Origin of the sequence: Halomonas sp. PR-M31 (genome assembly GCF_001039575.1) — a bacterium.
In the GTDB taxonomy this organism is placed as follows: domain Bacteria; phylum Pseudomonadota; class Gammaproteobacteria; order Pseudomonadales; family Halomonadaceae; genus Modicisalibacter.
Genome location: NZ_JIBT01000030.1, coordinates 1 through 56,907, shown reverse-complemented (window position 1 = coordinate 56,907; position 56,907 = coordinate 1). Strand labels below are relative to the sequence as shown.

General features: G+C 57.8%; 53 protein-coding genes, 1 other RNA gene and 4 pseudogenes (1 of these 58 only partly in view). 25 read left to right on the top strand and 33 right to left on the bottom strand.

Annotated elements, in window-relative coordinates:
• The 4 genes and pseudogenes from gcl to puuE all read right to left on the bottom strand — a co-directional run.
• Positions 1-1,446, bottom strand: partial view of a glyoxylate carboligase gene (gene gcl, locus CH74_RS09130; protein ID WP_048307150.1) — the 5' portion only. 342 nt of this gene lie to the left of the window's left edge; only the first 1,446 of its 1,788 coding nucleotides appear in the window; it begins with the start codon at positions 1,444-1,446; the stop codon falls past the left edge of the window.
• A gap of 284 nt (positions 1,447-1,730) precedes the next feature.
• Positions 1,731-2,575, bottom strand: a pseudogene (locus CH74_RS09125) (bifunctional allantoicase/(S)-ureidoglycine aminohydrolase).
• Positions 2,576-2,771: 196 nt separating this feature from the next.
• Positions 2,772-3,263, bottom strand: coding sequence for an ureidoglycolate lyase (locus CH74_RS09120; RefSeq protein WP_048307149.1), 492 nt, complete (start codon positions 3,261-3,263; stop codon positions 2,772-2,774).
• A 14-nt stretch (positions 3,264-3,277) separates the two neighbouring features.
• A complete protein-coding gene (gene puuE / locus CH74_RS09115) occupies positions 3,278-4,216 on the bottom strand; it encodes an allantoinase PuuE (RefSeq protein ID WP_048307148.1) in 939 nt (312 codons plus the stop codon).
• A gap of 221 nt (positions 4,217-4,437) precedes the next feature.
• Here puuE and CH74_RS09110 point away from each other — a divergent pair, with 221 nt between their 5' ends.
• The 3 genes from CH74_RS09110 to CH74_RS09100 all read left to right on the top strand — a co-directional run bounded on the left by CH74_RS09110 (position 4,438) and on the right by CH74_RS09100 (position 7,308).
• On the top strand, positions 4,438-5,181 hold the full coding sequence (locus CH74_RS09110) for an aspartate/glutamate racemase family protein (RefSeq protein ID WP_048307147.1): 744 nt from the start codon (positions 4,438-4,440) through the stop codon (positions 5,179-5,181).
• A 73-nt stretch (positions 5,182-5,254) separates the two neighbouring features.
• Positions 5,255-6,619, top strand: coding sequence for an NCS1 family transporter (locus CH74_RS09105; RefSeq protein WP_082140355.1), 1,365 nt, complete (start codon positions 5,255-5,257; stop codon positions 6,617-6,619).
• Positions 6,616-7,308: an aspartate/glutamate racemase family protein gene (locus CH74_RS09100; RefSeq protein ID WP_048307145.1), complete on the top strand. Its 693-nt coding sequence runs from the start codon at positions 6,616-6,618 to the stop codon at positions 7,306-7,308. The genes CH74_RS09105 and CH74_RS09100 overlap by 4 nt, the downstream gene beginning before the upstream one ends.
• Before the next feature lie 407 nt (positions 7,309-7,715).
• On the opposite strand, the pseudogene CH74_RS19520 reads toward CH74_RS09100, so the two are convergent.
• The 4 genes and pseudogenes from CH74_RS19520 to uraH all read right to left on the bottom strand — a co-directional run bounded on the left by CH74_RS19520 (position 7,716) and on the right by uraH (position 11,590).
• A pseudogene (locus CH74_RS19520) lies at positions 7,716-8,561 on the bottom strand (DUF6216 family protein).
• A 479-nt stretch (positions 8,562-9,040) separates the two neighbouring features.
• Positions 9,041-9,793 (bottom strand): GntR family transcriptional regulator, encoded by a 753-nt coding sequence (locus CH74_RS09090; protein ID WP_048307143.1) that lies wholly within the window; start codon positions 9,791-9,793, stop codon positions 9,041-9,043.
• 91 nt (positions 9,794-9,884) lie between these two features.
• Positions 9,885-11,162 carry a urate hydroxylase PuuD gene (locus CH74_RS09085; protein ID WP_048307142.1) on the bottom strand — a complete coding sequence of 426 codons (1,278 nt, stop codon included), beginning with the start codon at positions 11,160-11,162 and terminating at the stop codon, positions 9,885-9,887.
• Positions 11,163-11,236: 74 nt separating this feature from the next.
• Positions 11,237-11,590: a hydroxyisourate hydrolase gene (gene uraH / locus CH74_RS09080; RefSeq protein WP_048307141.1), complete on the bottom strand. Its 354-nt coding sequence runs from the start codon at positions 11,588-11,590 to the stop codon at positions 11,237-11,239.
• Positions 11,591-11,796: 206 nt separating this feature from the next.
• On the opposite strand from uraH, the gene uraD reads away from it, so the two are divergent.
• Together uraD and CH74_RS09070 are read left to right on the top strand one after the other, a co-directional pair.
• A complete protein-coding gene (gene uraD, locus CH74_RS09075; RefSeq protein ID WP_048307140.1) occupies positions 11,797-12,324 on the top strand; it encodes a 2-oxo-4-hydroxy-4-carboxy-5-ureidoimidazoline decarboxylase in 528 nt (175 codons plus the stop codon).
• Between the two features lie 118 nt (positions 12,325-12,442).
• The gene (locus CH74_RS09070; RefSeq protein WP_048307139.1) at positions 12,443-13,288 is read left to right on the top strand and encodes an IclR family transcriptional regulator C-terminal domain-containing protein; all 846 of its coding nucleotides are present in this window, start codon (positions 12,443-12,445) and stop codon (positions 13,286-13,288) included.
• A gap of 31 nt (positions 13,289-13,319) precedes the next feature.
• On the opposite strand, the gene CH74_RS09065 is transcribed toward CH74_RS09070, so the two are convergent.
• Together CH74_RS09065 and CH74_RS09060 are read right to left on the bottom strand one after the other, a co-directional pair.
• Positions 13,320-13,649: a hypothetical protein gene (locus CH74_RS09065; protein WP_156181449.1), complete on the bottom strand. Its 330-nt coding sequence runs from the start codon at positions 13,647-13,649 to the stop codon at positions 13,320-13,322.
• 188 nt (positions 13,650-13,837) lie between these two features.
• The gene (locus CH74_RS09060; RefSeq protein ID WP_048307137.1) at positions 13,838-15,139 is read right to left on the bottom strand and encodes a dihydroorotase; all 1,302 of its coding nucleotides are present in this window, start codon (positions 15,137-15,139) and stop codon (positions 13,838-13,840) included.
• A 525-nt stretch (positions 15,140-15,664) separates the two neighbouring features.
• Between CH74_RS09060 and CH74_RS09050 the strand changes: the two genes are divergently transcribed.
• Positions 15,665-16,435: a 3-hydroxybutyrate dehydrogenase gene (locus CH74_RS09050; protein WP_048307135.1), complete on the top strand. Its 771-nt coding sequence runs from the start codon at positions 15,665-15,667 to the stop codon at positions 16,433-16,435.
• 51 nt (positions 16,436-16,486) lie between these two features.
• Positions 16,487-17,467 carry an extracellular solute-binding protein gene (locus CH74_RS09045; protein WP_048307134.1) on the top strand — a complete coding sequence of 327 codons (981 nt, stop codon included), beginning with the start codon at positions 16,487-16,489 and terminating at the stop codon, positions 17,465-17,467.
• Between the two features lie 11 nt (positions 17,468-17,478).
• Here the strand turns inward: CH74_RS09045 and CH74_RS09040 are convergent, their stop codons facing one another.
• The 3 genes and pseudogenes from CH74_RS09040 to CH74_RS20000 form a co-directional block, all read right to left on the bottom strand.
• Complete coding sequence (locus CH74_RS09040) at positions 17,479-17,934, bottom strand: GNAT family N-acetyltransferase (RefSeq protein ID WP_048307133.1); 456 nt, start codon at positions 17,932-17,934, stop codon at positions 17,479-17,481.
• 30 nt (positions 17,935-17,964) lie between these two features.
• Positions 17,965-18,669, bottom strand: coding sequence for a GNAT family N-acetyltransferase (locus tag CH74_RS09035; RefSeq protein ID WP_048307132.1), 705 nt, complete (start codon positions 18,667-18,669; stop codon positions 17,965-17,967).
• Positions 18,638-18,790, bottom strand: a pseudogene (locus CH74_RS20000) (rhodanese-like domain-containing protein); the annotation flags it as partial. The gene CH74_RS09035 and the pseudogene CH74_RS20000, both read right to left, overlap by 32 nt.
• A gap of 320 nt (positions 18,791-19,110) precedes the next feature.
• Between CH74_RS20000 and CH74_RS09030 the strand changes: the two are divergent.
• Positions 19,111-19,740 carry a GNAT family N-acetyltransferase gene (locus CH74_RS09030; protein ID WP_048307131.1) on the top strand — a complete coding sequence of 210 codons (630 nt, stop codon included), beginning with the start codon at positions 19,111-19,113 and terminating at the stop codon, positions 19,738-19,740.
• Here the strand turns inward: CH74_RS09030 and CH74_RS09025 are convergent.
• The 11 genes from CH74_RS09025 to CH74_RS08980 form a co-directional block, all read right to left on the bottom strand.
• Positions 19,730-20,584 carry an SDR family oxidoreductase gene (locus tag CH74_RS09025; protein ID WP_048307130.1) on the bottom strand — a complete coding sequence of 285 codons (855 nt, stop codon included), beginning with the start codon at positions 20,582-20,584 and terminating at the stop codon, positions 19,730-19,732. The genes CH74_RS09030 and CH74_RS09025 overlap by 11 nt on opposite strands.
• 104 nt (positions 20,585-20,688) lie before the next feature.
• Positions 20,689-21,693 carry an aspartate carbamoyltransferase catalytic subunit gene (locus tag CH74_RS09020; protein ID WP_253273017.1) on the bottom strand — a complete coding sequence of 335 codons (1,005 nt, stop codon included), beginning with the start codon at positions 21,691-21,693 and terminating at the stop codon, positions 20,689-20,691.
• A 19-nt stretch (positions 21,694-21,712) separates the two neighbouring features.
• Positions 21,713-22,210 carry a bifunctional pyr operon transcriptional regulator/uracil phosphoribosyltransferase PyrR gene (gene pyrR / locus CH74_RS09015; protein WP_367379106.1) on the bottom strand — a complete coding sequence of 166 codons (498 nt, stop codon included), beginning with the start codon at positions 22,208-22,210 and terminating at the stop codon, positions 21,713-21,715.
• A 23-nt stretch (positions 22,211-22,233) separates the two neighbouring features.
• Entirely contained in the window at positions 22,234-22,689 is a 456-nt protein-coding gene (gene ruvX, locus CH74_RS09010; RefSeq protein ID WP_048307129.1) for a Holliday junction resolvase RuvX, read from the bottom strand.
• The gene (locus CH74_RS09005) at positions 22,689-23,246 is read right to left on the bottom strand and encodes a YqgE/AlgH family protein (RefSeq protein ID WP_048307128.1); all 558 of its coding nucleotides are present in this window, start codon (positions 23,244-23,246) and stop codon (positions 22,689-22,691) included. The genes ruvX and CH74_RS09005 overlap by 1 nt, the downstream gene beginning before the upstream one ends.
• Before the next feature lie 14 nt (positions 23,247-23,260).
• Entirely contained in the window at positions 23,261-23,464 is a 204-nt protein-coding gene (locus CH74_RS18780) for a TonB family protein (RefSeq protein ID WP_172656320.1), read from the bottom strand.
• Positions 23,448-24,152, bottom strand: a complete 705-nt coding sequence (locus CH74_RS18775; RefSeq protein ID WP_172656319.1) for a hypothetical protein — start codon at positions 24,150-24,152, stop codon at positions 23,448-23,450. The genes CH74_RS18780 and CH74_RS18775 overlap by 17 nt, the downstream gene beginning before the upstream one ends.
• Before the next feature lie 24 nt (positions 24,153-24,176).
• Entirely contained in the window at positions 24,177-25,133 is a 957-nt protein-coding gene (gene gshB / locus CH74_RS08995) for a glutathione synthase (RefSeq protein WP_048307127.1), read from the bottom strand.
• Between the two features lie 66 nt (positions 25,134-25,199).
• A complete protein-coding gene (locus CH74_RS08990; protein ID WP_048307126.1) occupies positions 25,200-25,925 on the bottom strand; it encodes a 16S rRNA (uracil(1498)-N(3))-methyltransferase in 726 nt (241 codons plus the stop codon).
• Positions 25,926-25,930: 5 nt separating this feature from the next.
• The gene (gene secB / locus CH74_RS08985; RefSeq protein ID WP_048307125.1) at positions 25,931-26,419 is read right to left on the bottom strand and encodes a protein-export chaperone SecB; all 489 of its coding nucleotides are present in this window, start codon (positions 26,417-26,419) and stop codon (positions 25,931-25,933) included.
• 43 nt (positions 26,420-26,462) lie between these two features.
• Positions 26,463-26,885: a rhodanese-like domain-containing protein gene (locus CH74_RS08980; RefSeq protein WP_048307124.1), complete on the bottom strand. Its 423-nt coding sequence runs from the start codon at positions 26,883-26,885 to the stop codon at positions 26,463-26,465.
• Between the two features lie 205 nt (positions 26,886-27,090).
• On the opposite strand from CH74_RS08980, the gene gpmI reads away from it, so the two are divergent.
• The 3 genes from gpmI (at position 27,091) to CH74_RS08965 (ending at position 31,108) form a co-directional block, all read left to right on the top strand.
• Positions 27,091-28,665, top strand: a complete 1,575-nt coding sequence (gene gpmI / locus CH74_RS08975; RefSeq protein WP_048307123.1) for a 2,3-bisphosphoglycerate-independent phosphoglycerate mutase — start codon at positions 27,091-27,093, stop codon at positions 28,663-28,665.
• 8 nt (positions 28,666-28,673) lie between these two features.
• On the top strand, positions 28,674-29,825 hold the full coding sequence (locus CH74_RS08970; protein ID WP_048307122.1) for a murein hydrolase activator EnvC: 1,152 nt from the start codon (positions 28,674-28,676) through the stop codon (positions 29,823-29,825).
• Positions 29,826-29,908: 83 nt separating this feature from the next.
• Positions 29,909-31,108, top strand: a complete 1,200-nt coding sequence (locus CH74_RS08965) for a S41 family peptidase (RefSeq protein WP_301280851.1) — start codon at positions 29,909-29,911, stop codon at positions 31,106-31,108.
• A gap of 102 nt (positions 31,109-31,210) precedes the next feature.
• Here CH74_RS08965 and CH74_RS08960 read toward each other — a convergent pair whose 3' ends face one another.
• Entirely contained in the window at positions 31,211-32,440 is a 1,230-nt protein-coding gene (locus CH74_RS08960; protein ID WP_048307121.1) for a UbiH/UbiF/VisC/COQ6 family ubiquinone biosynthesis hydroxylase, read from the bottom strand.
• A gap of 249 nt (positions 32,441-32,689) precedes the next feature.
• Here CH74_RS08960 and CH74_RS08955 point away from each other — a divergent pair.
• Positions 32,690-33,843 (top strand): annotated as a pseudogene (locus CH74_RS08955) (nucleobase:cation symporter-2 family protein); the annotation flags it as partial.
• Positions 33,844-34,212, top strand: coding sequence for a hypothetical protein (locus tag CH74_RS18970; protein ID WP_253273016.1), 369 nt, complete (start codon positions 33,844-33,846; stop codon positions 34,210-34,212).
• 43 nt (positions 34,213-34,255) lie between these two features.
• On the opposite strand, the gene ubiH is transcribed toward CH74_RS18970, so the two are convergent.
• Positions 34,256-35,461, bottom strand: a complete 1,206-nt coding sequence (gene ubiH, locus CH74_RS08950; RefSeq protein WP_048307120.1) for a 2-octaprenyl-6-methoxyphenyl hydroxylase — start codon at positions 35,459-35,461, stop codon at positions 34,256-34,258.
• 165 nt (positions 35,462-35,626) lie between these two features.
• Positions 35,627-36,199 (bottom strand): UPF0149 family protein, encoded by a 573-nt coding sequence (locus CH74_RS08945; RefSeq protein WP_048307119.1) that lies wholly within the window; start codon positions 36,197-36,199, stop codon positions 35,627-35,629.
• A gap of 150 nt (positions 36,200-36,349) precedes the next feature.
• On the opposite strand from CH74_RS08945, the gene CH74_RS08940 reads away from it, so the two are divergent.
• The 3 genes from CH74_RS08940 to CH74_RS08935 all read left to right on the top strand — a co-directional run bounded on the left by CH74_RS08940 (position 36,350) and on the right by CH74_RS08935 (position 37,542).
• Positions 36,350-36,652 carry a cell division protein ZapA gene (locus CH74_RS08940; RefSeq protein ID WP_048307172.1) on the top strand — a complete coding sequence of 101 codons (303 nt, stop codon included), beginning with the start codon at positions 36,350-36,352 and terminating at the stop codon, positions 36,650-36,652.
• 57 nt (positions 36,653-36,709) lie between these two features.
• A non-coding RNA gene (ssrS, locus tag CH74_RS18230) (6S RNA) lies at positions 36,710-36,894 on the top strand.
• A 33-nt stretch (positions 36,895-36,927) separates the two neighbouring features.
• Positions 36,928-37,542 carry a 5-formyltetrahydrofolate cyclo-ligase gene (locus tag CH74_RS08935; RefSeq protein ID WP_156181447.1) on the top strand — a complete coding sequence of 205 codons (615 nt, stop codon included), beginning with the start codon at positions 36,928-36,930 and terminating at the stop codon, positions 37,540-37,542.
• Between the two features lie 503 nt (positions 37,543-38,045).
• On the opposite strand, the gene ilvA is transcribed toward CH74_RS08935, so the two are convergent.
• Complete coding sequence (gene ilvA / locus CH74_RS08930) at positions 38,046-39,560, bottom strand: threonine ammonia-lyase, biosynthetic (RefSeq protein WP_048307118.1); 1,515 nt, start codon at positions 39,558-39,560, stop codon at positions 38,046-38,048.
• Positions 39,561-39,692: 132 nt separating this feature from the next.
• On the opposite strand from ilvA, the gene rpiA reads away from it, so the two are divergent.
• On the top strand, positions 39,693-40,370 hold the full coding sequence (gene rpiA, locus CH74_RS08925; protein WP_048307117.1) for a ribose-5-phosphate isomerase RpiA: 678 nt from the start codon (positions 39,693-39,695) through the stop codon (positions 40,368-40,370).
• Between the two features lie 18 nt (positions 40,371-40,388).
• Here the strand turns inward: rpiA and waaA are convergent, their stop codons facing one another.
• From waaA to CH74_RS08910, 3 genes are read right to left on the bottom strand one after another with little or no spacing between them, the layout of a single operon-like run.
• Positions 40,389-41,684, bottom strand: coding sequence for a lipid IV(A) 3-deoxy-D-manno-octulosonic acid transferase (gene waaA, locus CH74_RS08920; protein ID WP_048307116.1), 1,296 nt, complete (start codon positions 41,682-41,684; stop codon positions 40,389-40,391).
• Positions 41,685-43,115 (bottom strand): bifunctional D-glycero-beta-D-manno-heptose-7-phosphate kinase/D-glycero-beta-D-manno-heptose 1-phosphate adenylyltransferase HldE, encoded by a 1,431-nt coding sequence (hldE, locus tag CH74_RS08915; protein WP_048307115.1) that lies wholly within the window; start codon positions 43,113-43,115, stop codon positions 41,685-41,687.
• Positions 43,105-44,211, bottom strand: coding sequence for a glycosyltransferase family 9 protein (locus CH74_RS08910; RefSeq protein ID WP_048307114.1), 1,107 nt, complete (start codon positions 44,209-44,211; stop codon positions 43,105-43,107). Before CH74_RS08910 ends, hldE begins: the two co-directional genes overlap by 11 nt.
• On the opposite strand from CH74_RS08910, the gene CH74_RS08905 reads away from it, so the two are divergent.
• The 5 genes from CH74_RS08905 to CH74_RS08885 all read left to right on the top strand — a co-directional run bounded on the left by CH74_RS08905 (position 44,210) and on the right by CH74_RS08885 (position 50,360).
• Positions 44,210-44,962 carry a 3-deoxy-D-manno-octulosonic acid kinase gene (locus CH74_RS08905; protein WP_048307113.1) on the top strand — a complete coding sequence of 251 codons (753 nt, stop codon included), beginning with the start codon at positions 44,210-44,212 and terminating at the stop codon, positions 44,960-44,962. The genes CH74_RS08910 and CH74_RS08905 overlap by 2 nt on opposite strands.
• A gap of 17 nt (positions 44,963-44,979) precedes the next feature.
• Positions 44,980-46,833: a DUF3413 domain-containing protein gene (locus CH74_RS08900; RefSeq protein ID WP_048307112.1), complete on the top strand. Its 1,854-nt coding sequence runs from the start codon at positions 44,980-44,982 to the stop codon at positions 46,831-46,833.
• 16 nt (positions 46,834-46,849) lie between these two features.
• Entirely contained in the window at positions 46,850-47,638 is a 789-nt protein-coding gene (locus CH74_RS08895; protein WP_048307111.1) for a glycosyltransferase family 2 protein, read from the top strand.
• Entirely contained in the window at positions 47,632-48,690 is a 1,059-nt protein-coding gene (locus CH74_RS08890) for a glycosyltransferase family 4 protein (RefSeq protein ID WP_048307110.1), read from the top strand. The genes CH74_RS08895 and CH74_RS08890 overlap by 7 nt, the downstream gene beginning before the upstream one ends.
• Before the next feature lie 83 nt (positions 48,691-48,773).
• Positions 48,774-50,360: a sulfatase-like hydrolase/transferase gene (locus CH74_RS08885; protein ID WP_048307109.1), complete on the top strand. Its 1,587-nt coding sequence runs from the start codon at positions 48,774-48,776 to the stop codon at positions 50,358-50,360.
• Positions 50,361-50,377: 17 nt separating this feature from the next.
• Here CH74_RS08885 and waaF read toward each other — a convergent pair whose 3' ends face one another.
• Both waaF and rfaD read right to left on the bottom strand, forming a co-directional pair.
• Positions 50,378-51,409: a lipopolysaccharide heptosyltransferase II gene (gene waaF, locus CH74_RS08880; protein WP_048307108.1), complete on the bottom strand. Its 1,032-nt coding sequence runs from the start codon at positions 51,407-51,409 to the stop codon at positions 50,378-50,380.
• Entirely contained in the window at positions 51,402-52,376 is a 975-nt protein-coding gene (gene rfaD, locus CH74_RS08875) for an ADP-glyceromanno-heptose 6-epimerase (RefSeq protein ID WP_048307107.1), read from the bottom strand. The genes waaF and rfaD overlap by 8 nt, the downstream gene beginning before the upstream one ends.
• A gap of 130 nt (positions 52,377-52,506) precedes the next feature.
• Here rfaD and glyQ point away from each other — a divergent pair, with 130 nt between their 5' ends.
• The 3 genes from glyQ to CH74_RS08860 all read left to right on the top strand — a co-directional run.
• Positions 52,507-53,469, top strand: a complete 963-nt coding sequence (glyQ, locus tag CH74_RS08870; protein WP_048307106.1) for a glycine--tRNA ligase subunit alpha — start codon at positions 52,507-52,509, stop codon at positions 53,467-53,469.
• Positions 53,470-53,471: 2 nt separating this feature from the next.
• A complete protein-coding gene (glyS, locus tag CH74_RS08865) occupies positions 53,472-55,541 on the top strand; it encodes a glycine--tRNA ligase subunit beta (protein ID WP_048307105.1) in 2,070 nt (689 codons plus the stop codon).
• A gap of 369 nt (positions 55,542-55,910) precedes the next feature.
• The coding region (locus CH74_RS08860) for a potassium channel family protein (RefSeq protein WP_048307104.1) at positions 55,911-56,907 on the top strand (997 nt) is incomplete at its 3' end.

Below are 56,907 nucleotides of genomic sequence, written 5' to 3'. Positions count from 1 at the left end.
GGCCTGGCGAATCAGTCCCAGATAGGAGTTGTTCACCAGCACGTGGATGTAGGGCAGCTTGAACTGGGCGCCAACCGCCAGCTCCTCGATCATGAACTGGAAGTCGTAGTCGCCGGACAGGGCCACCACGTTGGCATCCGGGTCCGCCCGGCGCACGCCGATGGCGGCAGGGATGGTCCAGCCCAGGGGGCCTGCCTGACCGCAGTTGATCCAGTGACGCGGCTTGTAGACGTGCAGGAACTGAGCGCCGGCAATCTGAGATAGCCCAATGGTGCTGATGTATCGCGTGTTCTTGCCGAAAGCCTTGTTCATCTCTTCATAGACGCGCTGCGGCTTGATCGGAATGTTGTCGAAGTGGGTCTTGCGCAGCAGGGTGCGCTTGCGCTCCTGGCACTCCTCGGCCCAACTCGAGCGATCCTTCAACTTGCCCGCGTCCTTCCACTCTTTGGCAATCTCGACGAACAGCTCGAGCGCCGCCTTGGCGTCGGAGACGATACCGTAGTCCGGTCCGAAGATGCGACCGATCTGGAAGGGCTCGATATCCACGTGGACGAACTTGCGGCCCTTGGTGTAGGTCGAGACGTCACCGGTGTGACGATTGGCCCAGCGGTTGCCGATGCCCATCACGAAATCAGATGCCAGCAGCGTGGCGTTGCCATAGCGATGGGAGGTCTGCAGACCCACCATACCCGCCATCAGCTTGTGATCGTCTGGAATGCTGCCCCAACCCATCAGGGTCGGAATGACCGGCACGCCGGTAATCTCGGCAAACTCCGTCAACAAGTCGCTGGCATCCGCGTTGATAACGCCACCACCGGAGACAAGCAGGGGCTTATCAGACTCGTTGAGCATGGTCAGCGCTTTTTCGATCTGGGCACGAGAGGCGGACGGCTTGTAGGCGGGCAGCGGCTCGTAGGTATCCGGATCGAACTCGATCTCGCTCATCTGGACATCGATGGGTAGATCGAGCAGCACCGGACCCGGGCGGGAGGAGCGCATGATCTGAAACGCCTGCTGGAAGGCACGGGGTACCTGAGCTGGCTCGAGCACGGTGATCGACCACTTGGTAACCGGGCCGGCGATGGCCTGAATATCCACCGCCTGGAAGTCTTCCTTGTGCAGCTTGCCCCGGGGCGCCTGACCGGTAACGCACAAAATCGGAATGGAATCGCCGGTGGCGGAGTAAAGGCCGGTCACCATATCGGTGCCCGCCGGGCCGGAGGTGCCTAGACACACCCCGATATTGCCGGCCTTGGTACGGGTATAGCCTTCCGCCATGTGAGAGGCGCCCTCGACGTGGCGGGCGAGAACGTGATCGACACCACCGACTTTACGCATGGCAGCGTAAAACGGATTGATGGCGGCGCCGGGCACACCGAAAGTGACGTCGACACCTTCTTTCTTGAGGACGTGAATGGCGGCTTCTGCTGCGGTCATTTTGGCCATGACGGCTTCTCCTGGAGAGACATGGAAATTGTTCTTGCCTTCACGTTAGGCGCCGCCAAGCCATCTGTCAATATTTTATGGAATGTATTTCCACAAAATATTCAGAGAAGGTTGAAATCTTGCTGAGGATAAAACGTCAAATGCACGATTAAAATTATAAGCTCATGTTTTAAGACGTTATTTTCGGTGTTTTGATGAACATAAGCATGTTTGAATAACGCCCTATCAAAAAGCCGGCGAAGGTTCGCCGGCTGATATGAATGGAAAGGTCATCCATCGGAACTTTAGCGACCGCGGTAAGCAGAAGACGCATTGAGCTTGGGATGGCGATTGACATCTTTGTACAGCAGGTAGCGGAACGGGCCCGGTCCACCGGCGTAGCAGGCCTGGGGGCAGAAGGCGCGCAGCCACATGAAATCGCCGGCTTCCACCTCGACCCAATCCTGGTTCAGGTGATAGACCGCCTTGCCTTCGAGCACGTACAGGCCATGCTCCATGATGTGGGTTTCATCGAAGGGAATGACGCCGCCGGGCTGGAAGGTAACGATGGTCACGTGCATGTCGTGGCGCAGATCCATCGGATCGACGAAACGGGTGGTCGCCCAGGCGCCATTGGTGTCCGGCATCGCCGCCGGTTCGATATCCTGCTCATTGGTGACGAAGCCTCCGGCGGCTCGATGCCGTCGACGTACTCATAGGCCTTGCGAATCCAGTGAAAGCGTGCCGGCGCGTCGCCATCGTTACGCACCTGCCAATCGCTGGCGGGCGGAATGAAGGCGTAGCCGCCAGGATGCATGATGTATTTTTCACCCGCCAGCATCAGGGTCAGCTCGCCTTCCACTATGAAAAGTACCGCCTCGGCGCCGGCATCCGGCTCCGGCTTGTCGCTACCGCCGCCAGGCTGAACTTCCATGATGTATTGGGAGAACGTTTCGGCGAAACCGGACAGCGGACGTGCCAGCACCCATAGCCGGGTCTTGTCCCAGAAGGGCAGGAAACTGGTGACGATGTCCCGCATGACACCTTTTGGAATCACCGCATAGGCTTCGGTGAACACCGCACGATCTGCGGTCATTTGGGTCTGGGGTGGCAAGCCCCCCTTGGGGGCGTAGTAACTACGAGTGGTCATAGGGTGGCCTCTATTTAAAAAAGTGATGCCAAGTTTTTCTACCGCCTGGAGGCAGATGGGCTACCCGGGGGCAAGCCTTCGCGAGGGCGCTGTAAACCCGTCCCTGGGCGCTACTTTTGCCTTCCCTGGCAAAAGACCCTCGCTACGCCTTGCCCCCGCGCCCATCATCATAGGAGGTCTGGATAGATACTCTAAATCACTCGTCGAGAGTGATGCGCAGATCGATGGGATATTCGTCGCAGTTGTTGCCATCGCCGCCGCGATCCACCACCAGGAATTCACCTTCCCGCTCCAGCACGGACTGAATGGCGTGCCAGGTGCCGGCATGATAATTCACCCCCTGGCGACCATCGGTGACGAAGGCGCGCACCTGACCTGGGTCAATCTTTTCACCCCGGGGCGCCACCACGATGATGAAACGCTCCTCGTGCAGCGGCATGAAAGCCTGACTGCCTTGGGGGTGGCGCTCCAGAAAGCTGAGTTCCAACGGCGTCTTGATTGGCTGGCTGACGAAGATGCTGATCAGCGCCCGGGCGTTCTGGCCCAGGGTCTCGACGGTGGCCAGATCGTGATGACGCTGGGTCAACCCCGAGTTGATGGCAAAGGAATCCGAGGTACGCACGTCGATCACCTCGCCGAAGGGCATGAACGCCTTGGGCGTCAACGGCTCGGCCTTGAGTTCCAGCATGTTCGACTCTCCTCTTAGCTGGCGGTAGTAGGGTGATGCTTTGCCCAGTGTTGCGCGATGTCTATTCGACGGGTCACCCAGACCCGGTCGTGGGCCTCGATATGGTCGAGGAAGCGCTGCAACCCACGGAACCGCCCCGGTCGGCCGATCAAACGGCAGTGCAGCCCGATGGAGAGCATTTTCGGCGCTTCTTCCCCTTCGACATAAAGCACATCGAAGGCATCCCGCAGATAGGTGAAGAACTGCTCGCCGGTATTGAATCCCTGAGGCGAGGCGAAGCGCATGTCGTTGCTGTCCAGGGTATAGGGCACCACCAGGTGCGGCTGTGTCTCACCTTGGCTGTTCTTTTCCTTGGTCCAGAACGGCAGGTCGTCGCCATAGTAGTCACTATCGTAGAGGAACGAGCCTTCGTCGAGCACCAGGCGCCGGGTATTGGGGCTGTCGCGACCGGTGTACCAGCCCAGGGGTTTCTCGCCATAGAGCTTCTGGAAGATCTCGATGGCCTTTTGCATGTGCTCGCGCTCGATGTCTTCCGGTGTGTTCTGATAGTGAATCCAGCGATAGCCGTGGCAAGCGATCTCGTGGCCCAGCTCTTTGAAGGCCTGGGCAACGTCAGGGTTGCGCTCCAGCGCCATGGCCACGCCAAATACCGTCAGCGGCAGGCCACGACGCTCGAACTCCTTGAGAATGCGCCATACCCCGGCCCGGGAGCCGTACTCGTAGATCGACTCCATACTGAGGTGACGAGCCGGATAGGCCTCGGCGCCGATGATTTCGGAGAGAAACTGCTCAGAGCCGCTGTCCCCGTGCAGCACATTGTTCTCACCGCCCTCTTCATAGTTGAGGACGAACTGCACGGCGATCTTCGCCTGACCCGGCCAGTTGGCATGAGGGGGCTTGTTGCCATAGCCGATCAGGTCCCGGGGGTAATCAGCGTCTTGTGTCCGCATCATTGAATAGGCTCCTGTTTTCATAAAGTGTATACAATATTAAGCTAGACTGTCTCCACTTGTACTTCAAGCAATTCCTGACATCCTGCCTTCAATTCTTTCTTGCCATCGGCCTTAACGATAACTACCTTGTGTACAAAGATAGCGTCGTTTAAAGCGCGCTCAACCTGCTCTTTGCCTCGCAGCGAACCGCTGCGATCAGGTCACAGACAATCAGGAAAACCATGCATATTCGCGTCATCAATCCCAACACCACTGCCACGATGACTGCCACCATCGACGCGGCGGCCAAGCGCATCGCGTCAGCGGGCACCGACATAAGCTCCACGAACCCGGCCGGCGGGCCGGTCTCCATTGAAAGCCATTTCGATGAAGCCATCAGCGCCGTGGGCGTCGTGGAAGAAGTCATGAAGGGAGAGCAGGAAAAGGTCGATGCCTACATTATCGCCTGTTTTGGCGATCCGGGCCTGCTGGCTGCTCGGGAGCTGACTCGGGCACCGGTGATCGGCATTGCCGAAGCGGCCTTTCATATGGCCACCCTGATCAGCACGCGCTTTTCCATCGTCACTACCCTAGGGCGTACCGGCATCATCGCCGAGCATCTGCTGGACATGTATGGCTTCAGCCATCATTGCCGCCGGGTGCGGGCAGCGGAAATTCCGGTGCTCGACCTGGAAGACGACAGCGACGCGGCCCTGACCCGCATCATCGACGAGTGCAAACGCGCTCGGGACGAAGACAACATCGGCGCCATCGTGCTGGGCTGCGGGGGTATGGCGGATCTCACCGGCCAGATTAGCGATGCGGTCGGCCTGCCCGTCGTGGAAGGCGTGACCGCCGCGGTAAAGCTTGCCGAGGCGCTGGTCGGTCTGGGCCTGGGGACCAGCAAATGTGGCGATCTGGCTTTCCCACGGCCTAAGGCCTTTACCGGTCAGTTCGAGCATCTGAGCCAGCAGCGCTTCGACTAAGCGTCAAGTCGATAGTTAAAGCCAAGCATTGCAGGAAGTTTATAAAGACAATCAACACTGCGAGACGACAAACATGACGACCCCGGCCTCCTCTTCAGGAGCTCACTCCAGCGCAACGAATACAGCCGCGACCAAGGCGCCGGGACAGGAATCCCTGGCCCCTCAAACCACCCGCATCATGGGACGCTTCTCTTATCTGCTGGCCTGGTTCGGTGGCTGCGTGTCCATCGGCACCTTCGCCATGGGCTCGAGCGTCGTGGGTACGCTCAATCTGGTGCAGGCAACCCTGGCCATCGCTATTGGCTGTTTCGTCATTGGGGTGGCGCTGACCCTCAACGGCGCCGCGGGCTACAAGTACGGCATTCCCTTCATGGTCCAGGCCCGTAGCGCCTTCGGCTTCAGCGGCACCCGTTTCCCAGGGCTTGTGCGAGCGGTGCCAGCCATCGTCTGGTACGGCTTTCAAAGCTGGATCGGTGCCGGCGCCTTGAACGCGGTATCCGCCACCCTGTTCGGCTTCGACAACCTGATACTGTTCTTCATCGTCTTCCAGCTGCTGCAGATTGCCCTATCGGTGCTTGGCTTTCAGGGCATCAAGTGGCTGGAGAACATCGGCAGCGGCTTCATTCTGGTCTCCTTGACCTACATGTTCTACAGCACGGTGGATCGTTACGGCGCGGAGATCTCCGCCAATCTGGTCAATATCGAAGGCACCTGGGGCCTGCCCTTCTGGGGAGCGACCATGCTGTTTCTGGGCATCTACAGCACCATGATGCTCAACGTTAGCGACTACTCCCGGGAACTCAAGCACGGCGCCGGCCCGGGCTTTCTGACCACGCTATACTCCATGTCGATTCTGCCCTGCACCCTGTTCATGGGGCTGATCGGTTTCATGGTCTCCGAGGCCACCGGGGTCGCGGACCCGATCAAGGTGTTTTCCAACGCGGTGGACAACACGCCGCTGCTGATGACGACCCTGCTCTTCATCGCCTTCGCCCAGGTCACCACCAACGTGCTCAACAACGTGGTGCCACCGACCTATGTACTGATGGACGCCTTCAAGCTCAAATACCGTACCGCCACGGTCATCGTCGGCTTCCTGGCCTTCGCCACTTTTCCCTGGGAGCTGGTCAAAGACGAATCCGCCGCCGGCCTGCAGCTGTTCGTGCAGACCTACTCCGCCTTCCTCGGCCCGATCTTCGCGGTGCTGGTGGTGGATTACTATCTGATCCGCCGGCGCACCCTGGACGTAGACAAGCTTTACGACGTCAATGGGCCTTACCGGGGCGTCAACTACGGTGCCATCATCGCCTCACTAATAGGCGCTGCCGTGGCGCTAACCTTTTCCGCCGTCTCCTGGTACGCCAGCCTGATTCCTGCTGGGGTGATCTACTACCTGCTGATGCGTCACTGGTCCGCTTGCAAGCGTTTTCGTGAATGATGGCGTCAGATAGCGCCGAGATGCGCAAGAGTATCCTGCTCATCAATCCAAATTCCAACATCGACATCACCTGGACCATGGTCGAAATAGCCCAGCGTGAAGTTCAAGGCGTAGCGACGATAGTAGGCGAAAGCAACCAAAGCGCTCCGGCGCTTCTTACCACGCCTCAGGACATGAAAAACGCCGTCCCGGGTGTGGTGGCAATCGGCGTCGAGGCAGCCAAGGATGAGAGCGTCGCAGCCATCATCGTGTCCGCCTTCAGCGATCCCGGACTCGAAGAACTGCGAAAACAGGTTGATATCCCGGTCTTCGGTATCGGTGAAGAGGTATTTCACGAGGCGGCGCGAGGCAACAGGGCCTTTGGCATCGTGACCGTGACACCGGACAAGGAGCTAATCGAATCCTTCAGGCAAAAAGCCGCATCCCTGGGTTACGAGCCGCTGTATCGCGGAGTCAGGATCACCCCCGGCGATCCTGCCGAGTTGGTGGAAGCGCCGGAAAAACTCGATGCGGCGCTGGCAAACGCGGTTACATCATCCATTGAAGAGGATGGCGCACAGGCCGTAATCATGGGCGGTGGCCCGCTCGCCGCCTCGGCACTGCGGCTGCAACCACAGTTCGAGGCACCGCTGGTGGAGGCCGTCAATGCCGCGGCCAGAGCGGCGGTAAGGGCCATTCGAGATAAATAGACAAACCAACAAATAGTATGGAAAGTACTGCCAAAATACGACGTAATGAGAATTGCCTGGAACCGGCAGATGCTGCTGGTTTTCAGGCTGGCAGCGCCATTTAGAACTTAACGGTGTGGATAGATGTCGTACCTCACGAAAATAAAATAAGTGAGAAAATTTATAAAAGGCAAAGTCATGCGTAATCATTACAGCTTTTCCGACTTCGTAAAGAATGCGTACTTCAAAGAGATCAAAGCATAGGTTACGTTATGGCTGAACGAGGATGTCGCAACTTACTTAAAAATTTTGAAAAAATGTTCCTTATTAACTTTTACAAGAAATCACCTGCATGCCTTCGCGCAGCCTCATAAGGAAATAAAAATTAATGGCAGTGAGCCGTTTTCAAAAAAATTTTGTCGGATAATTCATCGTGACCGTTGACGCTTGTAACAATTATATTTATATAGTATATGGCGCCGTGCATTTTTTGCTCTTAACATTGCCATTAATTTGGAAATTGGAATCAACATTAAAAAAATGGCTCCCACTACTAGGAAATAGAAAAACTTTTTCTCTTTTATTATTTTATCAATTACTGAGAACTCTTTTTCATCAAAAAAAGAGTTACATATAACCTTAATTTGCTTTTCATCAAAATTTGTCTTAGTCATTAAATCTTCGTAATTATTATCTTGCCTACATTCTGTTTTTTTAATCACCCAATCATCACTACGAATTATTAAATTATGTACTCCTGTGCTATGAGCCTCTTCATGATTTAACCATAACCATTGATCACCTCCTTTAAACTTTACAAGCGCCGAACTAGAAACAGCAATTGATAAGAATGACAAAGATATAACATATAAAACAACAATAAAAAAGATAAAAATAGGTGGCTCTTGTGGTTTCACCTTAACCACTCTATGTTTCTCTATATCAATTCTTTTTTTTTAATTTGTCACCAACCGTACATCAATATCAAACTTTTCTACCCAAGCTTTAAAACTAACTATATCTATAATAGACTTAGCTCTTACATTAAAAAAAGCATTAAATCTTTCAATATCTTTTCGCTCTTTCCAGAACTGCTCTATGCCTTGATCGTAAAACTCTCCTCTCCCTATAACAAAAGCATACATTCTATTCAAAAACCCATAGGACGAACCAGCTCTTCTATGAAAATAAAAAGCCAACAGAGAAACCACTAACAACATCAAGAGGAATGCCACTAATGAGCTAGGAATAATCGAATAAAAAGATTCAAGCATACCAATTCCCCACAGTTTTTCTAACCCTATCAAAATAATATTTTCTATATTTTATAGCTATAGACTGTTATACAAACATACAAGCAAGCCTCTCCATCGAAAAGGCTTTGCATAACCTGACACGAAACAAATGCTAAAAGAGGCTAGGTCAGTTTCAGTACGTAAAGTCATAGCGAAAAACCAACCAATTGTATATTGGTATCCAACCTTACTTGCCAAACTTGATATGTGTACAAACAAAAATTTTCTTGCGTAACCTTCAGAAGATTGAAGATAAAGTGTTTCTTCTTAAAGAAAACTCAATGTCACCTCAGTTTAAGCCATGCCGAATGAAAATTTCACAAGGAAATTTAGTATACTGATAAAATGAACCGTTCTTTCCCGAACCAAGCCAACGGCATCAAGTTACAAGCACAACGCTATTGAAGCCCAAGCTAATCAACCGCTTACGCAACACTGTTCAAGCACCCCATGCCCAATCACGAAGAGAAGATATGATGCAGGTCCGGCGCTTCGTCTTCCTCTTCGACAATGGAAAGCGAGGCTTCGATGGCCTTGAGATGGCGTCCCATAAACGTCGCTGCACGTTCGCCTTTGCCTGCTTCGAGGACGTTGATCAGCTCATCGTGGTCATGGGACTCACACCCCAGATGACCCGAGGAGCCGTAGACCGCAAGTATCAACGAAGAGCGCGAACACAGGTGCCCAATGAACTCGGCGATCACCCTGTTGCCGGATAGTTGCGCCAAGCGGGTATGAAATTCCGCCGAAAATCTGATGGCGGCACTTTGTTCACCGCTCTTGAGCGCCTTACGTTCGCGAGCGGCGAGTTCACGCAGCTCACGCGCATCGTTGCTCGTGATGTTCCTGACGACGTCCTGCATGATGCCGCATTCCACCAGCTGCCGCGTGGCAAACACGTCCCGGGCATCTTCCGCGGTGGGACGAGTGACGCTGGCGCCGCGACGCGGAGTCAGTGTCACCAGATGCTCTAGGGCCAGACGCTGTAGAATCTTGCGGATACCCGTACGGCTCACACTGAACACCTCCGCCAGGGCATCCTCTCGCAGACGGGATCCAGGGCGCAGGCGATGTTCGATGATGGCATCGCTGATAGTTTGATAAATGACGTCGTGGCGCTCGGCGCCATCGCCATTCTTGCCCTTCCTGCGCTTGCTGGCGACCCCGGATCTGGCAGGTTTATGCTCTTGCAGCGCGTCCCGCTGGCTCATACCTTTTCCTCGTCAAACGACTCTGGACATCCATTGTATACGTTAATGGATGCCCAGAGTCGCTCGTCTTTTTGGCTATTGCATGGCAGCGTTAAAGTGGCTCTGGTTTCCAGGCCGCAATCGTTGCCCGCTCTTCATCGGTGATCTTGGTGATATTGCCCAGCGGCATATAACCGCTCGCCACTACCTGCTTGACCATCTGAGCCTGTATCGTCGTGTGACGTTCACTGTCCAGTAGAATACCCGCCGGTGCCGCCGCAAAACCCGCATGAGAAGGCTGCTTGGCGTGACACTGAACACAGCGTTCGTTCATGATGACCTGAATTCTTGCAATATCGATGGGTCCATCGGCGCCGGCAGTCGCCATTGCGTCATCACCTTGTGTCTCCGCGTTGGCATTCGCGGACGCAGTCGGCTGGCTGTCCGGGGCGGCAGACTGCATGTTCGGCGAGGCAACCCATACCGCCACCAGGATCAAGGCCGCGCCAGCCGCAGGATAGGCGAGACGAATATTACCCTGATGCATGAGCACGAAGAACTGGCGAATTAATGCACCGGCGAAGATGAACAGCGCCATGATGACCCAGGCATAGTCATGGGTGTACATGAACGAGTAGTGATTGCTGAGCATCAACAGCACGACCGGCAGGGTAAAATAGGTATTGTGAACCGAACGCTGCTTGCCGCGCTTGCCGTCGATGGGATTGGGGGTTTCACCGGCCTTCATGGCTTTGACCATGCGCCGCTGCCCAGGAATGATCCAGAAAAACACGTTGGCGGACATGGCGGTCGCCATCACCGCGCCGGTCAACAGGAAGGCGGCACGTCCAGCGAACAGGTGCACGCTGATGTAGGACACCACGACCATCATTACCGCCACGGCAATGCTCAATACGCCATCGCGTTCCATATTGGGACTGATACGCTTGCACAGCTCGTTGTAGATGACCCAACCCAACAGCAGGAATAGCACCGCTGCCACATTGGCTTGCCAGCCGGTCATGTTGGCGGCCCACTCCCAGCTGCTGGAAGGATTGACCAGATAGATGCTGGGGCTTGCCAGATACAGAAGTGCGAACAACGCAAAACCGGAAAGCCAGGTGGTATAGGCTTTCCAGAACGACCAATGCAGATCGTCCGGCAGCTTCGCCGGGGCAGTGGCATATTTTTGGTTGTGATAGAAACCGCCGCCGTGCACGGCCCACATCTCACCGAACACGCCTTTTTGCTTGTCTTCCGCCGCTCGAGGCGACTTCAGGCCATTATCCAGCATTACGAAGTAGATCGATTCGCCGATCCAGGCGATGGCGGCGATGACATGCAGCCAGCGCAACAGCATGTTGCCGAATTCCAGTAGATAGGCTTCCATGGTGAACTCTCTTCAACTGTGATTATTGTCGCTTGCCCAGGGGAGGGGCCGGTGCTATCTAGCGTTGGTACTAATCAGCTACCGCGATAGGTGGAGTAACTATAGGGCGATAGCAATAGCGGTACGTGGTAATGCTCGTCGGCATTGGCGACGCCGAAACGCAGCGGAATGCGATCGAGAAAGCGCGGCTTGTTTCCGGCAACCTGCTGACCATCCAGATAGTCCCCGGCATGAAACAGCAGCTCATACTCACCGGCAGTGAAATCCGCACCTTCCAGAATCGGCGCGTCGCAGCGACCATCGTCGTTAGTGATTACCTCGCCCAGCCGAGTGCGGTTCTCGCCTTCGATGCGAAATATCTCGATTTTCAAACCGTTGCCTGGGCGACCCAAGGCAGTGTCCAGCACGTGTGTTGTCAGGCGTCCCATATTATTGCGCTCCTAGGTAGCATTGGGCTAAGAATAAAGAAGTAGAGTAGGCTTTTTACTCGTTGAGTACCGTTTTAGCGCTAAAAGAAATACATTTCAAAGCTTTTTTGTATACACTTTTGTTCTATTTTGTCATACAACATTTATGTGACACCTTGTTCAGCACGACGTTCATCACAGCAGGCACTACAAATAGGAGCCATTTCATGACCACCCCCTACCTCTCCCCTCGCCCCAGCACCCTGGACCAGGACGCTTTCGTCAAGCAGTACGGCGACATCTATGAGCACTCTCCCTGGGTCGCTGAGCTGGCCTGGGACAAGGGATTTAGTGAAGAGCAGGACACGCCTCATGGCCTGGCTGACGCCATGGGCAAAGTTCTTACGAGTGCGTCTGCCGAACGCCAGCTGGAGGTGATTCGTGCTCACCCGGATCTGGCAGGCAAGGCAGCCAAAAGCGGTGAGCTGACCGATGACTCTACTCGGGAACAAGCGGGCGCGGGCCTCGATCAGTGTTCCCCGGAAGAGTTCGAACGCTTTCATCGTTATAACGAAGCCTATACGTCTCGCTTTGGTTTTCCCTTCGTGATGGCGGTCAAAGGCAGTGATCGTCACAAGATCCTGGCCGCGTTCGAAACGCGTCTCGAGCACTCTCAGGAAGAAGAGCGGCGTACCGCTATCGAACAGATCAACCAGATCGCGCGTTTTCGTTTGGAGGATCGCGCAACCCGTTAGTTTTCAATGACCGGGCGATCAAGAAAACATAATGGAAACCTTTTCCAAAGTGCCGGACAGCTGCTGCAGGAGTGTGTATGCTTGAGCGTCAAGAAAACTCGCGTTAAGGAGAGCGGGCATGACAGAAAGCAAACGCAAACCGGTTGGGCGCCCGGCCGGTGCTGCCAGCAAGAGCGGCGGCGGTCATAGCCAGTCGCTGGTCCGCGGTTTGACGATCCTTGAAGGGCTCGCCGCTACTCCTGCGGGGCTGGGCCTTTCTGACATCGCTCAAATAGTGGGGCTTGCGCCTTCCACGACGCATCGGTTGCTTCAAGCGTTGTACAAACAAGGCTTTATTACCCAGGATACCGATCTCGGCTTATGGAAGATCGGGGTCAAGACCTTTCAGATCGGCAATACCTTTCTTGAAGCCCGAGATTACGTCGCCACGGCGCGCCCTTTCCTGCGTCAATTGACCCAGGAGAGCGGCGAGACCGCCAACATGGGCATACGCGATGAGGGCATGGCGGTATTTCTCGCCCAGAGCGAATCGCCTCAGATGATGCGCATGATCACCCGTTTGGGTTCCCGGGCCCCGCTGCACGCCTCGGGTATCGGCAAGGCGTTGCTCGCCTGGCTGCCTGAACGGGAGATCGAACGCATTCTTCAGACCCGGGGCCTCAATCGCGTCACCGAGAACACGCTAGATACGCCTGCTCGCTTGCACAAGAGCCTGGCGGAAATTCGCCGTCAGGGCTATGCCTGTGACCGGCAGGAACATGCCATCGGGCTCAACTGCGTGGCGGCCTCGATTCATGACGAACATGGCGCGCCCTTGGCGGCCATTTCCGTTTCCGGGCCGGTGGCTCGCATACCGGAATCACGACTGGTGGAGCTTGGCGGGCTGGTGGGACGTGCCGCCCGAGAGATCACGCTACGAATCGGCGGTCGTATACCGCAGCTGGAAGAGGCCGTCCAAGCCTGACGTCATTCTGATAAACACAACAACATGCACGCTATTCAGGCAGGCCGGCAGCGTCTCGAGCAATCATGGCGCCGCTGGGACAGAGCTTACGACACGCCGTGGCATCCGCATCACTGCGCAAGGTCTGCCAGCAACGTCCATGTTTGGGACAGCACCTGCAGGTCTTGGCGAGTGCTGTCAGGCTTTCCGGTCGGGTGCCGTAATCTTCCAGTGCCAGTCCAAAGCGCTCGAGCATGGCAGGCAGCAGCGTTCTGGTAGCATCAAAGGTAGACAACTCACCTTGATCCAGAATGATTTCGACGGCGCGCTCGAAATTGGCATTCAATGGTGCTCTAAGATCACTGATCAGTTCGTTGAGCATCGCCGGTTCCAGTAATGCCATTTGATGGACGATGCCGGGTCCTTGTACATGCTCCGTGAAGCTCTTACGAGCATACGAGACAGACGTGTGGGATGAGTGCTGTCGAGTAGTCATCGATACCTCTCTTGTTGATGTTCGAAAGTATCAACGTCTTGGAGGGCGACTCATTGATTCGCGTCAACATAGTTTCAATTGTTAGCGTCGAAGCGCACTTTCCCTTCTGACAGCGTCAATGTGCACCGTCCGTTCAGCGACCGGTTCAATAGCGGCGTGTTGCGTCCCGCCGAGTGAAGTGTCGTATCATCCGGTGTCCAACGATAGGCCGGGTCGAAAACGGCAAGCTCGGCGGACTCGCCAGAGGCAAGCGTCCCAGGCGCCAGCCCCAGCACTCGGGCCGGGCCTGTCGTCAAACATCTGATCAGCGTGGCGGCATCGAAAACGCCTTCTTCAACCAGAGCCCATCCCATTGCCCAGAGAGTTTCCAGGGTGCTCATGCCCGGCTCCGAGGCGGCAAAAGGCGCCATCTTGGCGGCCTGCTCGTGTGGCAGGTGGCCGCTGACGATGGCATCGATCACACCTTGCTTCACGCCGTTCCGCAAGGCTTCGCGATCCGCCTGGGTACGCAGCGGCGGCTGCAGATGAAACAGCGTATCAAAGCCTTCCAATGCCGCATCGCTCCAGTGCAGATGGGCCATGGTGACATCGCAGGTGACGGGCAGGCCTTGCTGCTTGGCCTGCTCGATCAGCGTGACGCTGCGGGCACAGGAGAGATGAGCCGCATGGGCACGCACACCGGTCTGCTCGATCAGCAACAGCCACTGGGCCAGCGCCGTGGTTTCCGCAGTCGCCGGAATGCCGGGCAGGCCTAGACGGGAGGCTACGCTGCCTTCATGAGCACAGCCCCCCGCCGCCAGCGCTGCATCTTCCGGATGAAAGATCACCGGAATATCGAAAGTGGCGGCGTACTCGAGGCAACGGCGCAGTACCCGCGTATCCGCCAGCGGCCGGCGCAGATTGGTCAGGGCCACGCAGCCGGCACCCTTTAGGCCCGCCATGTTGGCGAGCAACTGGCCTTCCAGGCCTTGTGTCAACGCTCCCAAGGGAATCAGGCGCACCCCATCGATCTCGCTGGCCCGCTCCTTGAGCGTACGCACATGGGCGGCGCTATCGAGCACAGGGCTGGTGTCCGGGCGCGGCGCGATACGGGTATAGCCGCCGGCCAAGGCGGCAGCGGACTCGCTCTCGAGGCTGCCCTTGTAGCGCGGCCCCGGCTCACGCAAATGAGCGCCAATATCGATAAGCCCGGGGGTGATTACGCAGCCATTGACATCCCGATACGGCAGCGAGCCTTCTTCTGCATGATCGAGCGCAACGATGCGTCCTGCCTCGATCGCCAGATCAGCATAGGTATCAATTCGATTGAATGGATCGATCAGGCGGGCGCCAGTGAAAACGAAAGAGACAGGGGTAACGGAACGATCGGCACTCATGAGAACTCTCTGGCAGCGATGGCAAGTATTGTTCGGCTTCACGCTCGTAAAGCCAGCTCAGTATAACCTAGCCATTCTGACATGAGCCCATCGAGTCATCGCTCTCGGCAACTGAACCAATAGATCAAGCGACGATGAAAAATTTGCAAATTTCCTTTACGGATTGGATACAATTAGCTTCAGTTAGCATGCTACGTTGGTTGCAGGGGATGCATGAATGGTTCGCCATGAGTGGGCAACGCTCGGTAAACGTCGTACACCTGATCTACAAGCGTAACGCTATGAATCCCAAGCCAAGGAGTATCGGTTCTCGCGCGCTTGCATGTAGGATCATTGGCGGGAAGGATATACGGATATGAACAGGGAGATGCAACATCCCAACTGGCTGGCGCCGTCGACAACAAAAGAACGTGAGTGTTCGACCCCTATTAAGTTCGTCGACAGATGCAAGATCGCTATTGCGCACTATGCTGTTCCTGCAGACAGTGGTGCAAAGAGAGTACGACAACACAAGGAGCAGGCAGCATGAAATTGAATGGAAAGGTGGCAGTCATTACCGGTGGTGCCAGTGGCATCGGCTATGAGATCGCTCAGCGCTTCGTCGAGGCCGGTGGACGAGTGGCCATCGCCGACGTGAACATGGATAGCGCCAAGAAAGCAGCCAGTGAGCTTGGTGATCAGGCCATGGCCGTGGAAATGGACGTCACCGATGAGCAGTCCGTCAACGACGGCGTGGACAAGGTTGCCGAGAAGTGGGGCAGCATCGACATTCTACTGTCCAACGCTGGCATTCAAATCGTGCATCGGGTCGAGGATTTTCCTTTTGATGAGTGGAAGAAGCTGACCTCGATCCATCTGGACGGTGCCTTCTTGACCACAAAGGCCTGTATCAAGCACATGTACAAGCAGAATTCCGGCGTGCTGCTCTACATGGGCTCCGTGCACTCCAAGGAAGCCTCACCGCTCAAATCCGCCTATGTGACCGCTAAGCACGGCCTTCTGGGTCTGGCCCGGGTGATGGCGGTGGAAGGGGCTAAATATGGCGTGCGTTCCAACGTCATTTGCCCTGGATTCGTCGAGACTCCGCTGGTCAAGAAACAGATTCCCGAGCAGGCGGAAAACCTGGGCATCTCCGAACAGGAGGTGCGCGACAACGTTATGCTGGGCGGTACCGTGGACAAGGAGTTCACCCAAACCAGCGACATCGCGGAGCTGGCGCTGTTTCTCGCCGCCTTCCCCACCAACGCCCTGACCGGCCAATCCGTGGTGGCAAGCCACGGCTGGTACATGAACTGAGTCGTCTATCGCACGGATGTCGAAGCGTGTAGACAAAAAGAGGTTTAAGGAATGAACACTCGTCTGTATTCATTGAGCAAGCAGCTTGGAACTGGCCTGCTAGCCCTGTCGTTTGCTACCGCCGCCTTGGCTGCCTCCGTGCAGCCCCCTTGGAGCGAAGCACGTCCCGACGGCTACGCTTTTCACGTCCCGGGTATCGATAACGCCCCGGATCTGCACGGGGACGTCAACGATCCCCAGCTGGTGATCTTCTTTGCCGGCAATCAGTACATGGTGGTCAATGAACTGTTGCAGGCCTTCAAGAAGGCGCACCCTGATTATCAGCGCGTATTTGCCGAAACCCTGCCGCCTGGCAAGCTGGTCAATCAGATCGAGAATGGCGCTCTGGTATTCGGTAACATGCGCATCCATCTGAAACCGGACATTTTCACTGCCGGCAGCGGCCGGGTCGAGGATCTGCAAAAGCAGCGCGGCTGGTTCGCCGAGACCCGGCCCTACGCCCGCAACCGCCTGGCGATCATGACCTACAAAGGCAATCCCTATGAAGTAGAGAACTGGGAAGATCTGGCTCAGGCGGGTCTATCGGTGTGCATGCCAGATCCGGAATTCGAGGGCATCGCAGAGCACGCCATCATTCCTGCCCTGGAAGAAGCAGGCGGAAAAGCCTTGGTTAGTGAGATCTATCAAGAGAAGGTAAACGACGGCAGTGCCTTCAAGACCGTCATACATCATCGCCAGACGCCGCTACGTATCATGCAGAAAAAATGTGACGCGGGCGCCGTGTGGTACACCGAGGCCAAGTTCCACGGGCAGATGAAAAACCATGCCATCTCTCTTGTCGAAATTCCCGATACGGAAAACAAAACGGCCACCTATGTGGCGGCCCGCATGAAAGATGCACCTCACGAAGAGGCAGCCAAGGCGTTCATGGACTTTCTGACCGGCCCGGAGGGACAGAAAATCTACAGCAAGTACGGTTTCATGCCACCGGACGCTGCCGCCAAAAAAGATGATCGACAAAACAGTGAATGAAAGCTGCTCGCCTACTTGTCTTGGTTCAGCGGCAGTGAATAGTGCTCGAACGCGGTGATCTTCTGCCAGCCCAAAGACTCGTAAAGCGCCTTAGCGGCGTGATTCTCGACTTGGGTAGCAAGACGCATCTCATCAACGCCGTTCGCCTCACAATGAGCGCGAGCGGCCTTGAGCAAGGTCCTGCCAACCCCGTCCCGACGTGCTTTCTCGATGACGAATAGATCATTGAGGATCCAGCGCGTTCCCAGGCGCACCGTGTTGAGCGTTGGAAACAGCTGAGTGAATCCCAACGGCCGACCCTGCTCATCAACGGCCAGCAGAATCACCGAATCGCTGCGCTCTAAGCGCGCCTGCAGGAAGTCCCGCGCCCGCTGGGAGTCGGGGGGCTGCTTGTAGAATTCGCGATAGCCTTCAAGAAGTGGGAGCACCGCATTGAGATCTTCCGCTACTGCCTGTCGGATATGCATACAAAAGCTCTTAAAAGGAGAAAAGTAGCGTTACTTTAACGCGATTGTCAGCGACGTCAGCGACTGACGCTGTTTTCCCTCGGCATCAAAATTGTTCGGCGCCAGCCAGGTTAAAAAGGCCTTCTTGAGCGCCGGCCATTCCTTGTCGATGACCGAGAACCAAGCCGTATCGCGATTATGACCTTTGATCACCGCAGCTTGACGAAACACCCCTTCGAAGGTGAAACCTAGTCGCGCCGCTGCCCGAAGCGACGGCTCGTTGAGCGCATCGCACTTCCACTCGTAGCGTCGATAGCCCCGCGCAAAAGCATCGCGCATCATCAGAAACATCGCCTCGGTGGCCGCCGGACGGCGCTGGAGCCGCGGTGATAAATTGATGTGCCCTACCTCGATGGTGCCATGCCCAGGTGCTATGCGCAGAAAGCTCGCCACTCCAGCGGCGTCCTGGGTATGTGCATCGACAATGGCAAAGAAGAAAGGATCCTCCGATTCGGCCATGTTTGTTAACCAAGCGCGGTAGGACGCTGTCTCGGCGAAAGGACCATAGGGTAGATAGGTCCAGTTATGCTCAGCACCCGGCAGATTCATGGCCCCCCATAGCGCATCGCCGTGATGCTCCGCCGATAAAGGCTCGATTCGGCAGAAACGGCCTTGCAGCACAACCCGCGCCGGTAGTTTTGCACCATGCCAATCGGGTACGGCCTCACCGATTGGCCAATCTCTGTTGGCGTTCATATGTTGAGCTATCCTTTACGCCCGTACCAAGGCACGGTAAATTCCAGACCCCTGAAATATGCCCGGCACGATACTTTTCAGTCGATCGTACATCGATTATTGCCAACGACTCGATGCCATTGACCTGATCCTTCGCAAGATCCCAGGCATCTCAGTGGTAACACAACTTGGCGAGCTTGCGGCACTGGATGCAGTGCGGTCGTTTACCCCGGCGTGCCGGCGCTCGATCTATTTCCCCATGCGCTCTGGCATCCGCTGATACAGCGTCATCTTCGTAAAACACTGGACGCTTGGCTCAACTACCAAGACGAGGGAGGTGTTCGCGCATTACGAGAGGCCGTCTTCAATTGCGTAAGGCTGTCATGTTCGGTCAAATGGTATTGATCGTAAACGGCGCTCAGCAGGCGTTGTCAGCGCTATCTCGGCTCGAAGGTGATTCGAATGAGCAATCACATTTCATTGCTGGGTGTCGAGGAAGCAGCTCTCGGCGCTAAGTTACTCGCTTTGGGAATGCGCGATAATCCACTGCATGTTCAGGTGTTCGGTGAAAACGCCAAAAAGCGTGAACAGGCGCTGCACCGTATGTTCACGCCCTTTCTGCGTCATCAAGCAAGAAAAAAGGCACTTCTAGGCGTTTGGCAAGAGAACGAACTTCTCGGTCTATGCGGCTTTGCGCCACCGGGAAAATGCCAGACAACGTTCAGCAACAAGCTCGAACTGGCACCGCCAATTCTGCGCGGTGCGGGGCTGCAAGGCGCTTGGCGCATCCTGCGCTGGACGCGCGTCTGGGCGAGATGGGATTACCAGCAGCCCCACTGGCATCTAGGGCCGCTGGTAGTTCATCCATGCCACCAAGGGCAAGGAATCGGAAGCAGCCTGGTTGAAGCATTCTGTTGCTATGTCGATGAAGACGATGCCCTGGCCTACCTGGAAACCGACATGCTGGACAACGTGCGGCTGTATCGTCGTTTCGGCTTTACCGTGGTTGGCACCCAGCAAGTGCTGGGTGCCCGCAACTGGTTCATGCTGCGCGACAGGCAGCCCTGCATGACCGAGAGGACTATGTATTGAGCACCACCCCGCCATTGAGATGCAGCGTCTGGCCGGTCATGTAGGAGGATTCCTCGCAGGCCAGATACACGTAGGCCGGGCCCATCTCGCTGGGTTGGCCGGCGCGGTTCATGGGCACCTGGCCACCGAAGGATTCGACCTTCTCCTCGTCGAAGCTTGCCGGGATCAATGGCGTCCATACCGGCCCTGGGGCCACGGCGTTGACGCGAATACCCTTGTCCACCAACGAGACCGCCAGGGAGCGCATGAAGGCCTGAATGGCGCCCTTGGTTGTACTGTAGTCGATCAGGGTGTTGTTGCCCTTGAAGGCATTGATCGAGGAGGTGGCGATGATGGTGTCGCCTTCTTCCATGTGCGGCAGGGCTGCCTTGGCCATGTAGAAATGGCTGTGGATGTTGGTGGCGAAAGTGCGATGCCACTGTTCCTCGGGGATCTGAGTGACATCTTCCCAGTCGTACTGCTCGGCGGCGTTGTTGACCAGGATGTTGAGCTTGCCGAATTCTTCCAGGGTCTTGTCGACGATCTCGCGGCAGAAGGTCGAATCGCCCACGTCGCCTTTCAAAATGAGACAGCGCCGGCCTTCCGCCTCGACCAGGGCGCGGGTGTCCTCGGCGTCGCGATCCTCGTCAAGATAGGCCAGCACGCAGTCGGCGCCTTCCCGGGCAAAGTGCAGGGCCACGGCGCGGCCGATGCCGCTGTCACCGCCAGTGATGATGGCGACCTTGTCCTTGAGCTTGTCGGCGCCGCGATAGCTGTCTCGAATGAACTTAGGCTCCGGGCGCATGGCATGCTCGTCACCGGGCTGCTTGTCCTGCTCCTGCGGGGGGAAATGTTCGTCTGCCATGTGCGTCACTCCTGTGGTGCACTGAATTTGATGCGGCGTCGTTTTTCATCGCCGACTTCGTTCATCCATGAAGATAGTCGATGTTCATCGGCATGAACAAGGCATCAGGACGCTCGCTGGCGGGCGCGACTCCGAGTCTGCCCGCTGACCGCCATGGACAGCACCGCCATGCGCACCGCAATGCCGTTGGTGACCTGATCGAGAATCACTGCGCGAGGCCCGTCGGCCACGGCGGATTCGATCTCGACGCCGCGATTGATCGGCCCCGGATGCATGACGATGGCCTCGGGATGCGCCCAGGCCAGGCTTTCCTGAGTCAGACCATAGTGGCGATAAAACTCGTTTTCAGAGGGCAGCAACGCGCCATCCATGCGCTCTTTCTGCAGGCGCAGGGCGATCACCACGTCAGCATCCTGCAAGCCTTGCTCCAGCTGCGTAAATACCCGACAGCGCCAGTCCTCCACGTCTACCGGCAAAAGGGTCCGCGGCGCAACGACGCGAATCTCCGCTGCGCCCAGGGTATTGAGGGCCAGCACCTGGGAGCGAGCCACCCGAGAGTGCAGAATATCGCCGATGATTGCGACCTTGAGATGCTCGAAGGCGCCTTTGTGTCGGCGAATGGTCAGCATATCGAGCATTGCCTGGGTCGGGTGGGCGTGGCGACCGTCGCCGGCGTTGATGATCGCCACATTCGGCGTCACCTGGCTGGCAATGAAATGAGCGGCGCCGGAATCCGGATGACGCACCACGAAGGCATCCGCCTGCATGGCCTCGAGATTGTTCAGGGTATCGAGCAGGGTCTCGCCCTTGGCGGTAGAGGAGGTCTTGATATCCAGATTGAGCACGTCTGCGGAGAGGCGTTTGGCGGCAAGCTCGAAGGTTGCCCGGGTGCGGGTGGAGTTCTCGAAGAACAGATTGGCCACGGTGCGCCCACGCAGCAGGGGGACTTTCTTGACCTGGGCGTCCTGCACGCCCCGAAAGCTGTCCGCAGTGTCGAGGATCTCCGTGAGCAGCTCCCGGGATAGCCCCTCGATGTCGATGAAATGACGCAGGCGGCCATCGCTTGTGAGCTGCACCCGGGCAGCGGCAGAGGAAGCAGAATCGATCACGGGGTCTCCCGAGTATGCGTTACCAATGAGAGAGAAAGCGGTTCCGGGCCGGAAAGCTTGACCCGCTCGCCGGCGGGCAGATCGAGACGCGCGCCGCACACATCCGGCTGTATCGGTAGCTCGCGTCTGGGCAGAGAAACCAGCGCGGCCAACAGTACCCGGCACGGCGCCCGTAGTCGAACAGCTCATTGAGGGCGGCGCGAATGGTGCGTCCGGACATCACCACGTCGTCCACCAGCACCAGATCCCGCTCATCCACGTCGAAAGGCAGGTGACTTGCGCGAATGGCGTCCGGCAAGCCCTGATGGCTGAAGTCATCCCGCCAGAAACCGATATCCAGTGTACCCAGCGGCGTGGGCAGAGCCAGGCGTTGATGTAGGGCATCGGCGATCCAGGCACCGCCGGTATGAATGCCCACCATGGCAAGGCGCTGACGATCCAGATCATGCTCATCGATGATCGTCTCGAGATCGGCGATCATGGCATCGAGCAGCGGTGGAATGTCGGGAAGTGACATCTGCGTAGTCCTTGTACAAAATATTACCGATAGGATTCGCGGCCCGGCAGCCCCTCCCGGTGTGCGAACCAGCCTTCGAGAATCAGCTGGGCGGCCAGTCCATCGACACTCTCTTCGCGGTAATTGCCACGGTGCCCTGCTTCTCGAGCGATCGATTTGGCTTCCCGCGTGGAGCCCCGCTCGTCGACCATCTCACAGGGCTTGCCGAAGCGCCCATAAAGCCGCTTGCCGAACTTGCGTGCCCGGATACTCATTTCGGATTCGCTACCATCCATGTTCAGCGGCAGTCCGACGACGAACAGATCCGGCCCCCATTCCTCGATCAGTTTCGAAACAATGTTCCAGTCCGGAATACCGTCTCGCGCCGGCAGCGGGTCAAGAGCCGTGGCGCTGGCCAGGAACTCGTGCCCCACCGCGACCCCAATGCGCCGAGTGCCAAAGTCAAAGGCCAGTATCTGGCGGTTGCCTTCGGCGGCCATTAGCTATGGCCGGCCTGACTGGTCATTAGGATAAGATCGACCCCGAGAATGCCGGCAGCGGCGTTCAAACGCTGCTCCGGGGGCAGATCGAAAAGCACCCCGGGCTGGGCCTCGACGGTCAGCCAGGTGTTGTCCAGAAGCTCCTTCTCGAGCTGGCCCGCTTCCCAGCCGCAGCAGCCCAGACAGACCAGGAACTTCTCCGGTCCCTTGCCTGCGGCAATGGCCTGGAGCATGTCCATGGAGGTGGTCAGGGCGATGTCTTCCGCCACCTGCAGGCTAGAATCCCAGGGCTGACTGCTGCCGTGATGCAAAATGAAGCCGCGATCCTTGTGGGTCGGGCCGCCATAGTGCACAGGCATATTACGAAACGGACATTCAGACGCATCGAGCTCGAGCTGTTCGAGCAGGTTGTCGAGAGTCAGCTCCAAGGGATGATTGACGATGACCCCTATGGTGCCATTGTCGTCATGATCACACAGATAACTCAGACTGCCGGCAAAATGGGGGTCTTCAAGATGCGGCATCGCCAGTAGAAAATGATTGCGAAAGCTTTGCATATGCCTCCCTGGCGTCAATGCACGCCATAGCTATTGCCTTTCCCGAAGCGCCAGGTCCGCGTGATGGTCAAGCTGTCGCGTTCTCCCATCCCCCGGTCGAAGGGGCGATAGGGGGCGGCGCCTTGTACCGCCTTCATTGCGGCCTGGTCGAGTTCGGAATGTCCTGAGGATTGTATCACCTCTGCCTGGCGCAACTGACCATCACGACCGATTACCACGCGAATGCGCAGTTGACCATCCAGGCGCCTGCGCTGGATAATGGCGATTGCCGTAGGTTTCGACCCGTCGCGTCCAGGCATCGATATAGCGGGTTTGCGCAGCCCGCCGGGCGTTTTGATGCTGTGTGTCGCCACTATCATAGGAAGAAGAGGATGCAGTGAAGCCTTGCTGACGCACGCTTTCACCGGCCTGGGCCAGGAGCGCTCGACCGCTGGGCGCTGACTCCGACTGGGTTGGCGGGGGCTTCGGTGCTGTCGGCTGGGGGTCAGGCTTTGAGGGCGGCGCCGGTTCTCGAGCGGGTTCAGGCGTCGGCGCCACTTCCGGCGGCGGGGGCTTCTCAGGCAAAGGCTTAGAAGCGGGGTCGAGAACGGAATCCGTTGGCGCAGGCGCTTCCGGGGCTGCTGGCGCGTTCGCTTTCTCAGGCTCGGGGGGCGAGGCCGGTGTCTCTAGGATTGTCGACGCGGCCTCGGTAACCATCCTGGCCGCACCGGACTCGACGGCGGACTGTGTGACAAGCGTCACATCAAGGCTCGTTGGCGCCTGGATCGGAGGCTTCGGCGCTAACTGCCAATGACCCAATACACCGATGAACAAGGCATGCAGCAGCAGCGCCAGACTCCAGGCAAACAGCGTGTGGTGACGTCGACCGACAGAGGTTCTGGACGAATGATCGATGGTTACCGCCATGGCCGTGTTCTTGAATCCTCCCGCTCACCCCAAGCGACGCAGGATAGCGTCCATCAGCAGGCCGGCGATGTCTGTGCCGCGCTGATCGTCGATCTCACGCACGCAGGTCGGACTGGTGACGTTGATCTCGGTAATGTAGTCGCCGATCACGTCGAGTCCGACAAACATCAAGCCCTTGGCAATCAAGGTCGGCCGCACCTGTTCCACCAGCCAATGGTCCCGCTCGGTCAGCTCACGGCTGATGCCTTGAGCGCCGGCCGCCAGATTGCCTCGGGTCTCGCCGGCCATGGGCACTCGCGCCAGGCCGTAGGGCACCGGCTCGCCGTCGATCAGGAGAATGCGGGTATCGCCGTCCTTGATTTCGGGAATGTAGCGCTGGGCCATGATCTGGCGCTGGCCGCGTTCGCTGAGCTGCTCGATCACCGCACCGAGATTGCGCCCCTCCGGACCGATCTGGAAGATGCCGCTGCCGCCCATGCCATCCAGGGGCTTGAAGATCACGTCGCCGTGTTCGGCGTGAAAAGCGCGCAGGACACGATCGCTGCGAGACACGACGCAAGGCACGCTGCACTGGGGAAACTGCTGGGCAAAAAGTTTTTCGTTGCATTCCAGCAGCGCCTGGGTCGGGTTGACGATCAGCACCCCTTCCCGCTCGGCAAACCCAAGTAGATAGACCGTGTTGATGAAATGATCGTCCACCGGCGGGTCCTTGCGCATCAGGATCACATCAAGATCCGTCAGCGGCGTTGCTTTTGGTTCTCCCAGCCGATACCAGTGCTCGGGATCGCGAAATACCTCGAGATCCCGCAGTTGCGCCATGGCTCGGCCGTTGCCCAGGAAGAGATCCTGCTGCTCCATGTAATGCAGTGACCAGCCGCGGTCCTGAGCGGCCCACAGCATGGCCAGGGAAGTATCCTTCTTGTAGGTGATAGCGTCGATGGGATCCATCACCACACCGATCTTGAGGGCGCGTTGACTCATTGTTCACTCTTTGAAGGGGAATGATGCGTACCAGTATGAACTAGCGCCGAGGTCGAAACCAAGACGTTAAAGATCGCCGAAGTAGTGCTGCAGCAGGCTCAACGCGACCACCGGAGCGGTTTCGGTGCGCAGGATACGGGGGCCGAGGGTCAGCGCCGTGAAGCCGGCATGCTGAGCGCGGATGATTTCTTCTTTGGAAAGTCCGCCTTCCGGGCCGATCAACAAGGCCGCCTTGCGAACATCGGCGGTCTCGCGCCAGGGGGATTCTGCGGCCGGATGCAGTACCAGCCGCAGGACCTCGTCTCGCTCCGCCAGCCAATCTTCCAAGGGGCGAGGAGGATGTATCTTGGGCACGGTGGCGCGCCCGCACTGCTCACAGGCGCTGATTGCCACGCCCTGCCAACGAGCGTGCTTCTTCGCCTCGCGCTCGCCCTTCAAGCGCACATCGCCATGCTTGGTGTGCAGCGGGGTAATCTCGGCAACACCCAGCTCGACGGCCTTCTGGATGGCGTAATCCATGCGATCGCCCTTGGACACCGCCTGGCCAAGATGCACCGCAAGTGGCGACTCGTTGCGACCTGGCGAGACGCTATCGACCCGTGCCAGGACGCGCTTGCGACTCACCTCAACGAGCACGGCCGTAGCCTCATGGCCACGGCCGTCGAACAACGCAAGCGTAGCGCCTTCCCGCTGACGCAGCACCGTTACCACATGCCGCGCCGCGCCTTCGGGTAGAAGTACGTCACTGCCCGGTTCGAGGAGCGCATCGACATGGATTCGCGGATCGCCCATTGCCGTTACTGGGTGCTATCGCTACCTTCGGTCTGGCGCTGTTTCTTCTGGGCATACATGGCTTCGAAATTCACCGGCGCCAGCATCAATGGAGGGAAGCTGCCCCGGCTGACCAGATTGTCGATGCACTCCCGGGCATAGGGGAACAGCACGTTGGGGCAGAAGGCGCCCAGGGTATGATCCAGCTGATCGCCTTTAAGCCCGGTGATGCGGAACAAACCACCCTGTTCGATCTCCGCCAGAAAGCAGGTGTTGCCTGTCTCGCTATGATTGATCTGAGCGGTCACCTTGACGACCACCTCATAGAGATCTTCCGAGACCTGGGTGCTGTGAGTGCCCAGATCAACGCTGACCTTGGGTTTGAAGGCTTCCTGGAACACCTGGGGCGAATTCGGTGATTCGAACGAGATGTCCTTGATGTAGATGCGCTGTAGCGCAAACTGCAGCTGCTGCTGATCCTGGCCCTGTGCGGCCTGGTTGTTCTCTTCCGCCATGATGTAGTCCTCTACGAAATTGTGTGAACGCTCAGAAAGAAATTTATTTCTTTCTGACCACCGGCAGATTGTCGGCCTGCCACTGCGCCATCCCGCCCTTGAGTTTGGATACCCGCTCGAACCCGGCCTTGGTCAGCTTGGCCACAGCGATGCCGGAGGATTGGCCCTGTTTGCAGACGACGATGATCGGCTTGCCCTTGAACTTCTCGAGCTCTTTCATCCGATCGTCGAGTTTGCTCTGAGGGATATTCCGCGCACCGGCAATATGGCCGGTCTTGAAATCGTTGGCGTCGCGAATGTCTATGACAGCGGCGTCCTCACGGTTGATCAAGGTGGTAGCCTCACTGGCATCGACACCGTGATTACCCCGCTTGAACTCGTAAGCAAGCCAGGCCGCAAGTACTGCTATGAAGGCACCCACTAGCAGTGGATGATTCTGAATGAATTCGAACAGCTGATCGATCATGGGTCCAGGTAACTCTTGTTGAAGTCGGCCCCTGTTGTCGGGCGGCGCCTAGTATACACAAGCCTTGGCTCTGCGTCCGTCATGCTGTGACTGTGACGCCTGAAGGCCCCTACGGTATGATAGCGCCAGAAAATAGATGTCACGAAATGGTTGCGCAGCCCATGAGGCGTGCGGCGAACCCCGATGATTCAACGCGAGGCCATGCATGTCTGATACTCATACTTCCCGCCCACGTCCGATAGCACTGATCATTCTCGACGGCTACGGCCACAGCGACAACCCCGAACACAACGCCATTCTCGCGGCGAACACCCCGGTGATGGATGGCCTAAAAAAACGCTATCCCAGCGGCTTGATATACACCGATGGCAAATACGTCGGCCTGCCCCAGGGGCAGATGGGCAACTCCGAGGTCGGCCACATGAACCTGGGCGCGGGGCGTATCGTTTATCAGGATTTTACCCGCATCACCAAGGCTATCGAGGACGATGAGCTGGATAGCATCAGCGCCCTAACGGACCCAGTCGACGCAGCGATAAAGGCCGGTCGTGCAGTACATCTGCTGGGCCTGCTTTCCCCGGGCGGCGTGCATAGCCATGAAGATCATATTCTAGCCATGGCGGAACTGGCAGCCCGTCGTGGCGCCAAGAAAATTTATGTGCACGCCTTTCTCGATGGCCGTGATACTGCGCCTCAAAGCGCTCAAGGCTCTATTGAACGTACCGATGCCAAGCTCGCCGAGCTGGTCGGCCGAGAAAATGGCTTCGTCGCCTCGATCGTCGGGCGTTACTTCGCCATGGATCGTGACAATCGCTGGGACCGGGTCGAGCAGGCCTATCGTGTGATTACCCAAGGCGACGGCGAGCATAGTGCCGACGACGCTGAAGCGGGCCTCTCCGCCGCCTATGAACGTGGTGAGACCGACGAGTTCGTCACCGCCACCAGCATTCGTCCATCCGGCCAGGCCATCGTGATGGCGGACGGTGATGCCGCCATCTTCATGAACTTCCGCGCCGATCGCGCTCGAGAACTGACCCGCGCCTTCGTCGAAGACGACTTCGACGGTTTCAATCGCCAGGTACGCCCCAAGCTTGCCGGTCGTGGCCTGGTGACGTTGACCCAGTACGCCGCGGATATTCCCGCGGACTGCGCCTTTCCCCCATCCGGTCTACACAACACCCTGGGTGAAGTAGTCGCCAATCGCGGCCTGACCCAACTGCGTATCGCGGAAACCGAGAAGTACGCTCACGTCACTTTCTTCTTCTCAGGTGGCCGCGAAGAGGAATATGCCGGCGAGACCCGGGAGCTGATTCCGTCACCCCAGGACGTCAAGACCTATGACGAAAAGCCGGAAATGAGCGCGGTGGAAGTCACCGACCGACTCGTCGCGGCCATCGACGCGGACAGTTTCGATCTGATCGTGTGCAACTACGCCAACGGCGACATGGTGGGCCACACCGGCGACTTCGATGCGGCGGTCAAGGCGGTAGAAGTACTCGATGAGTGCGTCAAGCGGGTAGTGGAAGCCATCGAGCGCGCGGGCGGCGAGTGTCTGATCACCGCTGATCATGGCAACGCCGAACAGATGGTCAACCCTGACACAGGAGCCCCCCAGACTGCCCACACCACCTTCGAGGTGCCGCTGATCTACGTTACCCAGCGCAAGGCCACCTTGAAAGAAGGCGGACGCCTGTGTGATATCGCCCCGACCTTGCTGGCCATGATGGACGAAGCAATCCCAGACGAGATGACCGGCGACGTGCTGGTCGACTATTCCTAAGTTCGGTGATGCCAGGTAGTCGTCGTTCTACGCTCGCACTCGCTTGCCTGCTGCTGCTTGCCCAGGGCCATTCACTGGCCCTGGCGCAGACCAGTGAGCGCCAGGCCGAAGCGCAGGTGGATGCCATCAGCCGTGATATCCAGGCACTGACCAAGCGCCTGGAGAGCACCCGGGAGGCCCGCAGCGATGCCAGCCAAGAGCTTGAAGAGGTCGAGACGGCGCTTGCCGACACTCACGAGCGCCTTGACAAGCTGCAGGCCGAACGACGCAGCCTCGATGAAGCGATACAGACGCTCGAGCAGCGCCGCCGAGTACTGCAGCGCGAACGGGAGGAACAGCGCCAGGCTCTGGCGACGCAGATTCAGGCACTCTATCGGCTGGGCCATTCGCCCCAGCTCAAGCTACTGCTCAATCAGGATGAGCCGGCACGTCTCGATCGACTGCAGACCTATCTCAATCGTCTTTCCCAGGCGCGCAACGAACGTATCGATGCCCTCGCCCGCCTGGATACGCAGTTGGCTGAGAATCGCACCTCATTGAGCCAGCGACAAGAACGCCTGAATGACCTAATGGGAGAGCTTGAAACCCAAAGCGCGGCGCTGGTCAAACGTACCCGGGAACGGGAAGCGCTACTTGCCGAGCTCGACGCCCGCTATAGCGACGAAAAGGCACGTCTATCCAAGCTCGACGAGGATCGAACCCAGGCCGAACGCATGCTCGAGCAGGTGCGTGAAGAGCTCAAGCGTCTCGACGAACCGCCGCCTTCCACTGCTATCGCTGACACCAAGGGCACGCTGCCCTGGCCGGTACAGGGGAAAATACTTTCCGCTTTCGGCGACGGCGAAGGGGTCAATCGTAACGGTCTAGTCATTGCCGCCGCGGAAGGCACTGTCATTAAAGCCATCCACCCAGGCCGGGTGGTATTCGCCGACTGGATGCGCGGTTTCGGTAATCTGCTGATTCTCGATCATGGCGACGACATCATGTCGCTCTATGCTCACGTCCAGCGTTTCGATGTCACCTTGGGCGAGCAGGTCGGACGCAACGACACCATCGCGGCCGTGGGCAATACCGGCGGTCGCTCGCGCACGGCGCTCTATTTCGAAGTGCGACGTGGCGGCAAGCCAATCAATCCGCGCCAATGGATCGGGCAACGCTGATGACTTGCATTCGACGAGATGTAGCGCCGCCTTTACGGTGACGCTATGCTGACCCCTTTGTTCGCTGCGATATGAGAAAGAATATGCGTCTGCCTCGCTTGATCCGGCTACTTCCCTTCTTGTTGATCGGCCTGTCGCCGGCGGTCTTCGGCACTTCTGAACAGCAGACCGATGATGACCTGCCCGTGGCGGACATCCAGACCTTCGCCGAGGTATTCGAGCGTATCAAGCGCGCCTACGTCGATGAGGTGGACGACTCGACCCTGCTGCGCAATGCCATGCGCGGCATGCTGGGTGAGCTCGATCCCCACTCGACCTATCTATCCAGCAAGGATTTCAAGGCGCTACGCGAATCCACCGAGGGCGAATTTGGTGGTATTGGCATCGAAGTCGGCCTGCAGGACGGGCAGCTTACGGTCATTGCCCCCATCGACGACACGCCGGCAGCCCAGGCGGGTCTTCAACCGCGAGACGCTATCCTGCGTATCGATGGCGAGATCACCGATCGACTCTCCCTTGAAGAAGCAGTGACGCTGATGCGTGGCGATCCAGGCTCCGAGATCGACATCACCATTCTGCGCGAAGGCGAGAACTCACCGCGTACCGTCACCTTGACCCGAGAGATCATTCGAAACGAAAGCGTGAAGAGCGAAATGCTCGAGCCTGGCTACGGCTATCTGCGTATCAGCCAGTTCCAGAACGGTACCGGCCAGCAGGTGCGAGACGCCCTGCAGAACCTATCCAAGAATGCGCCCTTGGAGGGTCTGATCCTGGATATGCGCAACAACCCGGGCGGCGTGCTCGATAGCGCCATCGAAGTGGCGGACGCCTTTCTCGATAGTGGCCTGGTGGTGTACACCGAGGGGCGACTTCCGGACAGCGACATGCGCTTCAGTGCCACACCTACTACCGCTGCCCCAGACGTGCCCATGGTGGTTCTCATCAACGGCGGCAGCGCCTCGGCGGCGGAAATCGTGGCCGGCGCCCTGCAGGATCAGCGCCGTGCCGTGATCATGGGAACTACCAGCTTCGGCAAGGGCTCGGTACAGCAAGTCATGCCTCTGGGTAACGGCGATGGCGTGAAGCTAACCACCGCACTTTACTTCACCCCGGATGGCCGCTCGATCCAGGCCCAGGGCATCGCCCCGGACGTGGAGGTGGTACGGGGTCGTCTGGAAGTTGCCGAAGGCAACGACTTCGGCATTCGCGAATCGGACCTCAGCGGGCGCTGGCCAACCCCAATGGTAGCCAGGCGCCGCGAACAGCCAGCGGCGAGCCGGTAAAGGATTACCAGCTGGGTGAAGCCTTGAACCTGCTCAAGGCGCTCAATGTGCTCGAGCGACGGCCGTCTCAGACGCCGCAGTGACCCATTCTCGTCTCTACAATTAGCGACAGCTCGTCGGCAGGCGCCCCCGCTCGCCGATGGCCTGGCGCATTATCACGCGTTTGAGCGGCAGCAGACGATCGACGCTGGATAGTCCAACATTGCGTGCCAGGCGCAGGGCCGGGTGGTCGGCGCCGAACAGCATGCGAAAGCCGTCCATCAGCGCCAACATGGTCGTGTTGTCGCCCCGGCGTCGACGTGCGTAGCGGGAAAGAATGCGTAAATCACTCAGCTCGGCCCCACGTCTGCGTGCCTCGATCACCTCTTCCGCGAGCACTGCGGCATCCATAAAACCCAAGTTGACCCCTTGACCCGCCAAAGGGTGAATACTGTGGGCAGCGTCGCCTATCAGAGCAAGCCCTTCTTCCACGTAGTGACTGGCATGGCGTTGAACCAGTGGCATGGTGATTGCATCATCGATGACCTCGGCCTTTCCCAGACGATGCTCGAAAGCGCTTGCCAGGGCATCGCTCAATTCGTCACGAGATAGATTGCTCAGACGTTCGGCTTCTTGCGGGGTCGTCGACCAAACAATGGAGCAATAGTGCGCGTCACCGTCGATGGTGACTGGCAAAAACGCCAAGGGTCCGGTAGGTAGGAAAATCTGTCGAGCGACAGCGCCGTGAGCGTGTTCGGTACGCACCGTGGTGACAAGCGCCGTCTGGCCGGTCTCATGAGCGCGCACCTCAATACCCGCCAATTCTCGCAGTTGAGAACGCGCGCCATCCGCGGCAACGACCAGGGGCGCCATGAAACGGCGTCCATCGGCCAGTATCAAGCGGCGTCCAGTGCCCGTTGTCTGTAGCGCATCGATGCGCGCTTCAAATATCTGGGTAACGCTGGGTAGCTCTGCCAGACGTGCCTCAAGGGCCGCCAGCATCACTTCGTTTTCGACGATATGCCCAAGCATCGGCGTACCGGCCTGATCCGCATCGAAGGAGATGCTGCCGCTGCCCTCCGCCTCCCAGACCTGCATGCCTGTATAGGGCGTCACTCGTTGCAGCGCTGGCCACACCTTGAGTCGCTCCAGTAACCGCTGGCTGACCGGTGTCACGGCACTGACTCGTGGCGCAGGTTGGCCTTTGCCTACACGCTCTACGTCGAGCGCCTTGGGGCGCGCATCGAGTACGCTGACGGCAAGGCCGGCGTCGCCAAGTAGCGCTGCCAGGGAGGCACCCACGAGGCCACCACCCACGATCACGACTTCTGTTCGCTCCTGCCCTTCCTGCATTGCGTCACTCCTTTTCTGCGTTGCCGTGCCTTGTGAATAAACCTCTTTCCGCCTAAAGGACAACATACCATGCCCCCATAGCCGGGTAACGTGACGCAGCCTGGTATCGGCATCATGGATTCGATGACATTAACTCACAAATATTTTATGGAAATTACTTCCATTCGATGCTTGATTGTATACATGATGAAGCCAAATCGTACTCAACATGTATAGCGAGCAGACAAAAACAATTGCGAGGCAATTGATATGAGCACAATGACCAAGGATAAGGCACAAAATACTTCACCAAAGCGCCCTGAAGACGAAAATCTGGGGTTGGGCGCCAACATTGCCTATGGGTTGCAGCACGTACTCACCATGTATGGCGGTATCGTTGCCGTCCCTCTCATCATCGGCCAGGCAGCGGGACTGTCCCCCTCGGATACCGGCGTGCTGATCGCGGCCGCCTTGTTCATGGGCGGTGTCGCCACACTCTTGCAGACACTGGGACTGCCGTTCTTCGGTTGTCAGCTACCGCTGGTGCAAGGTGTCTCCTTCGCCAGTGTCTCGACCATGATCGCTATTGTCGTTGCCGGCGGCGGCCTGCCGGCGGTATTCGGCGCGGTCATGGCCTCGGCGGCCATCGGCTTTCTCATTGCGCCGGTTTTCTCCAAGGTGATCAAGTTTCTGCCGGCGGTGGTGACCGGCACCATCATCACGACCATCGGCTTGACGCTCATGCCGGTGGCTGCCCGCTGGGCCATGGGCGGCAACAGCCAGGCAGCGGATTTCGGCAGCATGGCAAACATCGGTCTGGCGGCATTTACCCTGCTGCTGGTACTGGTGCTCAGCAAGGTAGGGGTTGCTGCCATTTCTCGGCTATCGATCCTGCTGGCCCTGGTGCTTGGCACGCTCTTCGCAAGCTTCGTCGGCATGGCGGATTTCTCCGCCATTGGCGAAGGTCCAATCTTCGCGCTGCCCATGCCGTTTCACTTTGGAGTGCCGACGTTCGAGATCCCCGCCATCATCTCGATGCTGATCGTGGTGGTGGTCATCCTCACGGAAACCACTGCGGATATCATCGCGGTAGGTGAAATCGTCGATACCAAGGTAGATTCCAAGCGGATTGCCGACGGTCTGAGAGCCGACATGGGCTCTAGCGTCCTGGCTCCTATTTTCGGCTCCTTCACTCAAAGCGCCTTCGCCCAGAACGTAGGGCTCGTGGCCGTGACCGGTGTCAAGAGCCGCTACGTGGTAGCCGCCGGCGGCGTCATTCTAGTGACACTTGGTTTATTGCCGATCATGGGTCGAGTCATTGCTGCCGTACCCACGGCGGTTCTAGCGGTGCCGGACTCGTGCTTTTTGGTACCGTGGCTGCCAGCGGCATCCGTATCCTGGCCAGGGTCGAGTATCGCAACAACATGAACCTGATCATCGTGGCCACGTCTCTCGGTTTCGGCATGATCCCGATTGCAGCACCGAGCTTCTACGAGCATTTCCCGACCTGGTTCGAGACCATTTTCCATTCCGGTATCAGTTCCGCGGCCATCATGGCGATCCTGCTCAATCTGCTGTTCAACCATATGTCTTTCGGCAATACAGATCAGTCCTCGGTGTTCGTTGCCGGCACGGATCGTATCCTGTACCGCAGTGAAGTCGAGGCGTTGAACGAAGGAGATCACTTCGTGGACGGCAGATTGTTCGACGCAGAAGGGGTGGAAGTGCCGATCATTGAGAAAGATGGCACCGTAACCACTGACAACCCCGCATCCGACAAACCTGCAGGGTAAATTCGCTGACCCTCGGATCGGTGTCTCGATCCGAGGGTCGGTTTCAACGTTCCAGTCCCATGGCCCGCCGTGCCAAGGTACGGCGTAACGGTCCCGTCAGATTGAGTCCAACCAGCCCGCCTGCCCGTGCGTGGGAAAGCATCGGATGGGTAATGCCGAACAGGCGAATCAGTCCATCGCTGAAACGAATCACGTTACGTCGATCCTTCGCGCGACGTGCCTCAAAGTCTTGCATGATGGCCATATCTCCGGGACCACGCCCTTCTGAAAACCCTTTCTCTAGAGTGCTTACAAGATCCATGACGCCTCTCAAGGCCAGATTGAAGCCCTGTCCTGCTACCGGATGGAGGGCATGGGCCGCGTTCCCCAATACTGCAAGCCCTGGACGCACTACCTCTTCTGCCGTAACCAATGAAAGCGGATAGGCGTGACGACGCCCTACACGACGAAAACGTCCGGCTCGTTCGCCGAAGACCTGCTGCAGACGGGTCAAGAACTCCGCATCACCGAGTGCCAGAGTCTCCTCCTCCATGCCGCTTGCATGGGTCCAGACCAGCTCCATGCGATCTCCGCCGAGTGGCAACAGCGCCAAGGGGCCATTCTTGGTGAAGCGCTCGAAGGCAACCCCGCGATGCGGCTTACTGACTTCAAGATTGGCAATGACCGCCGATTGTTCATAAGGAACTTCTTGACTGGCAATCCCTAGCTGCTCCTTGAGCCCGGAGCGGCCGCCATCCGCCAGCAAGGTCAATGCCGCCGTGATTTCATGACCATCCGAGAGTACCAGCCGATGGCCATTGGCTTGAGGCGCAATGTGTTCAACCCTGGCCGGGCAGTGCCAATCGAGTTCGAGCTCGGCCAATCGTGCATGCAGCACCTGTCCCATCCAGGCATTGGGCAATACATAGCCCAATGCTTCGACCCCAAGTTCTTCGGCAGTGAGTCGAGTGGCCCCCAAACGGCCCTGCTCACTGATATGGATGAGTGAAATGGGCTGGGCCTGGCGAGCCATATCCGGCCACACACCCAGGGTTTGAAAATGCCAGCGTGAGCCTTGAGCGATGGCGCTGGCTCGCGCATCGAAGCTGGGCTGGTAGCTTTCGGGATCGGCCTTGGGCAAGGCTGCTGCCTCGATTACCGCGACCCGCAGCCCTTGCCGCTGTATTAACGGAGCAAGTGCGCATCCCAGACTGGCGCCGACCAGTCCGCCGCCGATAATAGCAATATCCACTTTATTTCCATGGGCCATGACGAGCTCCGTGTAAACTTTGAATTTTATTACGTAATTTACGTATTGGCTTTTATATTAGCTAAATTGCTATTAGATCTGGCCATTGATGGCTTCATTTATAGCGCCTTGTCTCAAGAATTGCGCAGAGACTCACGATACATGCGACTCATCGTTGTCATCGTTCTACTGCACTTCGTGTTGTTCCACTTGGGGTCGTCCGGGATGTTGTTCGGTGTAAAGCAGCATGGCAGCCATGCGCGCATGTTCGGACAAGGCGAAAAGGTCGTTCTCATTGTCAGCACCCTCATCAAGTGCCAGCTCATCGATGCTCGTCAATTCTTCTAGGTCTTCGAGAGCTTCACGCAGATTGGATGACCAGGCATCTCGCGTCTCGCTGCCGACTTCACTAACTACCTCGAGAAAACCAAGCGTCCATTCCTTGAGACCCCGGGCACGTTCGGCCAGGGAAAAAAGATCATCGGGAAGCAGCGGTTCGTAATTGAGTTCCGGCGCGGAAAGCGCCTGCAAGGTTTGACGGCGCCAGTCCAATAATACCTGGGCATCGTCGCGGTCTCGGGGCTGCTCGACGCCCAGAGCGGCACTGATTTCTTCCAGCCACTGCTCCGCTGTCAAATCATGAAGCGATAGCTCAGCGCCCAGACGTCCATCGAGAAAAGCCGGTGACTGCAGACTGCCGTGGGCGAGAAACACGTTGGCAACGCTTGAGAAGTCCTGCTGGTCGTTGATGATGGACATGTAGGCTCCATGAATATTGATGAAAGAGAACGGATCGACGAGCGTGATCTGAGTTGCGTTGACCGCCTTATGCCGCCTCTCTATAGTGGCTCGAAATTGCTTTCATATTATCCTACCGGGTCGATCTTGGCCCACACCTCGGAGCCCGACATGACGGATGCCACACGGCCAACGACCGAGATTACGCTGCTGGGACGCTCTTACATCATCGCCTGCCCGCCGGACCAGGAGGATGAACTCAACCGGGCGGCACGCTATCTCGATCGTGCCATGCACGGTATTCACTCCCGAGGCAAAGTGCTGGGAGCAGAGAAGATCGCCATCATGGCGGCACTGAACATTACCCATGAATTGCTGCGTTCAATGGAAGAGCGACGCGAAGATGAAGCTAGCCTGAGTCGATTGAATGCACGTTTGGGACAAGCCCTCAGTAATGTCGAACAAGGACGTTAGAAGTCCAATAATCCAAACAGCCCTTTGGGCCTGCCGTCGGCTCTGTTAAGATTGAGTCGTTCCCTGGGATGTACGCCAGTCGTTATAGTCCCTCGAGCCTATGCGCAGTACCCAGGGGGCCAATTGCTAGACAGACCCGTGTGCATGTCCGTGCGACGGAAAGCCTGACGGTCTGTCTGCGGCCACCCACCTTGAACCAGTGGGTTCAAGGGCCAGAACGGCAGCGGCATTCTGGGGAACTCTCTATTTGCACCATTTGATTGGTAATATCCGCCTTGTCTGATTCAACGGCCTTACAGCATCAGCGCAAGGCGTTACGTCGTGAGCTACGTCACCGACGGCGTTCATTGTCAAAACGTGAGCAGCGCTTGGCCTCCCTGGCGCTATGTAATCAGCTGCGCCGCCTGCCGGAAGTTCAGCGTGCTCGTCGTATCGCGCTTTATCTGCCCAATGATGCCGAGATAGATGCCACCCCGCTGTTGGATTGGTTTCAGCACCGCGGGGCCAAAACCTATCTACCAGTACTGCGTCCACTTTCCGACAATCGTCTATGGTTCGTGCATTATCATTCAAATACGCCCATGGTAAGCAACCGCTTCGGTATTCGCGAGCCGGATACTCGCCACGGTGCGCATCATGCACGGCGTTTACCCGCCTGGGCGCTGGATTTGGTATTGCTGCCGTTAGTGGGTTTTGATGAAGACGGCAATCGGATGGGCATGGGGGGCGGTTTTTACGACAGGACCTTTGCGTTTGTTCGCCATCGCTATCCTCGTCCACGGTTGATCGGTGTCAGCCACGACTGTCAGCGTGTCGATAGCCTGCCGTTGGCGCCTTGGGACGTCCCGCTGGATGCCATCGTCAGTGATCGGCGCGTCATTCGCCCATGAGGAATTTGAAGGCTGCCTGAAAAACGAAAACCGGTAGACAGCAAGAAGCTATCTACCGGTCTTGAAATCGGATATCACGCGCAGATGCGACGTCGATAGAGGCTGGGCGGTTAGCAATCAACTCCCGACGACAGCTTGAGCATAGCCGGTCGCTACAGTACCCAGTACAAAGATAAGCACCAGCGCCATGATCAGATCAGGTTTACGCTTCATGGCATAATAACTCCAAAAAATTTCACACTACTGCCTTGCTTGGCAGGTTCGACTATAGGTCTACGGAAAAAGAATGACAATATGCTAATCATATTTCTTTTACCGTAGACCTGGAGCAGAAAGCTGTCGGCGTGAGCAACCCTTCATTCATGTTAGGAGGTTGGGAAGGTGCTTGCTGCCTGCTCGCTTTCTGAACACAGAATACGTCTAAAAATGTGAAACAAACGATTGAATAGGCGCTCAAAACTAGTCAATTATCCGTTATAGCCCTAAAACGTCATCAGAGGCTTTCATGCCATAAACAGGCGATAGGCCACGTTGTCACTCTCCTTCCAATAGCGATAGCCGATCTCGTCGAAATGCTTCTCGACATGGCCTCGATCTCCATTGGGAATCTGCATACCCACCAGTACGCGTCCATAGGCCGCGCCATGATTGCGATAATGGAACAAAGAAATATTCCAGTTCGCCGGTAGGTGGGTGAGAAAGTTCATCAGCGCCCCGGGACGCTCGGGAAATTCGAAGCGATAAACCTGTTCGTCGAAATGCTCCCGGGGCCGACCGCCGCCTAAATGACGCGTATGCAGCTTGGCAAGCTCGTTATCGGTGAGATCTTCCACAGGATAATTCGCCTCTTTAAGCTTGCGAATCACCTCCTGGCGATCCTCCCCCCCGGGCTTGACCTGAACCCCGACGAAGATATGTGCCTGCTCCGCGTCGGCATAGCGATAGTTGAACTCGGTGACCATACGCTTGCCGATGATCTTGCAGAATCGCTTGAAGCTTCCCGGGCGCTCCGGGATGGTCACCGCCAGGATTGCCTCGCGCTGTTCACCGAGTTCGGTGCGTTCGGCAATATGCTGCAGGCGATCGAAGTTGGTGTTGGCGCCAGAATTGATGCATAAGAGCGTCTCGCCTTCGGCGCCGCTCTGCTGCACATACTTCTTGAGACCCGCCAGGGACAAGGCACCGGAAGTTTCCGCCACCGCCCGGGTATCCTCGAAAATGTCCTTGACCGCGGCGCACATCTCGTCGGTATTGACGGTAATCACGCCATCGACTAGATCCTGCAGGATAGCGAAGGGCGCCTCGCCGATCTGGGCTACCGCCACGCCTTCCGCGAAAACCCCTACTTCCTTGAGGGTCACACGTTCGCCTGCTTCCAGAGCCGCCTTGAGACAGGCGCTGTCTTCGGCCTCGACGCCAATGACCCTGATCTCCGGGCGCAAATACTTGACGTAGGCCACGACCCCGGCAATCAGGCCACCGCCACCCACCGGCACGAAGATGGCGTCGAGACGCCCGGTATGCTGGCGCAGAATCTCCATGCCCACGGTGCCTTGGCCAGCAATCACATCCGGATCATCGAAGGGTGGCACATAGGTATAACCGTGCTCTGCGATCAGCTCCTGGGCGTGGGTCAGCGCCTCGCTAAAGGCATCACCCCGCAACACGACCTTGGCTCCCCGGGCCCGCACGGCCTGAACCTTGATCTCGGGTGTGATACGCGGCATCACGATGATCGCTTTCACACCCATCAATTTTGCTGCCAGTGCCAGCCCCTGGGCATGATTGCCCGCGGATGCCGCGATTACTCCCTTGGCCTTCTGGGCATCGCTCAGCTGCGCCATGCGGTTGTAGGCGCCGCGAATCTTGAAAGAAAATACCGGCTGAAGATCCTCGCGCTTGATCAGCACCTGATTGTTGAGGCGCCGTGATAAAAACGGGGCGGGGGTAATGGGGGTCTCTCGCGCTGCTTCGTAGACGCGAGCCTGGAGTATCTTCTTGACGGTATCTTCGAGCATCCTGATGTCCTGAAAGTCGAGCAATTCAGCGGCCGAAAGTTCCCGTAGAGGGGATTGCCGAGAGAGTAGCGGTTACCGAGCCGATGGGATCGCCTATAATGGCATTTTTACCCCCGGCCAACGAGTCTTCTCATGAATCAGGACGCGCTCAAGCGTGCGGTGGCCGCTGCGGCCATCGATGAAATTCGTCCTCTGCTTGCCAAGGACACGGTTATCGGCGTGGGCACCGGCTCTACCGCCAATCACTTTATCGACCTGCTGGCCAAGTTACGTCACGATTTTCAGGGTGCAGTGGCCAGCTCTCAGGCGACCGCGGAGCGTCTGAAAGGCCACGGTATTGACGTCTTCGAACTCAATCATGTCGGCAGCGTGCCGGTTTATGTCGATGGCGCGGACGAGATCAACCCGCACCTGGAAATGATCAAGGGGGGAGGCGCTGCCCTGACCCGGGAGAAGATCGTCGCCGCCTGCGCCGAACGCTTCATCTGCATCGCCGACGCTTCGAAGCATGTGTCGGTGCTCGGTGGCTTTCCCCTGCCGGTCGAGGTGATTCCCATGGCCCGCTCCTATGTCGCCCGGGAACTGGTCAAGCGTGGCATCACACCGGTCTATCGGGACGGGGTTGTCACGGACAACGGCAACCAGATCCTCGACTGCTATGAATTTCTGATCGAAGATCCTCAAGCCGTGGAGTCCGATCTCGACAGTATCGTCGGCACAGTGACCAATGGCCTGTTCGCCCGACGTGGAGCGGACGTGCTGCTGCTGGGAAGTGAAAGCGGCGTGGAGCGCCTGACGTACCCGATATAGGCTGTTAAAAGTAAACACTCACTTACCTGGAAGAAGCCGATCCAGGCCTTTTAAAGTCCGCTGCAAGGCGCCCGCGTTGGCCGCGATGATGGCGCGTCCGGCGTCGCCCTGGCGCTGGCGCTCATCCGGGCTGCCCATCAGCATGATCAGCGCATCACCAAGCGCCTGGGCATCAACTACCTCGATCAGCGCGTTCGCGCTACGCAATACCGTGGCGACGTCCTCGAAATTGGCAAGTTCTGGTCCGCTGAGTACCGGAATCCCCTGGGCGGCTGGTTCCAACAGATTGTGGCCACCGATGGGAACGAGGCTTCCGCCGACGAAAGCAATATCTGCAGCGCCGTAGAGCACTGCCAGCTCGCCCATGGTATCGCCGAGATACACCGTGGTGTCGCTTCGAACTGTCTCGTTTCGGGAACGTCTAGCCAACTGCTGGCCCTGTTTTTGACATAAGACTGCGACATCCTCGAAGCGTTGAGGATGGCGTGGCACCAGTATCAATAAAGCCGATGGATAAGCTTCCCGTAGCCTGGCATGGGCGACCAGCATCAGCTCATCTTCACCTGAATGGGTCGAGGCGGCGATCCATATCGGGCGGGAGCCAAATAGGGTATGTAAGTGTTTACTATCAACAGAAACAGCGTCTGCCGTGGGAATATCGAACTTGAGAGAACCAACGACGGTGGTTTTCGATGCGGCCATCCCCAGACGCTGAAAGCGCTTGGCATCCTGCTCCGACTTGGCCGCCAGCCAGTCGATCTTGCCCAAGGCATCCGCCATCAGCGCCCTGATTCGCAGATAGCCCTGCAGCGCTTTTGCCGACAATCGCCCGTTGACCACTGCCAATGGAATTCGCTGTTGGTAACAAGCGTGCAGCAGATTAGGCCATAGCTCTGTCTCGAAGAAGATGGCCATCTCAGGCCGCAGTCGCGCGATAAAACGACGGGCGGCCCCGGGGAAATCCAGCGGCAGAAAGTAATGACTCACTTCGCCTTTGAATAGCGATGTGACCCGCTCCGCGCCGGTGGCGGTCATGGTGGTGACCACCAGATGATGGTCCGGATAACGCTCGCGGAGGGATTCGATCAGCGGGCGCGCGGCCTGCACCTCCCCCAGGGAGGCGGCATGCAGCCAGAGTCTGGGGCGCTCGCTTGATACCTTGATTAACCCCAGCCGTTCACGACGCAGGTTAGTGGGTACCCACTCACGCCACAGGCGCCACCACAGCAAGGGTGAGAGTAGATAAAGCGCCAGGCTGTAGAGCCAGCGTGCCCAGGGATGGCGTTGAGGAGTAGACCCTTCGCGCGTCGCCATTCAGCGCTCGCGGTCAAGGATGGTTTCAATCATCGCCGTGGTAGAGACACCGTCTTCGAAATCCAGCACCCGGACTTCGCCGCCGTTATTGATCACCGCCTCACCTCCGGCAATCGCTTCGGGCAAATAATCGCCGCCCTTGACCAGGATGTCCGGCAGCAGCGCCTCGATCAGCCGCGCCGGGGTATCCTCGCTGAAGGCAACCACCCAATCCACCGCGCCCAGGCCACTGAGCACCTGCATACGACGCTTGAGCGGGTTGATCGGCCGGCGTGGGCCCTTGAGCCGTGCAATGGAAGCATCATCGTTGACCGCCACGATCAAACGATCGCCGAGCCGTCGCGCCTGTTCCAGGTAAGCCACGTGACCCGCATGCAGAATATCGAAACAGCCGTTGGTCATGACCACTCGCTCGCCGCGAATCTGGGCGGCCTTGACTGCCTCGATCAGCACCGGCTCCTCGATCAGGCCGAATTCCGCCAGTTTATCGCCATGCAATGCGGTATAGAGCTCCGCTACCGAAAGGGTCGCGGTACCCGGCTTGGCCACCACCAGACCCGCGGCCAGATTGGCCAGAGTCATTGCCTCGGGATAGCCGTGTCCCGATGCCAGGGCCAGCCCCAGCACGCCGATCACCGTATCACCAGCGCCGGTAACATCAAAAACTTCCCGGGCGTGGGTGGGCAGATGTAGCGGCGGGGCATCCTTGAGAATCAAGGTCATGCCCTTTTCACTGCGGGTGATCAGTACCGCCTCGAGGGCCAGTTCATGACGCAGACGCTCACCTTTCTTGGCCAGTTCAGCATCACTGCGACAAGGGCCGACCACGGTCTCGAATTCCGCGAAATTGGGGGTGATGACACTCGCACCGCGATAGCGCTGGAAGTCGCTGCCTTTAGGGTCCACCAGCACCCGCTTGCCGCTTTCACGAACCAGCGCGATCAGCTCTTCGATGCGGTTGAGAGTTCCCTTGCCATAGTCGGAGAGAATGACCAGGTCCGTTTCCAGCAATGTAGCCTCGACCCGCTTGAGCAGCTCTTTCGTATCGACCCCGGCCACGTCTTCTTCGAAGTCGAGACGAATCAACTGCTGATTGCGACTCATGATGCGCAGCTTGGTGATCGTCGGTATATCCGGGCTACGCTGAAAGTGAACGCTTACTTCGGCATCTTCCAACCGAGCGGCGAGCAGATCAGCGTTGTCATCGTCTCCCACCAGCCCTGCCAGCGATGCACGACCACCCAGGGACGCGATATTGAGCGCCACGTTGGCGGCACCGCCAGGACGATCCTCGGCCTCCCCTACCCGCACCACCGGTACCGGCGCCTCAGGAGAGATACGCGAGGTACCGCCATGCCAGTAGCGATCGAGCATGACATCTCCCACCACCAGCACCCGGGCTCGTTCCAGAGCGGTCAGATCAAATTTCATCATGAGACTCCACGGCAGGGGCACTCGGGTGCGCCTCAAGCAGCGCATCGAGGCGTTCGATGACATCGCTTGCCTGGATCAGCGCCATCGCATCCGGATGGCGGACGCGATCGCCCCAATTGATCTCATCGAGCTGCTTGTGCATGTAGGTGTATACCGCTTCAGGATAGCGATTGACCACATAATTCTGCCAGCAATAAGGGGCGGCACGCTCCGGATTGGTGGTGGCGTAAAGCCCTACCGTGGGGGTGCCCAACGCATTGGCCATGTGTACCGGTCCGGAATCCGGTGCCACCACCGCTCGGGCGTTGTCGATCAGCGCCAGCAGACCCTTGAGCGAGGTCTTGCCCATGGTATCGATGATCGCCTCGGCAACGGTCAGGGCACGAATGCGCTCGCTCATTTCCCGCTCCTGGGAACTGCCGCCGCCGCTGAGCAGGGTCTTGAGCCCATGCTGAGTCCATAGATGCTCGATGACCGTGGCATAGCCCTGGGCGGACCAGTTGCGAAAATTGCGCAGACGCGGATTGGCACAAGGACTCATCAGAACGTAAGAGGCCTCGCCGCTCAAGCGCAGCGCCTCGGCGTAGGCGATTTCGGGTATCGGCAGATCCCACTCGAGTTGTTCAGTATTGGCTGGATCGACCCCCAAGGCGCGGGCGAAGTCCATGAAGGATTCGAGTACGTGGGCCCGGGGATGCGGTGCCAGCTGACGCTGGGTGAACCAGCGCTGCCAATCCTTGGAACGCGCCTTGTCATAACCGATACGTACATCCGCCTTGAGCCCAAAAGAGAGCACGCTGGCACGCAGCGCCTGCTGCATGTGCAGCAGCACGTCGAAGCGGGTGTCAGACAGCTCACGCCAGAGTTTTCGCATGCCCGCAAGGCCACTGGCCTTGTCGTACATGACAAGCTCGACCCCGGACAGGCCAGAAAGTAGACTATGCTCCCCCTTGCCAAGGACCCAGGTTATGCGCGCGGACGGCCATTGCCGCTGCAACGCACGTACGGTAGGAACCAGATTGCAGACATCGCCCAGCGCGGAGAGTCGCAGCACGCAGATATGCGCGGGGCGGGCGGGCAGAGGATGCTTCATGCGCTTGGCGACACTCCAGTTTGAGAAAGAGTTCATCTTATACGATGCCGGCATTCTATGGGACGCAACAGCTACGTCACAAATCGTGTCCACAGATCCCTTGGCGGTATCGCCGACCCCCGCCTGGTTCAATGAGGACTTCTGGCAGGCTCGGGGGTCGGTGGTCGGTCAAGCACCGGGGCGCGGCACCAGCCTGTTCGTCGATGCCTCGAGCATTGTTGGCGACCAGCAATGGGTGCTGCGCCAATATCATCGTGGTGGTCTGGTGGCAAAAGTAAACGCTTCCCGGTATCTCTGGCTCGGGCTCGAACGCACCCGTGCCTTTCGCGAATTGCGTCTGACGGCGCTATTGAAAGAGAAAGGATTGCCTGTGGCCCAGCCTGTCGCTGCCCTGGTGCATCATCTTGGCGCAACCTATGAGGCCGCCCTGATCACAAGGCGTCTCGAAGGCGCCCGGGCGCTGGCGGACCTGCTGGACCGAGCGGATGATGCCTTGCTCGTGCGAGTCGGCGAGACCATCCGGCGCTTTCATCGAGCCGGCCTCGATCACGTGGACTTGAATGCCCGCAACCTGCTCATCACCCCGGATGGCCAGGTGTGGATGATCGATCTGGATCGCTGCCGTCTGCGTCGCCCCGGCCGCTGGCAACAGGCCAATCTGCATCGTCTTGCCCGTTCGCTGAAGAAATTTTCACCCCAGGACACTGCACGTCATTGGCAGGCGTTACTGCAGGGTTATCATAAATTGTGACGAGTAAATCTTCTTTCATGCCTCAACTTGATTACTTTCCCGCTCGACAGCGCCTGCGTGCAAGCCTTGCCTTTGCGCTGATCAACCTGGTGCTGGTCTGGCTCATTGCCCTGCGCTATACGCCCTATCTAGAAGTGCCCGAGGATGCGCTGGGTATCACCTATCTGATTCTGACCTGGGCGGGGCACTTTGCGCTGCTCACCCTCTTGGCCTGGCTTCCTATCGGCATGCTCGCGCTTGTGCTGCCCCGACGCATACTCTGGCTACCCGCAGCACTACTGGCCTCGGCGGGGCTATGGCTGCTCCTGCTCGATACCGGGGTCTACGCGCAGTATCGCTTCCATATCAACAATTTCATGGTTTCGTTGTTTCTTGACGACAAGAACGGCGACATCTTCAGCTTCAGCCTTTCCACCTGGCTCGTCGTTGGCGGTATCGCTTTAGCGCTGTTGCTCGCCGAGGCCTGGCTAGCTGCCCGGCTGTTTGCCTCTCCTGGCGTTCAGCGCCTGCCATTATGGCGAGGAGTCGCAGTACTGATGGTGGCAATGATGGCAAGCCATCTCATTCATGTCATTGCCGATGCACGCTATCGCCAGAGCGTCACCCAGCAGGTGGGCATATTCCCTCTGCTGTTTCCCGCCACCGCCAAGGACTTCATGGAGGAGCATGGATGGCTTGATCCACGCGCCGCTCGGGCACAGCGTGTCGATCTTGGCAAGCAAACCGCCGATACGCTGCAGTGGCCGAAGAACCCGCTTAGTTGCTCATCGCCCTCGGATCAGCCGAACCTGCTGTTCATCGTGCTCGACTCCTGGCGCCAGGATGAATACGGCCCGGAGAATACCCCGGCGATGTATGCCGCGCTGAAAAATGAGGGCCTACGCTTTAGAAATCATTTCAGCGGTGGCAACGCCACTCGTAACGGCATCATGAGCCTGTTCTATGGATTGACCGGCAACTATTATCAAATGTTGCAGGATACCCAGACCCCGCCGCTATTGATCACCCAGCTCCAGAAACATGGCTACGAGATGAGCATCTTCAGTGCCGCCAGCTTGAACAGCGTCGGATTCGACCGTTCGGTCTTCGCCTCGATTCCCAAGCTGCGCCCGGCGGCCCCAGGGGATACATCCGTCGATCGGGATCGCAACATGACCCAGGAGTGGCTCGAGTGGCAGGCAGAACGCGAAAACGACAAGACTCCTTGGTTCAGCCTGTTGTTCTATGATGCGCCCCACGGTTACGCGGTACCGGCAGACATGAAGCGCCCTTTCGAGCCATCCGCCGACTCAATGGATTATCTGACGCTCGGTCCCGAAACGGACCCTGCATTGATTCGCAATCTGCATCGCAACGCCGCCTATTTCGATGATCAACTGATTGCCAAGGTCATCGAAAGACTCAAGGAGAGCGGCGAATGGGAGAACACCGTTCTGGTCGTGACCAGCGATCATGGCCAGTCCTTCAATGACTTCGGCCGGAACTACTGGGGGCACAACAGTCACTTTGCCCCGCCCCAGACCCAGGTGCCGATGATCCTTCACGGGCCGGGCATCTCTGCCGGCGAGCACGCCGGCACTACCAGCCATCTGGATCTGGCGCCGACACTGATGCGTCATGTGCTGGGTTGCACCAATCCCGCGAGCGATTACAGTCATGGTGATGACCTGCTCGATCCGTCCCTTGACCATGACTGGGTGGCAGCCAGCAGCTATCTCGATCTTGCTGTCATCGAAAAGGATCGCATCACGGTGATCGATGGCGCCGGCGGCTGGGAGGTGGTGGATCATCAGATGGCGCCTCAGGAGAAAGCGATCTCGCCGGTTGTCTTCAAGGCCATTCAGGCGCTCAAGCGGTTTTATCCGCAGTGAATCGAACAGGAGACTCATGGCCACTATCACCGGCGTCGTCATCACCCTGAACGAGGCAGCCAACATAGAGGCCTGTCTGGCCTCATTGGCCAACGTCTGTGACGAGCTGATCGTCGTCGATTCCGGCTCGACGGATGCTACCTGCCGGCTTGCCGAACAGGCCGGTGCCCGGGTGATTGCGCAGCCCTACCTGGGCGACGGCCCGCAGAAGAACGTCGGGCCGGCCCAGGCAAGCAACCGCTGGGTACTCTCTCTGGATGCGGATGAGCGGCTGACCGATGAAGCCATCAAGGCGATCAGAGGGCTTGAGCTGGACAATAGCGAACAGGAAGCGTTTGCCTTGAGACGGCGTAACTATCTAGGCTCACGCTGGATCAAGACCTGCGGCTGGTACCCGGACTACTGTGTGCGGCTGTTCGATCGGGAACGCACGGCGTTTTCCGACAGCCGACAGCACGCCTCGATTCCCGCCAGCAATGCGACCCGTCTGGATGCGGATATCGACCACTACTCCTTCGCCAATCTGAGTGAGCTTTTCACCAAGGCCAGCGGGCGCTTTTCCAGCCGCGCCGCCAAGATCATGTATCTCAAGGGCAAGAAGGCCAACGCCTTGTCACCCTTTGTCCATGGGACCAATGCCTTCGTGCGCAAGTATGTGTTTCAGCGGGGTTTCAGCTCGGGCCTCGATGGCATGTCCGTGGCGCTCTCCGCCGCGGTGAATGCCTACCTGAAATATGCCAAGCTGCTGGAACTGCAGCGCGATTCCCAGGTACGGGAGGCGGAGGATTTCGACCGGATATGGTAGCGAGCAATCCCTCGACGCTGCACGTTCGCCACGTCAATCTGGCCCGGGGCTTTCGCGGGGGCGAACGTCAGACCGAGCTTTTGATGCGGGCACTGGCCGAGCGAGGCATTCGACAGAGCCTGGTATGTCGCAGCGACTCGCCGCTGCGCAGGGAGCTTGCGGATCTCGATATCGCCTTGATTGCCGCCAATCATCAGCTGGCAGGCCATTTTGCCGGTGGCCGCGCGGATCTGGTGCATGCCCACGAGGCCAAGGCGGTGCACTGGGCTTATCTGCAGCGCTGCCTGCGAGGCACACCTTATCTGCTCACTCGGCGGGTACCGCAGCCGGTCAAGAACAAGCCCCTCAATCGCCGCACCTATCGCGCCGCTTCTTGTCTGGTCGCCATCTCGTCGGTGATCGAAAGTCACTTGCGCGCGCGCGGCTGGGCCCCGGTCATACGCATCCCCAGTGCCCTGGCCCGTCTTGCAAGCGTCTCGGACCGGGTCGAGGCGCTGCGAGAGCGCTTCAAGGGACGTCGAATTGTGGGCCATATCGGTGCCCTGGTGGACCGGCACAAAGGGCAACGTCTGCTGATCGATGCCGCCCGACGGCTGCGTGCTAGTTTCCCCGATGTGCTCTTTGTGTGTCTGGGCCAAGGTGAAGACGAGACTGAACTAAAACGCGAGAGCGCGGACCTCGACAACCTGATCTGGGAAGGCTTTCATGACAATGTCGGCGATTATCTGCAGGTGATGGATCTGTTTGCCTTTCCCTCCCGCAACGAAGGGTTGGGGTCGATCCTGCTGGACGTCATGGATCATGGCGTTCCCATCGTTGCCGCGGAGGTGGACGGCATTCCTGATATCGTGATTCATGAACAAAGCGGCTTGCTGGTTCCCGCCGAGGATGGCAAGGCCTTGGCGGAGGCCATCGCGCAGCTGCTCGACAACCCGGGGCTTGGCGAGCAGCTTGCCCAGGATGCGCGCCAACGCCTGACTGGGTTTACCCCAGACGCCATGGCAGAGGCCTATCTAGCCCTGTATCAGCGTATTTGTCAGGATAATATCTGACCTTCATAGCTCTAAAAGAGATGACAGACAATCTCTGATCAGCCTTGTTAAGCTTCGCATATCTGCGAAAGGACTCAACGGCAATGCCGACTCGTACTTCTCTTGTTCGCTGGCTGGCGCTCGGTTTTCTCGGACTATGTCTGGGCTACGCCATTACCACCGTGCTGGCTCTCACCCATTTTTTGACCCTAGCGGTTCTGGCAGCCTGGCTGGTACTGGCCTGGGGGTTTCGCTGGGGTGCAACGTCCCATGCGCGGCCGCCGGTCAGGGTCTGGCCCTGGTGCCTGTTGCCCCTGGCGCTGTGGTGGCTGGCGATCTATGTGACCGACAGCTATGGCCGAGTGGATATGGGCGCCATTTTGTTCCATTTCCAGGCCGGCGTTGCCGAGCACGGCGGCACCGGTCGTATCCTGATTGCCATTCTGCACACTCTGGCGGGTGTCTTGATGCTAGTCGCCTTCACCTGGCTGGTACGGGTCGATCATCGCTGGCGACTGCTCGAGCGCATCCTGATGCTGTTTCTGCTGGCGTTCAACCCCCTACTTTTCGGATTCTCCCGCCAGGGGGTCGCCATCGTGGCAGAGGACGGCGCCTGGCTCGATCGGCGCTACATACCCCCCGCCATCGAGGCATCCCCTGAGTCGTCGCCCAATCTGATCATCCTTTATCTGGAAAGTATCGAAGGCACCTATGCGGATGCATCGCGCTTCGGTGATGTATACGACGATCTGGATGCGTTGGGTGAGCGAGGGCTGGTGTTCAAGGGCGTGCGTCAGAGCGAGAATACCGGCTGGACCATGGCGGGAATGATCGCAAGCCAATGCGGGGCACCGCTGATGCCTGCCGGGCTGATTCACGATCATCAGTTCGAGCCGCTCCAGCATGTGCTTCCCGGGGTGAACTGTCTGGGAGATCTGCTTTCGGCCCAGGGGTATCGGCAACTGTACATGGCCGGCGCGAGCCTCGAATTCGCGGGCAAGGGGCTGTTCTACAAGGGTCATGGTTTCGACAAGACACTTGGGCGCCATCAGCTCGAGCCACGCTTGGATGATCCTGCCTATCTCAATAGCTGGGGGCTCAACGATGACTCCCTGCTCGACATTGCCGTGGAGGAAGTGAGTAAACTAGCCCAACAGCCCGGCCCGTTCACCTTCGTTACCCTGACTCTTTCAGGCCACCCACCTTATGGCTATCCCGCCAAAAGCTGTCTTGAGCGTCAGGGCGAGTTCGACGGCGTGGATATTCTATATTCGGTGAAGTGCAGCGCCTGGCTGGCACGTAGATTCATTGAGCAACTGGACTCACAAGGGCTGCTCGAGAACACCCTGGTCGTGGTGGCAAGCGATCATCTGTCCATGAAGAATTCCGCTTGGCTACAGCTGATCGAAAAGTCTCGGGAGAATACCTTGATCATGTTCGGCAATGGCTTGCCACACAAGGTGGTCCATCGTGAGGCTGCCACCATGGATATTCTGCCAACCCTGCTCGAAGCCATGGGCTTCACCATTCCGTCTCATCGAGCTGGGCTCGGTGCATCGCTGCTTTCTCCAGCTCAAACGCTTGTCGAGCGTCACGGCCTTGAAGATCTTAATACCCGCATGCTGGAAGAGCGCGAGCTGCAGCTGAGACTATGGCAAAAAGTCAGGGACAAGCCGTCTCCAAAGGGTTGAACCGACCTATGGCTTGCTCACGCCTCATTCAGCTTGATCGCTTGTAGCAGACGCTCCGGTGCAATCAGCTGCAGGCAATGGGTATGACCCAAGGGACACTCGCGCTTGAAACAGGGTGAGCAGGTCAGCGCCAGGGTGTGAATGCTGGCGTTACTCGTCAGCGGCGGTGTATAACGCGGTGTGGAGGAGCCATAGACCGCCTGAACATGGCTACCCACCGCTGCCGCCACATGCATCAAGCCCGAATCGTTGGTCACTACCTGTTGGCAGTCCGCGAGCAGATCCACCGCATCCACCAGCTGCGTCTTGCCGCAAAGATTGTAAGCGTGGGCCAGATCGGCGGTAATGGTCTCTCCAGCTGCAACATCCTTGGGGCCGCCCAGCACTCGAATCGCATAGCCGTGGTTCACCAGCTGCTGTGCCAGGCGTCGAAAGTGCGCAAGCGGCCACTGCTTGGCGGGACCGTATTCCGCGCCAGGCATCATGCCGATGGCGGGCCGTTCGCTTAGATCATGGGTCGACTTCAGCATCGCCAGATTGTCGCTGTCCGTCTCGAGACTGGGCGTCGGTATGGCGAAATTGCCTTGTTGTGCCTCTGCTTCCGGCAGGCCTAGGGAGACGAAACGCTTGACGGTTTGATCGAGCACCGTCTTGTCCAGTTTGCGCCGCTGCGTGAGCAGCACCAGGCGCTGCTCCCCGGTGAAGCCGACTCGCGTGGGTATGTGCGCCAGAAAAGGCACCAGCGCCGACTTCCAGGAGCGTGGCAGTACGATAGCGCGATCGAAGCGCCCCTTGAGGCTGCGAGCCACCTGACGCCGAACGCTCAAGCCGAACTGCCCGTGCTTGACGTCCAGGGCGATTGCCTCATCGACCTCGGCCATGCGCGCCAGAATTGGCTGTGACCAGGCTGGCGCCAGCACTCCGATGTGGCAACCCGGATGACGAGCCTTCAGCGTCTTGAACAGGCTCTGGGCCATGACCATGTCACCGACCCAGGAAGGCCCCACCACCAGAATGCGCTCGCATCTGAGCCGATTCGAATCAGTCATTCAGCCATTCCAAATAAGCGCCCACTCCTTCCGCTACGGTCTTGAACTCCGCGTCGTAACCCACTTCCCGCAGCCGCGAAATATCCGCCCGGGTATAGCTTTGGTAACGGCCCTTGAGTTCCTCGGGAAAGGCGATGTATTCGATTTGACCCTTGATCCCCTGGTTGCGGTCGTAATAGGCGATCACGCTTTCGGCAATAGTCTTGAACGGCTCAGCCCGGCCGGTGCCCAGATTGAAGATGCCCGAGTGCTCCGGGTGATCGAGAAACCAGAGATTGACCGCGACCGCATCGCCCACGTAGACGAAATCCCGGCTCTGCATGCCCGCATCGAATCCATCCCAGGCGCCGAACAGGCGTGGATTCTGCCCCTGAGTTACCTGGGTGTGGTGATGAAAAGCGACGCTTGCCATCTTGCCCTTGTGCTGCTCTCGCGGGCCGTAGACGTTGAAGTAGCGAAAGCCCACTACCTGGCTGGTCAGGCTGTGCCAGTGCTGGCGTACATATTGATCGAAGAGCCGCTTGGAATAGCCATACACGTTAAGGGGCTTCTCATACTCCGGCGCTTCAAAAAAGACGTCGCTGCCGCCATAGGTAGCCGCGGAAGAGGCATAAAGCAGCGGGATACCACGTCGCTGGCACAGATGGAACAACACCTTGGAGTACTCGAAGTTGTTTTCGAGCATGAACTTACCATCCCACTCTGTCGTATCCGAACAGGCGCCCTCGTGAAAGATCGCCTCGATGGGCGGCAAGCGTTCACTGGTATCACCACGTAGCTCGTTGCGTGCCCGACGCAGGAACTCATGTTTGTCCAGATAGTCCCCCAGACTGCAGTCGGCCAGGTTGACGAACTTGGTGCCATCGGTCAGATCGTCGACTACCATAACGTCCTGATGACCTCTGGCATTGAGCGCCTTGACCAGATTGGCGCCAATGAACCCGGCTCCGCCTGTGACTACGATCATGGTTCGCCCTCTCTGTTGGTTCCGATTTTCGGTCTCGCCGCCTTGCCATTTCGGCGCCGCGCCTATAACCCCTAGGCTGCTGATTGTATACTTGACGGCTCATGAATTCATGGCTAACGGTGCTTCACCCATGACACAGTCGCCACCCGACGTGCAAACCTTCCAGGGCCTCATTCTCGCCCTGCAGCAGTACTGGGCCGAACAAGGCTGCGTGATTTTGCAGCCACTGGACATGGAAGTCGGTGCCGGCACCTTTCATCCGGCAACCTTCCTACGCTCCATCGGTCCCGAGAACTGGAACGCCGCCTATGTGCAGCCTTCACGGCGTCCCACCGATGGCCGCTATGGCGAGAATCCCAATCGTCTGCAGCACTACTATCAGTTTCAGGTCGTCATGAAACCCTCTCCGGAGAATTTTCAGGAACTCTACCTGGGCTCTTTGAAACGATTGGGCCTTGATCCGCTGATCCACGACATTCGTTTCGTCGAGGATAACTGGGAATCGCCGACCCTGGGCGCCTGGGGATTGGGTTGGGAAATCTGGCTCAACGGCATGGAAGTCACCCAGTTCACCTACTTTCAACAGGCTGGCGGTATTGAATGCTACCCGGTGACCGGTGAGCTGACCTATGGCCTGGAACGTATCGCGATGTATCTTCAGGATGTCGATAGCGTCTACGATCTGGTGTGGGCCATTGCGCCGGACGGCACTCAAGTAAGCTATGGCGACGTCTATCTGCAAAACGAGCGCGAGCAGTCCACCTACAACTTCGAACACGCCAACGTCGATGCCCTGTTTGCTCAGTTCGATCATCTCGAAAGCGAGTGTACCAAGCTGCTCGAGATCCCACTGCCTCTTCCCGCCTACGAGATGGTGCTCAAGGCATCGCACACCTTCAATCTGCTCGATGCGCGTCATGCGATCTCGGTGACGGAGCGGCAGCGCTATATTCTGCGGGTGCGTACTTTGGCCCGAGAGGTTGCCCAGGCATATTACCAATCGCGCAAGATGGCTGGCTTTCCCATGGCCAGTGATGCTCTGCGCCGTGAGTTACTGGCCGAAGAGCCGCTTACCGAAAAGGGAGATGTGTGAGGATGGCTTCCAATACCCTACTGATCGAATTAGGTGTCGAGGAACTTCCTCCGGGCGCTATCGATACACTTTCGGACGCCTTTGCTGCCAATATCGCCGAAGGCCTGCGGAAAGCGGAGGTCGGCTTCGATCAGGTACGCGCCTACGCCACTCCCCGCCGTCTGGCAGTACAGATAAGCGCCCTTGAGGACAAGCAGCCGGATCGAGAAATCGAGCGACGTGGCCCGGCACTTGGCGCCGCCTTCAAGGATGGTGAACCCACTAAGGCCGCAATGGGATTTGCCCGCTCCTGTGGTGTCGACGTCGATCAGCTGATGCAGCTTGAAACTGACAAGGGCACTTGGCTCGGCTATCGCTTCACCCAAAGCGGTGAGCCGGTTACGGCTCTTCTGCCCGACATCATCACCAAAGCTGTCGCCGACCTGCCGGTGCCCAAGTACATGCGCTGGGGCGCGTCGCGAATCGAGTTCTCCCGACCGGTTCATTGGCTGGTCGTGCTCTATGGCAGAGATGTGGTCGAAGCTCGCGTACTGGATCTCGATGCCGGGCGAAACACCCGAGGTCATCGCTTTCATGCTCCGGCGCCGATTGAGCTGGTCCATGCAGAAGATTATCTGGAAGCCCTGGAAGGCGCCTATGTGCTTGCTGACCGGGAGCAGCGGCGCGAACGCATTCGTCAGCAGGTGCTTGCTCGAGCGGAGGTCCTGAACGCCACAGCGGTCATCGACGAAGCATTGCTCGTCGAGGTCAGTGGCCTGGTGGAATGGCCCGTGGCTCTGGCAGGCAGCTTCGATGTACGCTTTCTCGAAGTGCCTGCGCAATGCCTGGTGTCATCGATGAAGGCCAATCAAAAGTACTTTCATCTTCTCGATGAGTCCGGCCGTCTCAAGCCCGCGTTCATCACCATTTCCAATATCGAAAGCCGTGATCCGCGGCAGGTTGTCGAAGGCAACGAAAAGGTCATTCGCCCTCGCCTGGCGGATGCCGCCTTCTTTTATGAAGCGGATCTTGGCCGTAGTCTTGCTTCCCGACGGGATGGTCTGGCAAACGTGACTTTCCAGCATCAGCTTGGCTCACTTGCCGACAAGAGTGATCGCATCGAGGTGCTGGCCCGCGCTATTGTCCAGCGCATCGATGGTAACAGCGAACATGCCGGACGCGCCGCACAGCTTGCCAAGTGCGATCTCGTCACGGAGATGGTGCAGGAATTTCCTGAGCTGCAGGGCACCATGGGCTATTACTATGCCCGCCACGATGGCGAGCCGGATGCAGTCGCCCAGGCGCTGCAGGAGCAGTATTTGCCTCGCTTTGCCAGCGATCAAATACCACAGACCGCCACCGGCCAGGCACTGGCCCTGGCGGATCGCCTGGATACGCTGGTGGGTATATTTGGCATTGGCCAACGCCCCAGCGGCACCAAGGATCCCTTTGCTTTGCGTCGTGCCGCGATTGGGGTGCTCAATATCTTGATCAAGGCCGAGCTCGATCTCGATCTGCGTGAGCTGCTTCAACAGACAGCGGCACAGCATCAGGCACTGCCAAAGGCCGAGGGCGTGGTAGATGAAGTGCTCGACTACATGCTTGATCGCTTCCGGGCTTGGACTCAGGATGAAGGTATTGCTGTAGAGGTCTATTTGGCAGTGCGCGCTCGTCCCGTCACAAGGCCTCTGGATTTTGCTCGTCGTGTGCGTGCCGTGAACGCCTTCAGTCAGCGTGAGGAAGCCACAGCGCTTGCGGCCGCCAACAAGCGCGTCTCCAATATCTTGGCAAAGCAGGAATACGACCACGAGAGTATTATCCGGGTCGATGAGCAGCTACTGCAGGAGCCCGCAGAACGGGCATTGGAGAAAGCCCTGGAAGAGCGCCGCGAATTGACAGCGCCGCTGCTTGCCGATGCCCGCTATCGGGAGGCCCTGGATGCGCTCGCTGCGCTCAGAGAACCCGTCGACATCTTCTTTGATGACGTCATGGTCATGACAGAGAATGCTGCAGTCCGTAACAATCGCCTGGCCTTGCTGGCCAAGCTGCAAGGGCTCTTTCTGGAAGTCGCGGATATCAGTCAGCTGCAATAGCGGCTAGTAGAAGTCATAGCGTTTCAAGCTTGAGAGGGTCAGCAATCATGCTGGCCCTTTTCTTTGAACTCTAACCTTCAGCTCATGTTTCACGTGAAACATGAGTCTTTTACATGTCGCTCCACCAGGCTGCATTGGCTCATCCCCTCTGGCGGTTGCCCTACGCTGCACCTCTCTAGGCTATTTTGTTCGTGGTATGGCAAGCTCAAGATAAGACATCAATTTCAGGAAAACAGTACCAACAAGCACCGGTCTGGATGAAATCCCAATTTGATGTCCTTTACCCATGCTAGCGTTTATAAGGCAGTGGCAAGTTATTCTCTACCCACAATGCCGGACTCGTAAGACCACACAAAAAAGGAAGCCAGAATGATAGGAAATCCCCTGCTTGGCATCATCGGATTTTTACTGATCGCGGTGGTGACCTACGACGCAATTCAAACCACGTTATCTGCGTCCAATTCAGGTCCATTGACCAATCGTTTTATCAATGCCATCTGGGAAGTGTTTCTCCAGATCCATCGCCGTCGAAAAAGCCACGCCATGCTGAATGCTGTGGGCCCTTGGATCACGATATCACTCATTATCCTTTGGGTAAGTCTTGCATGGCTTGGATGGTTTCTGCTCTTTTGCAGCGTTCCCTACGCAGTAGTGAATTCTACGACCATGGTGATGGCCACGGCACTGGAAAGATTTTATTTTATCGGATATACGATTTCGACTCTTGGCTACGGTGACTACGTGCCAGGCGATAATATCTGGCGATTTCTATCTGCACTCGCAGCAGCCAATGGACTGTTTCTTTTTACCTTAGCGGTTACTTATATCGTTCCGGTAGTATCAGCAACAGTGCAAAAACGCCAGTGCGCTTTATTAATTAGTTCACTAGGTCTTAGCCCGCTGCATATTATTAGAAACACGTGCCATGAAGGGGACTTCCCGGGTTTAACGGATCAACTTGCTTCATTGCGAGGCCCGATTACTATGCTGGGGCAGCAACATTTAGCTTATCCCATATTGCATTATTACCATAGCCAGCATTCCATAAGCGCACTACCAGTAGCTCTGACCAGGCTTTACCAGGCCTTGGTTATCATCGAGTACGCTTGTCCACGACTCGACGCGTCTACTCGATTGCAAGTTTCCGTCACCAAGGATTCAATTTATCAGTTCTTGGATACTCTACATACGGCATTTATCTATTCTTCTGAACACGAGCCTGATTTCCCAAACTTTACGGCCTATGCTCAGCTCCCCTGCTTCAACAAATCAGCAAAGCAGATTCATGAGCATCTGAGTAGCCAGTCTCGACAAAAGCTTCTACTTTGCTACAACTACAAGGATGGCTGGGATTGGAACGACGTTT

Coding starts and splice junctions, on each gene's coding strand:
- CH74_RS09120 (WP_048307149.1), bottom strand. CDS start 3,263: ATGCTGGAACTCAAGGCCGAGCCGTTGACGCCCAAGGCGTTCATGCCC.
- puuE (WP_048307148.1), bottom strand. CDS start 4,216: ATGATGCGGACACAAGACGCTGATTACCCCCGGGACCTGATCGGCTAT.
- CH74_RS09110 (WP_048307147.1), top strand. CDS start 4,438: ATGCATATTCGCGTCATCAATCCCAACACCACTGCCACGATGACTGCC.
- CH74_RS09105 (WP_082140355.1), top strand. CDS start 5,255: ATGACGACCCCGGCCTCCTCTTCAGGAGCTCACTCCAGCGCAACGAAT.
- CH74_RS09100 (WP_048307145.1), top strand. CDS start 6,616: ATGATGGCGTCAGATAGCGCCGAGATGCGCAAGAGTATCCTGCTCATC.
- CH74_RS09090 (WP_048307143.1), bottom strand. CDS start 9,793: ATGAGCCAGCGGGACGCGCTGCAAGAGCATAAACCTGCCAGATCCGGG.
- CH74_RS09085 (WP_048307142.1), bottom strand. CDS start 11,162: ATGGAAGCCTATCTACTGGAATTCGGCAACATGCTGTTGCGCTGGCTG.
- uraH (WP_048307141.1), bottom strand. CDS start 11,590: ATGGGACGCCTGACAACACACGTGCTGGACACTGCCTTGGGTCGCCCA.
- uraD (WP_048307140.1), top strand. CDS start 11,797: ATGACCACCCCCTACCTCTCCCCTCGCCCCAGCACCCTGGACCAGGAC.
- CH74_RS09070 (WP_048307139.1), top strand. CDS start 12,443: ATGACAGAAAGCAAACGCAAACCGGTTGGGCGCCCGGCCGGTGCTGCC.
- CH74_RS09065 (WP_156181449.1), bottom strand. CDS start 13,649: ATGCTCAACGAACTGATCAGTGATCTTAGAGCACCATTGAATGCCAAT.
- CH74_RS09060 (WP_048307137.1), bottom strand. CDS start 15,139: ATGAGTGCCGATCGTTCCGTTACCCCTGTCTCTTTCGTTTTCACTGGC.
- CH74_RS09050 (WP_048307135.1), top strand. CDS start 15,665: ATGAAATTGAATGGAAAGGTGGCAGTCATTACCGGTGGTGCCAGTGGC.
- CH74_RS09045 (WP_048307134.1), top strand. CDS start 16,487: ATGAACACTCGTCTGTATTCATTGAGCAAGCAGCTTGGAACTGGCCTG.
- CH74_RS09040 (WP_048307133.1), bottom strand. CDS start 17,934: ATGCATATCCGACAGGCAGTAGCGGAAGATCTCAATGCGGTGCTCCCA.
- CH74_RS09035 (WP_048307132.1), bottom strand. CDS start 18,669: ATGAACGCCAACAGAGATTGGCCAATCGGTGAGGCCGTACCCGATTGG.
- CH74_RS09030 (WP_048307131.1), top strand. CDS start 19,111: ATGAGCAATCACATTTCATTGCTGGGTGTCGAGGAAGCAGCTCTCGGC.
- CH74_RS09025 (WP_048307130.1), bottom strand. CDS start 20,584: ATGGCAGACGAACATTTCCCCCCGCAGGAGCAGGACAAGCAGCCCGGT.
- pyrR (WP_367379106.1), bottom strand. CDS start 22,210: ATGTCACTTCCCGACATTCCACCGCTGCTCGATGCCATGATCGCCGAT.
- ruvX (WP_048307129.1), bottom strand. CDS start 22,689: ATGGCCGCCGAAGGCAACCGCCAGATACTGGCCTTTGACTTTGGCACT.
- CH74_RS09005 (WP_048307128.1), bottom strand. CDS start 23,246: ATGCAAAGCTTTCGCAATCATTTTCTACTGGCGATGCCGCATCTTGAA.
- CH74_RS18775 (WP_172656319.1), bottom strand. CDS start 24,152: ATGGCGGTAACCATCGATCATTCGTCCAGAACCTCTGTCGGTCGACGT.
- gshB (WP_048307127.1), bottom strand. CDS start 25,133: ATGAGTCAACGCGCCCTCAAGATCGGTGTGGTGATGGATCCCATCGAC.
- CH74_RS08990 (WP_048307126.1), bottom strand. CDS start 25,925: ATGGGCGATCCGCGAATCCATGTCGATGCGCTCCTCGAACCGGGCAGT.
- secB (WP_048307125.1), bottom strand. CDS start 26,419: ATGGCGGAAGAGAACAACCAGGCCGCACAGGGCCAGGATCAGCAGCAG.
- CH74_RS08980 (WP_048307124.1), bottom strand. CDS start 26,885: ATGATCGATCAGCTGTTCGAATTCATTCAGAATCATCCACTGCTAGTG.
- gpmI (WP_048307123.1), top strand. CDS start 27,091: ATGTCTGATACTCATACTTCCCGCCCACGTCCGATAGCACTGATCATT.
- CH74_RS08970 (WP_048307122.1), top strand. CDS start 28,674: ATGCCAGGTAGTCGTCGTTCTACGCTCGCACTCGCTTGCCTGCTGCTG.
- CH74_RS08965 (WP_301280851.1), top strand. CDS start 29,909: ATGCGTCTGCCTCGCTTGATCCGGCTACTTCCCTTCTTGTTGATCGGC.
- CH74_RS08960 (WP_048307121.1), bottom strand. CDS start 32,440: ATGCAGGAAGGGCAGGAGCGAACAGAAGTCGTGATCGTGGGTGGTGGC.
- CH74_RS18970 (WP_253273016.1), top strand. CDS start 33,844: ATGAACCTGATCATCGTGGCCACGTCTCTCGGTTTCGGCATGATCCCG.
- ubiH (WP_048307120.1), bottom strand. CDS start 35,461: ATGGCCCATGGAAATAAAGTGGATATTGCTATTATCGGCGGCGGACTG.
- CH74_RS08945 (WP_048307119.1), bottom strand. CDS start 36,199: ATGTCCATCATCAACGACCAGCAGGACTTCTCAAGCGTTGCCAACGTG.
- CH74_RS08940 (WP_048307172.1), top strand. CDS start 36,350: ATGACGGATGCCACACGGCCAACGACCGAGATTACGCTGCTGGGACGC.
- ilvA (WP_048307118.1), bottom strand. CDS start 39,560: ATGCTCGAAGATACCGTCAAGAAGATACTCCAGGCTCGCGTCTACGAA.
- rpiA (WP_048307117.1), top strand. CDS start 39,693: ATGAATCAGGACGCGCTCAAGCGTGCGGTGGCCGCTGCGGCCATCGAT.
- waaA (WP_048307116.1), bottom strand. CDS start 41,684: ATGGCGACGCGCGAAGGGTCTACTCCTCAACGCCATCCCTGGGCACGC.
- hldE (WP_048307115.1), bottom strand. CDS start 43,115: ATGAAATTTGATCTGACCGCTCTGGAACGAGCCCGGGTGCTGGTGGTG.
- CH74_RS08905 (WP_048307113.1), top strand. CDS start 44,210: ATGCGCTTGGCGACACTCCAGTTTGAGAAAGAGTTCATCTTATACGAT.
- CH74_RS08910 (WP_048307114.1), bottom strand. CDS start 44,211: ATGAAGCATCCTCTGCCCGCCCGCCCCGCGCATATCTGCGTGCTGCGA.
- CH74_RS08900 (WP_048307112.1), top strand. CDS start 44,980: ATGCCTCAACTTGATTACTTTCCCGCTCGACAGCGCCTGCGTGCAAGC.
- CH74_RS08895 (WP_048307111.1), top strand. CDS start 46,850: ATGGCCACTATCACCGGCGTCGTCATCACCCTGAACGAGGCAGCCAAC.
- CH74_RS08890 (WP_048307110.1), top strand. CDS start 47,632: ATGGTAGCGAGCAATCCCTCGACGCTGCACGTTCGCCACGTCAATCTG.
- CH74_RS08885 (WP_048307109.1), top strand. CDS start 48,774: ATGCCGACTCGTACTTCTCTTGTTCGCTGGCTGGCGCTCGGTTTTCTC.
- waaF (WP_048307108.1), bottom strand. CDS start 51,409: ATGACTGATTCGAATCGGCTCAGATGCGAGCGCATTCTGGTGGTGGGG.
- rfaD (WP_048307107.1), bottom strand. CDS start 52,376: ATGATCGTAGTCACAGGCGGAGCCGGGTTCATTGGCGCCAATCTGGTC.
- glyQ (WP_048307106.1), top strand. CDS start 52,507: ATGACACAGTCGCCACCCGACGTGCAAACCTTCCAGGGCCTCATTCTC.
- glyS (WP_048307105.1), top strand. CDS start 53,472: ATGGCTTCCAATACCCTACTGATCGAATTAGGTGTCGAGGAACTTCCT.